The sequence below is a fragment of the Butyrivibrio sp. WCD3002 genome (assembly GCF_000424265.1).
Classification (GTDB): domain Bacteria; phylum Bacillota; class Clostridia; order Lachnospirales; family Lachnospiraceae; genus Butyrivibrio.
Genome location: NZ_AUJO01000024.1, coordinates 1 through 53300, shown reverse-complemented (window position 1 = coordinate 53300; position 53300 = coordinate 1). Strand labels below are relative to the sequence as shown.

The window sequence follows — 53300 nt, the reverse complement described above, 5'->3', positions numbered from 1 at the left end:
CATGCTCTTCCATGATACTTCCAGAGGAGCCAGATCCGCTGCTATCATCAAGTCTCTTATTGATACAGCAGCTGCAAATAACCTTGATCCTGAACTCTACCTGACAGAACTTTTGGAGCATGCCCGAGACTTTGTTAATGAGCCTGCACGGGCAGCCGAGTATATGCCATGGACTGAAAAGATGCAGGAAAGGTGCATGAATAAGACTAGGAAGGAAGATCTCAATCAGTAGGATTCGTACCTAGAGTAGATCTGATTTCTAAAAATTTAAAAGGCCACCGGAAAGGTTTATTTTTTTAAGCCATTCTGGTGGTCTGGTTGGTTATGAACGGGTGAGTGAAAAGCGCTTACTTATCAGAAGAAGACATGAAAAAGAGGCAGCCAAATATAAGGGAGAATTTTTGTGTGGGAAAGGCTTTGGGGTTAGTAACAATTGGTATGCCGGAACTAATTATGATAACAATGATGTTCATGATGACGCTAGCATAGGGAATCACTACCCTCATAACAGGAGAAACATAAATAAAAATATGGAAATGCATATGATGGCAGGACTTTTTCTGGAGAACTGAAAGTGACGAAGGAATCATATCGCAGAACGCTAGAGGTGATTATTCAGGATCTTAGGGCAAAGCAAGCAGCATGATAGGGGGATAACCATGGATATTAGAGAATATAAAGTTAAAGAATTGCCATATAAATATGTGCTTTTTTATAACATCCCAGAGGAGCAGATGGAGTCATTTCGTATCATGCTTTCCGGGGATAAAGATGACAATGCAATTTTGACATATTGTTATATCGATCCGGAAGCCGGGGTTAGCTACAAAGGTTTATGCTCATGCAAAATTACCGGTGATAAAGTTAGATACAACTTATCAGAACAGTTGATAGGACTGACACTTCGCGAAGGTGGTATAGAATGCGATGCCATTGTCATGGAAAATGTTGCTGAAGGGTATGGCTTTCAGGAAGAAGCGGAATCCATAAAGGAAGACTATGGATATTTTGAGGAAAAAGTAGCCATAGATTATAACAATATTTTTGATGCATACAGGCATCCTTTTTATCCGGATGATATACAGGTATTCTTCCCTACATCAGCAGGTGTATACGAAACTATGTGGGTTGAGGAAAATGGAGCTACTGCAAAAGGAATAATGTGCAGATTGCTAAATGAACCCTATGATGAAAGCATAGGATACAACTATGGTGATTTGGTCAACGTGGTTCCCAAAATAAATAGTAGTGGTGAGATTATTCCAGTGGCAGACGGAAGCCAGTTTTGTAAGGTGGAGCCGGAGGATTGGGATTACTTATAAAGAAATGCTATAATTATAAGAGGGGACACATTGATGTTCCTTCTTTGTTTATGCGATTGGATATGAATGGGGAATTGTTATGGAAACGCTTGTTTTTACGAAGTTTGTAGATCAGTCTTTGTTGAAATCAGGGTTAACAGTACCAAAGGAAGCTTGGGATGAGATACAAACGTGCTTGGGTGTTAGGCTAAACAAAGGTGACCAAATAGATGTTTCAATAAGGATAGATGATAAAACATTTACGGCAAAGTTCGTAAATGTTAATTTTGCAGCGTCTACTACAGATAGGACTGTATTTCAGATACGATATAGCTCCCAATCGGATATCTGTGTTTATTTAAATTCTATTTTCCCTCAGATCTCAGAATATATAGCTGTTCATTCTTCAGATGAAAAAATTAGTATTCCTACAGCACTTCAACAGAAAATAGATGTATATGTTACGGACTCCAAGGAACTTGTGTTTAAGCGACAGGCTGAGAACAACGATACTCTTAAGGCGTTTTATAGATACCTTGGTCCCGTTGATAGTCTTGGTGGCTACGAAAGATCCTATAAACTTGTGTTTTACAAGTCCTATTTTGAAAGTATAAAACGAGGTGAGATAACTACAACAGAGCATATTGCTAGTCTTTTTCGGGAATACTATATAAATCGAATTCATCAGGGTAAGGTTCCTGATATAAATGTAAGCTGGGCAATAGCTAATCCTGAGAAATGTACGGTAAAGGATGCGCTTGATGTGATTCTCAGGAATCCTTTTAATGTGATTCAGAAGAAGGGGTTCTTTACTCAAGACAAGGCTGATGACCATGATGTGTTTAAGATGGTTCCGTCATTGGCTGCAGTAGTTAACGATTCAGAGATAGAAAATATCCTGAGCATAGTTGAACAAAAGCTGAAATTATACTATTCATCAATAGATAACGGAGAAAACGGCAAATTGAGAGAGGTCATTGATAAGTTTTTAAATGGATACGTTGATGCTAAGAAAGAAGCATTTTCCGGAAGTCCATTTGGGACGTTTGTTAGATCAGAAATACCAAATGCCATATACAATACTGGCTTAGTGGATCCACAGAATTACTTGATCACCGGAAGTGTAGGGCAAGGGAATTGGGCTACAATCCCGTGGATATGTATCTTTGATCGAAGTATCACAACTACGGCAACAAAAGGGGTTTATATAGTTTATCTACTCTCTAAAACGGGAGAATCTTTATACTTAACGTTTAATCAGGGCTGCACTGATATCAAGAATGCTCATGGTAAGCAGGGTGCGATTAAGATAATGAGGGAAAAAGCGGCAGAAATTGCATCAAGAATTGATGACCGTGGTTTTAACACAGATGAGAAGATTGATCTTGGTCAGGGACTTACAGATTTAGGAGAAATGTACCAGAAAGGTACGATTTTCTATAAGGAATACAAAAGGGGCGCTGTGCCATCAGAGGCTGAACTTCAATCAGATTTATCCAAGATGATGGATATTTACCGAGAATATGCAGGAGTTAAACCTGCTAATACAGGCGCTATTGATAATATTAAGGGAGTAAATAACGTGTCCATAAAGAATGACATTGATCAGATTAAAAAGTACATATCAGCCAAAGGCTTCAGCTATAACGATGGTCTTATTGAAGACTTCTATCTCAGCCTAAAATCCAAGCCCTTTGTTATTCTTGCTGGTACCAGTGGAACGGGAAAAACAAAGCTTATTAAGCTGTTTGCAGAAGCAATGGGTGCTACATCCAAAGAATCCAACGGGAATGGCAGATTTAAACTTGTTTCCGTAAGGCCGGATTGGTCAGATTCTACAGACTTATTTGGACATACCGACTTGAATGGCAATTATGTTCCTGGAGCAATTATTGATTTTGTGAAACAAGCAAAAGATGACAGAGAATTTCCATATTTCCTGTGTCTTGATGAGATGAACCTTGCCCGTGTTGAGTATTATCTTAGTGACTTTTTATCCTTGATTGAGACCAGGACCAAAGTTAATGGGGAAATAAAAACTTATAAGCTTACATTGGATGAGGCTGCTAAAGACAAGTATGGGGATCTGTATATTCCAGAGAACCTTTATGTTATCGGAACTGTAAACATGGATGAGACAACCTTCCCGTTCAGTAAAAAAGTGCTTGATAGAGCAAATACAATAGAGTTTTCATATGTTGATCTCACACCGAGTTTTGTCTCGGATCCCAGTGCTGCAGTACCGCTAAACAAAGGAAATGATTTTCTGAAATCTCAGTATATTATTCTGGGGACTGATGTTAAGCCAGGCCAACAGGAGCTTGTTAGGAGAGTAAGTACAGATCTACAGAAAATCAACGAAGTGCTTCAGCATGCAAACGCGCATGTTGGATATAGGGTAAGAGATGAGATCGCATTCTTTATGCTGAACAATGATGAGGCAAAGCTTCTTGATTATGACGTTGCATTTGACTATGAAATCATGCAAAAGATTTTGCCACGAGTACAAGGAAGTAGCGAAGCAATCAAGAATATGATGTGCGATTTATTTAAGATGTTTGCTGGCGATTATTCTGGTTTCAGTCCAAGTTATGTCTGGAAACAGATGGATGATTACATAAATAATAAGCCTTGCAAGTACGTTAATTCTGCAAAAAAACTCTGCTACATGATGAGGAGATTTGAAGAGGATGGCTTTACTTCCTACTGGCTCTGATAAGTTGCTGGAAATATGCACTGAAAAACTGAATGTAGTAATAAAGAGTAGAAAGAGCTGGTCAGGAGATTCTTCTGACCGGTGTTCTTCACTTGTGCTTGATGGAAAAAGAATTAAATCTGTCAAAATAGCTACGATAGAGGGTGATATAGAGTGCGAAGAGCTGGATTATGCTCATTATGATTTTGAAGTACCACCGTTTTTCTTCGAGCAGACAGATTATGAAGTGATTATTAAGAGCAATGATGGAAGTGATCTGTCATTTTGGAATGAGAATTATTCTATACGAGATAAGATAGGAACTGCATATGATGGCGATAATACTCTGCTTTCCGGAATAATCCATTTTGAAAACATGGCAGGGTATTCAGATTTTGAGATCTATGCAGATGGCCGTAGGTATTTAACACTTAGGATCGAAGTGTTTCCTTCAAAGATTACTTATAAGGAAGATTACCAGAAGATGATCGATGACATTTCTGAAATGGTTTCGGAAGTGGCTATTGATTTCATGCAAAAAACGTATCAGACATTTTCGTTGGGGCATACACAGAGCACGGTGCTCTCGGTATATTTCCAGATTTTATCAGTTATTTTCAAGGATTACATGAATGCCGTAAATAGGATTATCAGTGTTCCAAACCATAAGCTTATTACAGAGCATGAGGTTATGCCGTATTACAAGGCAAAGAGAACTGACAAAACATCAATAAACTGGCTTAAGAAGCGCCAGGATAGAATGATAATAAAAGACGGTGTTGTTTATGCAGAAAGACTCCTTACAGCAAAGAAGCAGCTTACCTATGATACAGAAGAGAACCGTTTTGTTAAGTTTATTTTGAAATCAACAGTAAGGAAGCTAGACACATTTATCAAGAGATATAAGAAAAATGCGGAAGTAGTAGAGAACAAAGTTCTTGAAGATGCTGAGAGGATGAAAAGAGATGTTAAGCGTGTAATGAATTCATCTTTTCTTCAGGATGTTTCAGAATACCACGCTGCCAAGAGTATGTCTTTAGTATTTGGTATGGCTCCTGGATACAGAGAGCTATATAAATGTTACCTTATGCTGAGCAAAAGCTTATCTGTTAATGGTGACGTATTTAAGATGTCTGTTAAAGATACTGCTCTTTTGTATGAGTATTGGTGCTTTATTAAACTCTTCAATATTTTAAAGAAAGAGTATAAGTTGGTTTCTCCTGACATAGTAAAGGTAGATAACAACGGAATTACTATTACGTTGATCAGAGGTAAGAGATCAGAAGCTAAGTTCTTTAATCCAAATACCGGGGAACATATTACGCTTGTTTATAATCCGGGAGAAAGCCAGACACAAACTGTAAATCAGAGACCAGATAATGTTTTGGAACTTGAAAAACGTGGCTCGGATGTGGCATATAAATATGTCTTTGATGCAAAGTATCGCATAGAGAAGGATCCTTCAGGACCATATTATCCAGATAATAAGCCAGGACCGAAGGTTGATGATATTAATACCATGCATAGATACAGGGATTCTATTGTTTATGAGAATCGTGAATCTCGTTTTATGTTCGAGAAAACCATGTTTGGTGCGTATATTCTTTTTCCGTATGACAATGAGGAAGAGTATAAGGATCATAGATTTTACAAGAGTATTGATACTGTGAATATTGGAGGCCTTCCATTTTTGCCAGGATCTACAAAGCTTGTGAGAAGACTTTTAGACGAGCTTATTAGTGATTCTAAAGAGTCTGCGTTTGAAAGAACCACACTCCCTGCAGGTATTGAAGAAAAATTGGCTAGAGTAGACTGGGATAAGAGAGAAGTACTGGTAGGAACATTCAGATCTCAGGAGCAGTTCAATATCTGCTACCAGAAGAAATTCTATTATGTTCCTAAAAGTATGGTGAGTGATGAAAGATTGCCAATTCATTATGTCGCTCTTTACCAAACTAACAGTAAGTTTGGGGATAAGGGCGAGATAAGGTTCTATGGAGAGGCTGTCCGTGTAGCGTTGGTAAAGCGATCATCAATAACAGAAGTACCAATTAGTCCTGGTAGAAACAATGGCGATGAGCCATATTATAGAATTACTGTTAGAGAATGGAAGGATATCACTGATAGTAACGAATCTGGAAAACCTATAATGCCACAAGAAGAAGGCTTTGCAATTGGATTCACAAATATGTTTTTAATGCAGCACAGCGAGGTTGTGCCTGAATTGATGCTTAAGTCTGAGGAAGAATATAGATTCTATAGAGAACTTAAGCGAACATCAGCTGGTGTTGATATCGATGAAAATATAGAAGACCACAGCTTTAAGTTTGGAGACATCTGCTATAGCTTTCAGAATGATGAGATATTAGCTGTGAAGGACAACAAAATTGTACAAAAATGTAAGATAAGTGATTTTGCGAAGAAGCCGGCGAATACGTTCAGGATTCTAAGATATGCTGCAGATAAGTGATATGGCAGTTTACAGAATACTTCATGAATGCATGAAGGACACTTATAGCGGACATGATGATTGTAACAGTACAGAAAATTGTGAGGTGTGGAAATGGCTGATAATAAGACAACTATTGAAAAAAGACTTTTAAAGATGAAGGAGTTTTATAGTCAGTTAGACAAAATGATGGATGAATTACCGGACGTTTTGCCTAAAGACATCAAGAACCTTGTTAGAGATAAAATTTTAGGAGATAAGGAATTAAAAGAACTCATTGATGGGATTGAAAATCATAGACCCCCAAGGTTTTTATTGATTGGCAGAACGGGTGTTGGAAAGAGTAGTTTAATAAATGCCTTGAGTTCCAGCTATGTGGCAGCCGTCAGTGATGTTGAGAGCTGTACAACCGAAACAAAGATTTATCCATGTTATGACGGTGACCGAAAAATGATGGATATTATGGATTCTAGAGGTATTTCTGAATCAATATCTACAGATGAAAGAGTCACTGCAGAAGATCAGCTTCTGAATGACATAAACGAATTCAATCCGGATGTGGTTCTATTTCTGCTTGCAGCTACACATAGGGACAATATAGATAAGGATGTTGAGTTTTTAAAAAAGGTCAAACAAAAATATGTAGAAATAAATAAAGTTGATGTGCCTGTGCTAGTTGTCATAAATAAAGCTGATGAAGTTCAACCGAGTAGAATTAAGGATCCTGCAGAGTATAATGTTGCGAAAAAAGAGAACCTGCAAAATACTGTGACTTATTACAAAAGGATATGCAATGAAAATGGTCTTATAACAGATGGAATAATAGATGTCTCCAGTTATATTGAATGGGTAGATAGTGATAGAAATAGTGTACAGCCATCAGATATCTTGGAGATGAGCCAGTCAGAAATAAATAGTTTAAAAATCGATTTTGATGGTAGATATCATATAGACGAGCTTCGCGAAAAACTTGATGAAGTAATTCGTGATTTTGATGCCAAGATGGGATTCAGGATGGCGTTGCAGCTTAACGAGCTTGTAAGAAAAATGGCTATGCATCTTACGAATTCATTTGTTGCGATAGCGGGTGCGGTTGCTTTTGCTAATATTCCGATCGCTGACATATACATATTGCTGCTTGTTCAGTCTATTATGGTCGCTTTGATAGCGGGACTAAGTGGAAGGGATATTTCGATTCAAACTGGAAAAGAATTCTTGGCTTCGCTTTTCTTAACCGGTGGAGCCGGGGCTGTGTTCAGAATTATAGCTCACGGAGCAGTTAAGTTTATTCCAGTAGCCGGCGGCGTTATCAATTCGGGAATAGCAGGAGCAGGAACAAAGGCAATAGGAGTTGCCGCCATTAAGTATTATATTGATGGTGTCAGTATCGAGGAAGCGAGAGAAATATTTAAAAAAGAAAATAAAGCTGATACAGATATAGATAAAGAAAATGAAGATGCAGCGCTTTGACGGGGAAAGACTGGTAGATAGCGAGCTATCTGTTACAGGTGATGCCCTTAAACTCAGTATGTTTGGAAAGAAGCTTGGGAGTTAGTAATAAAGGAAGATAGTAACTAATGAAAATAGTTAACGTAGTTGCAGCGATTATCTGCGACAATTACGATAGAAAAACAAAGATATTTGCAACTCAGCGTGGATATGGGGACTATAAGGATGGCTGGGAATTTCCCGGGGGAAAGATTGAAGAAGGTGAAACGCCTGAAGAAGCACTTGTAAGGGAAATCAGAGAAGAGCTTGGTGCGGAGATCGTTGTTCATGATCTTATAGACATCATCGATTATGATTATGAGACTTTTCATCTTCATATGAACTGCTACTGGGCAACTGTTGCAGAAGGTAAACTTCAGCTTTTGGAACATGAAGCAGCGAAGTGGCTTGAGGTTAATGATCTTAGAAGTGTTGACTGGCTTCCTGCAGATCTGGCACTTCTTCCGAAGATTTCTGCTGCTTTGATTGATAAGAACGTTGAGTATTATAACAAAAATGCTGATTCGTTCTTTGCCGGAAGTGTTAACGCGGATATGTCATATGAAAGGGACAGGTTCATAGCACTTCTTCCTGAGCATGGTCGTGTCTTGGATGTAGGCTGTGGAAGCGGGCGAGATAGTAAGGCATTTTTGGAGGCTGGTTTTTCTGTAATAGCTTTTGATGCTTCTGAAGAGATGCAAAAGAGAGCCGCTGAATATCTGGGACAGGAAGTCCTGGATATGAGGTTTGAGGATATCGATTTTTATAATGAGTTCGATGGAGTCTGGGCTTGTGCATCACTTCTTCATGTTCCTGTGGATCAACTGCCGGAGACGATGAAAAAGCTGAATGCATCTTTAAAGAGTGGTGGTGTAATATATGCTTCTTTCAAATATGGCAATGGCACGAAGATGCGCGGAGATCGCAAGTTTAGTGATTTTAATGAGAAGAGCATAGTCACGCTTTTTGAGAGTGCAGGATTTGAGATTCTTTTCAATGAGGTTGGTACTGATAACAGACCCGGAAGAGAAGATGAGATGTGGGTCAATGCAATAGGGAAAAAGGTTTAAGGAGCTGGGGACCGTTCGAAGTCGCGAAGCGGCGAGTTACGGACCCCGTATCCGACCGGACTTAATCAAATGAAATTATAGTATACGGAGGTGGAGATAAAAATGAGCACAGTAAAAGAGACAATAGCAAAGAGAAGTTCAACACGCGGTTATACACAGGATCAGATTTCAAAGGAAGAGCTTGATGCGCTCCTTACAGCAGGTCTGCAGGCTCCGACCGGTGCCAACAAGCAGGAACTGCATTTTACAGTTGTTAAAGGCGACAATCAGATCCTTGCTGAGATTGAGAATGAGAAGAATGCCCTTCGAAACATAGAGCATGCTGAGCACAATTTCTATTACGAAGCTCCGATTCTTATCGTTATAAGTGCAGAGAGCGGGTACAAATGGAGCAAGGTTGATGCAGGTATCGCTGTTGAAAATATTGCACTTTTATCTGAGGAGATGGGACTTGGAAACCTTATCATCGGATGCATTTATGACGCACTGCATGGTGAGAAGGGCAAGTATTTCTCAGAGAAGCTTGCTATACCGGAAGGCTATGAGTTTGAGATAGCAATTGCAGTTGGCCATAAGGCTGTGACTAAGGAGCCTCATACTTATAACGCTGATGCTCAGATCACAATTTTGGAATGATATATGGAATATATTGAGATTTTTACAAGAGAAGGTAGGCCCACCGGGAAGATCATAGAAAAGCATGAGAAGAAGCACCCCGGGGACTATATAAAACACGTCCTTATCATTATGAAAACAAGTGACAGTCCTGCTCCGGGAAAAGGTGAGGGTAAGTACGTTGTACAGCAGAGATCTCTCCGAGCCAGGTATTACGCAGGTAAGTGGGATATGACAGGTGGCGGAGTAAGGTCCGATGAAACGCCAAAGGAGGCAGCAGTTAGAGAATTGTCAGAAGAGCTTGGGATAAAGGTAGCACCTGATGATTTGGAGCTTGCTTTTGAATATATCAAGGACTGGGATGATGGGACAGGACTACTTGCATCTGTTTTCATGCTGCGAGTAGATGTTCCTGAAGGCGGATTTGATTTTGACCGCTACGAAGTGAACGATGTCAGGGTTATGCCTTTTAGCGAGTTCTATGGTCATATCATGGATCATAATGATGAAGAGATGGGCAGAGGAATCAGGGATATAGAGGCAAGGCTGTAACAGATATAAGCATGTGTGTCCATGATTGGGGGAGATGATAATGCCATTTTCAATAATAAGAAATGACATAACAAAGGTAAAGGCAGATGCCATTGTTAATACGGCAAATCCCGAGGTTACCATAGGCGGTGGGGTAGATTCTGCCATATACAAAGCTGCTGGTGAAGAGGAACTTCTCGCTGAACGAAAGAAGATCGGACAGCTCGAGCCAGGTGAAGTTGGTATCACACCGGCATTTAAATTGAATGCAAAATACATTATCCACGCCAGCGGACCATGGTGGGAAGGCGGGGATAAAGGCGAGTTTGATGTACTTAGAAGCTGTTATGAAAAATCTTTGAATCTGGCTTTGGAAAATGGTTGTGAGAGTATTGCCTTTCCACTTATCGCAACCGGAGTATATGGATTTCCTAAGGACAAGGCACTTCAGATAGCCACTTCAGTTATACAGGAGTTTTTATTTGAACATGAGATGTCCATTATCCTTGTTGTGTTTGATAGAAAAGCTTTTGAATTGTCAGGTAAGGTCTATTCTGATGTCCAAGGATATATTGATGAGAACTATGTAAAACGCAGCTACCACAGAGAATATGGCTCCAGAGGAGAAAGGAACGCAAGGTTACGAGAAAGATATGATCTGGATGCGATAGGAAGTGCTGAAGAATGTGAGGCCTGTTTCGATGAGGAACCCATCGAAAAGTTAGTGGAGAGCACTCCTGTGATGAAGCTGATGGCCATGGAGCCTGATGGGAAGAGCCTCGATGAGCTCTTGGATTCACCGGCAGAGAGCTTTCAGGAAAAACTGTTCCAGCTGATTGATAAGAGTGGCCTCGATGACGTATCGGTTTATAAGAAAGCTAACATAACGAAAAAGGTCTTTTCCGACATCAAGACCAAAAAGAACTATAAGCCAAGTAAGAAGACAGCTGTAGCTTTTGCTATCGCCCTTGAATTATCTATGGATGAGACGACGGATCTTTTGCAAAGAGCAGGCATTGCCCTATCGCCAAGTAGCAAGTTTGATCTGATAGTCGGATATTATATCAGCCACGGAATATATGACATGATGACCATAAACCTGACACTTTTTGATAACAAACAGGAGTGTCTGGGAGTAATAAAATAAAGGATTTTTAAGAGAAGTGAAAAGTCACCTGACAAGTGACCACTTCTCTTTTTCATTTTCCTATACTTATCTCATAGCAAGAGAGCGAGCAAAAACGCAAGCGGATAGGAGGTATATATGTACGGAGCGATTCTTGGAGATATGGTAGGAGCACCTTATGAATTTGACAGAGGTAATAAGAGCAAGGAATTTGAGATGTGGAACAGAAGGGTTCAATTCACGGATGACACTGTTATGACAATTGCTGTTGCAGATGCAACCCTGACAGCTGGTAAAGATTCCGGAGAAAAAGAAATTAAAGAGGCCCTGGTCGAGAAGATGCAGGCCTGGGGAAGAAAGTATCCCAATTCCGGATACGGCGGAAAATTTGGTTGTTGGCTGAGGAGCAGTGATCCCAAACCTTATGGAAGTTATGGTAATGGCTCAGCAATGAGAGTTTCTTCAGTGGGATGGCTTTATGACACTATTGAAAAGACAAGAGAAGTTGCAAGATGGACTGCAGAGGTAACACACAACCATCCGGAAGGGATCAAGGGAGCGGAAGCTACAGCATCTGTGATATTCATGGCAAGGACCGGGGCTACAAAGGAAGAGATTAAGCAGTATGTGATGCAGGAGTTTGGCTATGATCTTAGCCGCACCTGCGATGAGATAAGACCGGGATATTTTCATGATGAGTCCTGTCAGAAGACAGTACCTGAGGCAATAACAGCTTTTCTGGAAGGTAAGGACTTCGAGGATGTGATCAGAACTGCGATTTCACTGGGCGGTGACTGCGATACACTGACCTGCATTGCAGGAGGAATGGCTGAGGCGTTCTATGGAATACCCTTGAAGATGATGGTGGAAACCTGCGACAGGCTCGGGGATGACATGATTGATGTTTTACAGGTATTTGATGCGGTTCGAAAGGGAGATACATCTGATCCCGATCTTGAGGGCAATGACATTATATTTTCAGCAATAAAGGAGTTCCGGGCTGAGACAACACATGAAAATCTGACAAAAGTAGTTCAGACATTTTGTCAGAGAATTAAGGAAGGAGGAAGGTTCATTATTCCTGTGATAGCACCGGAGGCTATGACAAAGGAGCTTGACCTGGAGCATATTTCTGTAGGAGATGAGTTTACTACAGATGAGGAAATGGTATTCAAGTTTCAACACATAGAGGACGATGATGGTATTGTTTGGGCAGTAGCGTTTACATCAAGGGAAGAATATGAAAAGGGAGCCAGCTCAGATACGCTGATCATGGACATCGGACAGGTGCTTGAGGGATTTGCGGGAAATACATCTGAAGCGGGGATCATGATAAACCCCTGGAGTGAGAATTTATTGCTTAGAAAAGATCTAATAAAGGCGATTGTGGAGATGTCAAAGGAGGAAATGTGATTATGGCAAACGAGAGAATGATAAAGGTAACAGGCAAAGGCAATCTGAAGGTTAAGCCTGATGTGACAAGGCTCACAATAACACTTGAGGGTCAGAATAAAGAATATGACAAGATTCTTGAGCAGTCTTCAAAGGATACAGAGGCACTTAAGGATATCATGGAGAAGCAGGGATTTGATAGAACTGATGTGAAGACTCTTATGTTTAATGTGGATACAAGATATGAGAGCTATCAGACCAGAGATAATAGCTGGAGAGAGCGATTTGTGGGCTATGAGTTCAAGCATGTTGTTAAGGTAGAGTTTGATTCAGATAATACAAGACTTGGAAAAATCCTCTTTGCCCTTGCAAATGCTAAGGCAATTCATCCAGATTTCAGAATCAGTTATACAGTAAAGGACAAGGAGGCATCCAAGAATGAACTCCTTGGCAAGGCTATCGCTGATGCAAAGGCAAAAGCGGCAGTTCTTACAAGTGCTGCAGGAGTGACATTAAAAGATATCAAGACTATTGATTATTCTTGGGGTGAAATTGAATTTGAGTATTCTCCAATGCGTGGAGATATGCTCTGCAAATCAGCTTTGATGGAAGAGAGCTGTAGATCTTTTGATATGGATATAGAGCCGGATGATATAGAGGTATCTGATACGGTTACAGTGATGTGGGAAATAATTTGATTTATACTTTGTAGAATTTCACAGGGGTTTACGAGTTGTTTCACCGGATGTCTCACCGGATTGACAGCTGTCATTTTTATGGGACATGTAAAGAGTGATAATTGTATTATCAAAAGGGTATTATCAAAAGAGGACATAAATAAGCAGCTGAAGATAAGGAGAATCATAGTATGGGAAGGGCTATTGGGTTTGTAACAATTTGTATACCGGCAGCAATTTTGATAACAATGATGCTCATGATGCCGTTGGTTGTCAGGTGAAAAGGAGGCTCTATGAAGCGGTTTGTGTATTGGGTCAAAAAGTGTGTGAGAGGACATAACAAGCATTGCAAGCACTTTTGCTGCACCTGCGAATATTATGAAATTTGCCATAAAGATGGTGCATTTAACTAATGTGGCGCAGGGAGAATAAAGCGTTATATTTCGCCGAAACGGGTGTGTATTTGTAGATAAAACAGGTTTATTCTTATATAAAGAGGAACCACACCGTTTTCAAGCAAGAAAAGGAGGCGGTAAGTTATGAAGAAATCAATAATCAGTCTTTTAATGGCATTCGCTGTTGCAATTACCATATTTGGAACTACATCTGTGAGCACTTTTGCATACAATAGCCAGTGTGCTAAGTCTGGATGTACAAGGAAAAGAAGCACCGGAAGTATTTACTGTTATGAGCACAAGAGTGGATCTTCCAGCAGTAGCTCGTATTCAAGCAGCAAGAGCTATTCTTCTACCACAAGTACAAAGCACTGCGCAAAGGCAGGCTGCACCAGGAAGAGAAGTACGGGTAGCATCTATTGCTACGAGCATAAGCCTAAGGATACATCAAGTAGCAGTTCTTATAGTAGCAGCAAGAGTACTTCCAAAAAGAAGAGCAGTTACTCCAGTAAATCAAAGAAGAGTTACGACTATTATGGAGTTCATGATTATAAATCGGCTCAGGACTTTGCTGATGATAAGTATGAAGAGTTCTATGACTACGAGGACGATTACGAAGATGAGGACGAGGCATACGATGCAGCAGAGGATTACTGGAATGATAACTACTGATTATAGAAAAGTTGCTGTTGTGGGTTAGCTTAAGGAGGCGCATTATGACAGGACCTTTTGATGATATGTTTGGAAATACACCCTTTGACCTTAATCATGATGGTCATATAGATGGCGGTGAGTGGGCGTTTATAAATGATACGCTTTTCTCAGATGATTCAAGTGCTGATATAGACGAGGAAGACGAGCTTGAGGATGAACTTGATATGGCAGGGCTTGATAGAGATGAGCTGGAGATGATGAATCCCGATGAGCGCCGCGAGGCACTTGAAGATGCTGGCCTTGATGCAGATGATTTTGATGACTTTGACTTCTGACAGTAATACTTCGAAAAAAATTACAGTGATGACCACTAAGGAAAGCAGAGGTGGAATATGGGATTATTCGGATTATTTTCAAGTGATGAACATGATGTCAGATTAACTGATAAAGAGATAGAAAAGCTGACAAAGAACATGTCACGCTCAGAGAAAAAGGAGTTCTGGCGCAGGCAGGAAGAGATGGAAAGAGATCGCGCTGATAAGGAAGCGTGGCTCTGGGCCATGGGCGATGACGACGATTTATAAAGATGAGAAACGATTCTGATGGATTCAGTACATAGTGCCGGAGGTATGTTATGAGAAACATTTTCTTTTCAAAAATGATAAGCTCTGTAACTCTGATAACAGCCTTACTATGCGCAAATTTCCTTGGGACATGTGCTGCAGGTGGAGAGAAAACTGCGGACTTGTCAATCCCGGCTTACAGCGGCAGCCCTTCAGTAGAGATAAATGATAATAAGCCGGAGTTTATAAAGGACGAGATAACAAAGGTGTCTTTTGAAAGTTATGGTGAGCTCGATGATCTTGGCAGATGTACTCCTGCAATGGCAAGTATCGGTAAGGATCTCATGCCCACAAAGGACCGCGAGTCCATAAGCATGGTAAGACCGACCGGCTGGGATCAGGAGAAATATCCCGGACTTGTAGATTCAGACCCTCCATATCTCTATAACAGATGCCATATGATCGGATTCCAGCTTACGGGTGAGAATGCCAATGAGCAGAATCTGATAACAGGCACAAGATATTTCAATGTCGAGGGCATGCTGCCTTATGAGAACGAGGTTGCTGATTATATCAGAAGCACAGGCAATCATGTTATGTACAGGGTTACTCCGGTATTTGAAGGGAATAATCTTCTGTGCGATGGCGTGAAGATCGAGGCATTGTCTGTTGAGGATGGCGGTAAAGGTATCAGCTTCAATGTATTCTGTTATAACGTACAGCCCGGTGTGATCATCGATTATTCTGATGGATCTAACAAGCTGGATCGGAACTATAAGGCGGATCAAAGTCAGAAGACAGATGAAAAGGGTGTTTCTGATAATGGCAGTCAGAATGGGAAGACAACGTTTACTCTTGAGGAGTTTGCTGCTACCGGAGGCGGAGATAATACAGAAAATGTCTCAAGATCTGCTTCGGAGAAGACATACTCTTACATTGGGAACTGGAATTCACATGTGTTTCATTATCCGGACTGTGATAGCGTGAAGGATATGAAGGAGAAGAATAAGGTTTATTTCGAGGATGCGACGAGGGATGAGGTTATAGAAAATGGCTTTAAGCCATGCCAAAGATGTGCGCCATAATACTCTGGATACTAGCAGAAAAGGCAAATTATCGCCAAGTATTCCGTATTACTAAATATTTATTTATTTGTTGTGGAATTATATAGTGTATTTAAGAACAGGGGAATAGATTTAAAGTCTGCCAAATGGTAGAAGATGAGATGGAGGAGCTTCAAAGGAGGCTCCTTCTTTGCTTATTAGTATATAGTAAGAAGCACAGTACATGCAGAACAGGAGGCTTTTATGAATAGGAAGAAAAATAATTATTATGATGATTTATATGAGCAGAGCAATGAGTATGATGATCCTGATGATGAATTAAGAGAACAGAAGAGAGATGATAGTTACCATTTTTCGATTCCGTTTACGTATATAAAGAGAAAGCTGGGTAACGATCAATATGAGGATGGGACAGCATATATGGAAATTGATCTGGTATGGGATGAAGCTCAACTAGGATATGTTGTTTCGTACTATGTGCCTAACATGGATGAAATAAGACCAGAAGAAGGAAATGGAGATGAGCAAGAGATATATGAGAATATAGTTTATTTTGATCTTATGGATGAGCTTGAATCATTAGATATTTATGCAACTGCTCTTGTAGGGGCTGGAATTATATAAATAATCCGTGATATACGCTAATAATCAATCTAAGTAGGAATTTTAAATGGATGAGGGAATGTTTCAAACCATATTATTTGCAGCCCTTAATGTACAGCTTCATTCCATAATAAGGAAGTACATAAGTAGTAAAAGTAGTAAATAACTGTGACTTTATAGAAAAGTTTATAATTTTTTAATAATTTGGGGATATAGTCATTCCTTTTTTTGCTGTACATTGCTTTTAAAGGAGAAGGAGAAATGTCAATAAAGAAAAGATTATATGGTGCTGGAGAGATTAACCAAAAGACAGGATTAACAAGTAAGGATTTGTTTACATATAGAAAAAAAGGTCTTATACGGGAGAGTAAGGAAAGCACAGATGGAACATTCCTATATGATGAAGCAACCTACAAAAAAATAGAAATGCTTGCAGTACTAAAAAAATTGGGAGTTAAACCGTCTAAAATGCAAGAAGCATTAAATGCCTATAACAAAAATCCAACCCAATTTGTAAATGATAAACTTGAATTGTTTCAGAGAAATAGTTCTGTTGATGGAAATGTAATTGCAAGATTGCTAAAAGTCCAAAAAACAGGCTTAAGTGCATTTGCGAAAAGTATGTTGTTAAATACGAAAAAAGAAGTTCAATCTGATCCGTTATTAAAAGAATGGTTTAAAGATTTATCGAGTGATGAGCTTAGAAATATGTTGGCAGAGTTTGTTCATGCTGCGCACGATTATAGTGAAGAGTTGAAACAGGGCGGAAAGAAGACAAAGGATATTGTTCTGGCATATTTTACATTCGTAAGGGAACTATATGGATTCAAAGGAATGGCGATACTTTTGATCCTGCCTGAAATTATCACTTCTAATAGTCTAATAGCTGAAAGAATTGTTGAAGGCAGGGGGATAGATTTGCATGATTACTTAAAAATATTTTGGGATGATTACTTGGAATTTCTAGGTGAAGAACACAATGATTTTTTAGAGAGGCTATCAGAACAGGCGTTTAAATGCTTTTATTTAAGTTTTGATAACCCACTTTCCTTGGATTATGAGGAACGAATATGTGATTTTTTATTTGAGGCGTTTGGTGTTCAAAATCGGGATTACTTATTCATATACAAATTATTTTTAGTAAATATATATGATTATTTTAGAGATCACAAAGAGGAAATTTTTAAGGAAAACGGGTGGGAAATTTTTGATTATACATACAAATTAGTGCATTTTTATCGTGTGGAGCACGGAAAGATTATTAGAAAGCCATGAGGGGAAAAGGAATATTAGTATATGAACACTGTAAATTATGAATATGTTAAGGAATTATTAGATAGAACAGAATATGTGTATATTGATACTGCTGCTCTTATGGATATAACTGAGATGAATTTGCTAATTCAAAAATATGGAAGTCTTTTTGCAGAAAATAAATGCAAAATAATAGTACTACCATCTGTTTGTTTGGAGCTTGTTAGGCATCTGGGAAATCCAGATAAATCAGAAAAAGCGATGCAAGTGTTGGAGATGTTCAAAAAGAATCCTGATATCTTTGATGTAGAAAATGGTTCCTTAGATGAGGCTGACATTTATAAGGCATTTGCAGATAAAGAAATCTATAAAACAATGTCTGAAGAACGCAGTTATCATTCTCAGCTGCTGATCACTAATGATCGTAGACTAAGTGAGGATATATTTGGGTTAAACGAACTTCAGTCGATGAGAGGATTTCCAATAGCAGTATGCTTTATTAACCGTTTCGGCGAACTTCACAGATGTGAATGCGTGAAACAAGCCTTTAAAGCCAAAATGGAAAAGGATTTATTTACTGGCCGGGAAGATATAATAATAGATAAGTTGTCTATAAAACAAGATAATGAGAATGGGATCTATAAGTACAATCAAGAAGAAATAAGTGGGACAGGGGAAAACACAAAGTTGAAAATTGGATTAGGTGTATTGGCAGGTTTTTTCATGGGGTATGGTACATCAAAATATGGGAAAAGTATAATAAATTCGCTTAAGACCATTATGTGATTATTTGATGTTAGAAACATGTTTTTTAGATTTTGAGTAGGAGGTGAATCAAAATGAGTGAGAGATTTCCTGAGATTGATTGGTATTGCGATAGATGCAATGCGTACTTGAACGTGCAACCTGGATTTGATGATCATCATTATATTTGGGAATGTACGGAATGCGGACACAAGAATAGTATATCAGCAGCAAATATATATGAATCGGAAGATGATTATAGAAACCATAAACGATGAACTTAAATAAGGAGATATAATAGCCATGAATGCATTAGTAAATTTGTCTATTAAGGGAATGCAGATGTTTTCACAGAAAATATCTGGTGCTTTTATAACAAATACATTTGTTAGGAAACTTCCATCAGGAATAAGCTACGGTATTTTTTTCAATATTCCAAATCTGGCGGTAAAGAAGAATTATTCTTCATGTGTCGCAGACTTGCTAAAATTAGGGTTTAACCAAGTACAGATAGCAAAAATGTTAAATGTATCTCAATCTACAGTTTCTAGATTGGCACGTGGTTTATAGTTCGCTGTAATAGGAGGTGCTTATAATGAAGTTTGGTGAGAGTGAATTGTTGAAAGAGAAAAATGATATTCGTCTACTGAAAATAGGCTGCAAAAATGATCGAGAGGTTTATTGCGTGCTTGGGAATGGCCCTACAAGGCATTTTGAGGATTATGACGACGCACTTGAAGAATATAACTTACGATGGATGAAAATTGAATTTGGAGAGTAATTCACTATTCTGGTGATGTAAATTCGAAATTCATATATGGACATACTAAACGCTAGGATTTTTTCATATGATGAAGATCCTGGCGTTTTTATGCGCATTTTTATCTATTTCACAACCTGGAAATCCTTGTTCCAGATAAATTCAAGTCCGTCGAAGAGATAGGTGAGCTTGCCATCAGGATAAAGGCTGATGAACTTGCTTGTGATATCGGATGGATTATCTTTGGAATTATAGAAGACGCCACCAATGTCATTGTACCCCTGCTTGTCATAAACAAAACCATCAATAGTTATCCTGGAAGGAAACAGTGCTAAATCTGGCATGATTGGACTCCTTTATATTGTGGAAGGGTTTACGTATCTCTACAAGATATTGTATCACTTGGCTAAGAATTTGTTCTTTAAGAAATTATTAAATTTTCTTCTAAAACCTAGGTTGACACAAAATGAGATAAACGATATCTTTAGGTCAGTAGCTACCAAACTTATCGAAAGGAAGCAGATGCTGTGACGGAAAAGATACCGGATAACAACGAGGTTGATGAACTTTACCAGAATATTATAGACGAATACCAGACCATAAAGTCAATAGCCCAGATTGCCAAAAAACTTGGGACAACCCAGGTAAGAGTGCAGAGGGTTTTGATAACAGAAGGCCTGTGGAGTTCAAAACGGACCAGGCAGATAGCGGAACTGCGGGAGCAGGGATTATCTACTGAAGAGATAGCAGAAAGGCTGGGTAAGGATGTAAGGACAATACAGACATTTTTACCATATAGCCGCGGTCAGTATGGGAAATCCGATTCGACCGATGCCATTAAGTCCAAGGATTACCGGAATCGGATGCACGTTGCAGCTGAGAAGATGCGAAATAAGGAGGTCGCTGCAATGAAGACTGATCGCTATAGTATAGATATGGATTATCTGATGAAAAACGGAGCCGGAGGAGAGGGCAATATAAATACCAAGCCCCACACCGAAGAAGAGCTTAAGAATAATCCGTTTTATAACAGTGAATCCGTATTCAGGCTAAAGTTGGAACTAGTGGAAGACTTTATTTACGGTGAAGATGATGGGCTAGGCATGGAAGGTGATGAAAAAGATACTTTCCTGAAACTTGCTAAAGCAAAGGAAGGAATATCCAGGGAAGTTCTGGTTCCTAGCACAATGAACCTTCATGCCATGCACTATATGATTCAGCGTTTGTTCGGGTGGCAGAATGGACATCTCCACAATTTTTCAATACCGCCGGAGGAATTCAAGGCACTTACAAGGGAAACAGTCGGAGGCTGGGAAAATCTTTGCGGAAGCTTGTTACATTTCCCTAATGATGATACAAACGATTTTTACTGGGATGATGACTATGAATCCGATGAGAGCGTAAAGAGCTGGTTTAAGAGAAAATACATCGGCCCATACAGACAAAAGGCTGTGTGTGACACATATTTTGATGCGCAGAGACAGATAAAGGATTTTTCAGAGCATTTCACCAAGATAACAGCAGACATGACACTTGATGAGATGGAACATCAGATCATAATGGAGGAAAATCTGAACTTCCTGACAGAGAGACTGACGCTTGGGGAACTGCTTACAACAAATGCTCCCAAGGAAGGAAAAACCAGGGAGAAGGCTTATAAAAAGTGGCTGGAGAGACTTTCTGAAAAGAAGCAGGAAACTGAACAGATGATAGATGCCAAGGGTGCTGAGTATATTAAGGACCTGAATGATGCTGCAGACAGTCTTAAGTTATGGAGACGTAACAAAACTGCAGTTAATAGACGCATATACTATGGACACGCAGAAGATCTGAAAAAAGAGACAGGGCGTTGTGCAGATGAGTGGTTAGAATCAGCAGACTTTTTGATACCACTGTATGAGGACAGATGCAGTGATCTTTTTGACAAATATAATCCTAAGCTCACACCACTTTTTGATACATTATATTATCTGTACGATTATGGTGATGACTGGTGCGTGAAGATTACAGTACTTGATCAGTATGACCGTAAAACTAACGCCGATCTCTCCACCTGCGGGGCATTTGTCGTGGATATCATGAAGGAAAGCGATGGACTTAGAAGATTCAGATATTTCCAGGATGGTAAGGAAGTTGATGAGGAATTACGCACGGAACTGGCATATATAGATGTGAAACAGCGTCCTAAATGTGTTGCTGCAGACGGACTGTATTTAGTTGATGATGTCGGTGGAATAGGTGGTTTTTGTGAAATGCTCGAGACACTTGCCGGTGATGATCCAGAAGAAAAGGAGAGCATGAAAACCTGGGCAAGAAGCCTTGGGTGGACGGGCAGGATGAGTAAGCCTGAGAATATGCTGTAAAAATCTGTGACCTTAAAATAGCGGTACTCTTGTGTTATAGTTCAATTAAGTTCTTTCAATTCTTGGAATAATAGGAGGCGGTTATGATTATCTTACCTACAAATTATGGACTTGATGCAACTAATCCCGAAGCATATGTTGCTATTGCGGTTTCGAGTTTTGTTCGCGAGATAGGAAAAGAAAAAATCCATGCTGAAGGAACTCCTACACGCGAGTATTTGGAAATGCTTGCTCTCTATTCCATTCGCTGGGCAAATCTAAAAGCCTCGGATGATGAGCGTTTCAAAGGTGTTGCTAAACTTGCTTATGAGTACTTTAAACCTGAGGAAATGAGTGATAACCTTGAGCGATGCCTGATTGATATCCTGGGCAGCTGATATGATGACAGGTTCAGGACAGCTTCTAAGCGAATAATGAATATAATAAAGCCGTGGTATTTGTATTGGTTCACAAGTACCGCGGCATTGTTTTTGGAGTTGCCCGGAACTGCGCTGTCCCGGGCAGGTTGTTATGAAGAATTGTATGAAAAAAGTGTCTTTGCTATTTCCAGAAGATTTTCATCTCCCGATGTATGTATATTATCATCCGAAACTTAAGTGAACATAAATCATTTATTTTTTCGTCTGTCATTTAAAAGGAGTCCTGCAAGGATAGTAAAGGGTACGGCTATTACTGAGAGTAATGCTCCTGCACCTATTAGCATATCTTTATTATCTTTATTTTTTGGAGTTTTGTTATCATGATTCTTGTTTTCTTTTGGCATTTTCTTCACCTCGCATAAGAAATCGTTTCCTATATTTTACCACTTATGGGGAATAAGGTTATCGATATTGCAACTATGAATATGTATTATGACATGAACCGGACATATACTTATATCATCAACAGACAGTTGTCTGCGGAAGAGTCCAAAATAGCTTGAACATATAAGCAGACGTCTGGGAGGTTTGTTATGGATAAAAAGAGTAAAAAGACAGTAGGAATCGCAGTTGTTTTTGTGATGATTTTCATGGTTATCATAATTGTGCTGAACAAGGCATCTGTGCAGAGAGCGTTAAAGTCAATAAATTCCGAGTATTCCGGAGGTCTTGACCGAACCGTAACGGTGTATGACTATGATGGAAATGAGATCACATCATATACCGGTAAGATTGATATAGAGGATACCGAGACAGGCGGAAAAGTAAAATTTGACCTGGATGGAAAAAGAACTATCATATATGGTGGTATCGTAATAGTACAGGAAAACTGAGAAAAGTAAGATTGGAGGCAAACAACATGTTTGGAATTATTGGTGGACTTATCCTTGGAGCTATAGCAGGTTTTATAGGCAGCAATATCATGAACGAGAAGTCAGGAACACTTAAGAATATTATTCTTGGTGTGCTTGGCGGAGTGGTCGGTGGATTTGTATTCAAGCTTATTGGATTTACAGCTACAGGCTTAATAGGCAGCCTGATTGTATCAACTGTTGGTGCATGCATTTGCATCTGGCTTGGTAGAAAGCTGTTTTAAAGGAGGTGGCAAAGTATGATGATGGTTACTACAGAAACAATATCCGGAAAGAATCTGGAAATGCTGGGACTTGTAAAGGGAAGCACTATTCAGACAGTTAATGCTTTTAAGGATATCGGATCCGGTCTTAAGACTCTGGTAGGTGGTGAGCTTGGAAGCTATACCGAGATGATGGGTAAGGCCAGAAGTCTTGCCACAGACAGGATGATCAAGGAAGCAGAAGCTCTTGGGGCAGATGCGATTGTTGGAATACGATATTCCTCATCTTCTGTAATGCAGAGTGCAGCTGAGATAATGGCTTATGGAACAGCTGTAAAGTTTGTTTGAGAGGCAAGCATATCATTTGGGGTTGGCTCTCTTCTTCGTAAATATGCGGAGGGGAGGGCTATTTTAATTCAAAAAATCCTTTCGGAATCTTCTTATAAATGAGGGGAAGCCAGTAATCATCGCGACTACTGGCTTTTGTGCTATGAAGAAAAGTTTTCTTATGAGGGGGGTTATCAGGAGGGGTTATGTTCCTCTTGATGATATTACTATACTTTTTGAACCTAAATTCAAACCAAAAGTCATGTAAACAGATTATGAACGTTATCGGGTATTTATTTACAAACTGTTCAAAGCATTTTTAAGATGAGTTAAGTTTCTGGCTGTATCATAAAGCTATCAAGAGGACAGAAACTCTTGTTAATATTGATAATAACTTTTTCATAACTGCTGTCTGGTGAAGAATCAGGCAGCATCCTCCCTAAAATAACAGCTGCCTAAGATGGGCAGCTTTTTTCTATTATATGGCTATTTTGAAGGCTGCATCTGAGATATAATTTATTCATGGCACATAAATAAAGGAAGGCAATAGCATGGGTTACTGCGGATGGGCTGATTTCAACGAACGGAATAAGACTTATCACGATAATGAATGGGGTATTCCGGTGCATGATGACAAAAAGATGTTTGAACATCTGATGTTGGAGTGTATGCAGTGCGGCCTTTCCTGGGATCTGATGCTTAAAAAGCGCGAGATTTTCAGGTCATGTTTTGATGGATTTGATTATGACAAGATTGCAGCCTATGATGATGCAGATATTCAGAGAATCCTTGATACTGAGGATATGATAAAGTCTCCCCGGAAGATAGCTGCTGTTATAAACAATGCAAAGTGCTTTCAGAAGGTACGTGAAGAGTTCGGAAGCTTCTGTAACTATATGTGGTCGTATTCTGATAATAAGATCATTCTGTATAACGGTCACAGTAAGCTTGGAGGTAAAATACCGGTAAGTAACGGGCTGTCTAAGGCTATCAGCAAAGACCTGAAGAAACGTGGATTCAAGTATGTTGGTGAAGTAACGATTTATTCGCACCTGCAGGCCTGCGGTATCATAAATGACCATGATGAGACCTGCCCATGTTTTTCAAAGATAAACGCAGAAAATGAGACAGTAAATAAACGCAGGGATAAAGAGGTTTATTAGAGGCAGTATGCAAATCAGGGAACTGACTGAGGCTGAGAAACAGTCTTATGATGAAATGATAGAGGGAGCAAAGCAGATAAATCTCTTCGGAGATGAGGAAGAACTGGATCCGAAGGATTTTATTATTGAGCGTCCTGATTCTGGGGAATGCAGAGGATATAAGATATAAATGATACAGTGGAAGATAAAACAGATTTTTGATGGAGACTATGGATGTGAAGAATTGAAGCCTGGAGAAAAGCCCAAGGTTTCGGTTACTCTTATAGATGATGATGGAAATGAAAAGTATGTCTCTGTAGAGGATGAGTGGCTAACAGAAAATGAACTTGAAGTTGGGGACAGATGGCCGCTTATACATGTCAGATATGGTGTAATAGTTGCCAATAAAAGGAGTGAGCGTTACATTATAGCGGTGTCTGATGTAGCGGAATATCCAATCGTGATATCTCGTATTGTCGATGAGAAAGATCCTTTTGATGATGGCGGTTATTATGGCTTTTATGATGGCGTTAAGGGTGAGCAGGCTAATGATATTCTGGATCTTCTCAGGGATAATGAAAAAACAAAAGCCAGGACAAAGTTGAGAAAGACGCTTGAAAAATTAGGTCCGTACGTGGATGGCGTAGGGCCTGTAGTGTTGGATGATCTTATTCCGGACGAATGGTACGATGCCTGGAAAGATATGGAAGGTATTGTGACAGCAGAAAAGCATATTGATGGATACTGGGACAAAAACATTATGGTGATATATGAATAAACATAAGAAGGTAAACGGACAACTGCTCCAAATGAATAAAACCTTTAAGCAGCTGAAAGAAAAGCAACGGGTTAAGATTTCAGAATGGATGTATTCTGCATATAAGAAACAGGTTGAGGAAGGACTTACTAATGATGAGGCAATAATGCTTGTTATGGACAAGATAGAAAAAGCAGAAATCTGGATACCTGATCATGAGATGGTGCAGCGATATAATTCCAAGAAAAAGCAGTATCGTAATCGGCTATTGTCTGAGAAAGTGCCACAGCATATTTTCTTGATGGAGAAAATATTGGACAAGGCCCAGGAAAAAATGGATTCGCTTGAAAAACAGATTGAAGAATACAGAGAGTTCCAGCTGGAGATAAAGAAGCTGGAATCATATTACACGAGCCAGCAGTGGAAGAATGATTTTTTAATGGATGAAAAAGGAGAATTTCCGGACAGGCTGAAGAGAGGAGTACTTTCTGAAGATGGTATTTATAATGTACTGGAGCGTAATAGAGAATTATTGGAGAGGATAGGTACTACTGACGATGAAGACAAGGAAACAGGCGATAGATGAACTTACTTTGGCGCTCATGTATCTGACTCGTTTTAATGACGGAGAAGGCAATCCTTTTAATGAGATGTCATGGAAAAATTACGATTTTGATTGCATAGACAGGCTTGATGATGAAGGTTATATTGTAAATCCAAGGAAAAGCAGGGGAACATATAAATATGTTTACCTTACAGAAGCAGGCAGGACTAAGGCACGGGAACTGCTCGGAGAAATCGATTCTAAAGATTATGATTTATATGAGAGATACAGTTTTCGTACAATAAAGCCTGAGGAGACAGAAGAAGTAGCTGAGATAGAAAGAATATGCTTTCCTCCTAATGAAGCATGTTCCAGAGAGAACATGATAGAGCGCATAAAGGCAGCCGGCGATCTGTTTATGGTGGCGATAGATAAGGAAACGGGTAAGATTGCTGGTTTTCTCAACGGAATTGCAACAGATGAGTTCTGTTTCAGGGATGAATTTTTCACTGATGCCGGTACTCATAATCCGGAAGGGAAGAATGTCATGATACTTGGCCTTGATGTGCTCCCGGAATACAGAAAACAGGGACTTGGAAGGGAGCTTGTATATAACTATTGTCGAAGAGAACAGGAACGTGGAAGGTTGAGATTGGTGCTTACGTGTCATGCTAATAAAGTTAAGATGTACAGCAAGTTTGGATTCCTGGACAGGGGAGAATCCGCGTCTGAGTGGGGCGGAGAAAAATGGCATGAAATGGATATCATACTCAACCATGAAATATATTTTGATGAGGAATAATGAATGAATATACAGATCTTTGGCACCAAAAAGTGCAATGATACAAAGAAGGCGGAGCGTTTTTTCAAGGAGCGCGGCATCAAATATCAGTTCATTGATATGAAGGAAAAAGGCATGAGTAAAGGTGAACTGACTTCCGTTGCAAGTGCTAATGGCGGTATAATGAACATGATTAATCCTGATGCTAAGGATAAGGATGCAGTCGCACTTATCCAGTATATTGCAGATGAAGATAAACTGGAAAAACTGCTTGAGAATCAGCAGATAATAAAGACACCGGTTGTTAGAAACGGTAAGCAGTCCACGCTGGGATATCAGCCTGAGGTGTGGAAGAAGTGGGAATAAATAATGGATGACAGATTGAGAAAGCAAATGGAGTTTGCCTTGGAGATAGATAAAGAAAAGAATGTATTCAGGCAGACTCATCTGTCAGGAAAAGGCAGAAACGAAAATGATGCGGAACACGCCTGGCATATGGCTATCATGGCGTATCTGCTTAAGGAATACTCGAATAAGGATATTGATATTTCAAGGGTCATGATAATGTGCCTTATTCATGACATAGTTGAGATTGATGCCGGCGATACATATGCATACGACAAAGAGGGGCTTGCTACCCAGAAGGAACGCGAGGATGCAGCTAAGAAAAGGATTTTCTCGATTTTACCGGAGGATCAGAAAAAGGAACTGACAGCTCTTTTTGATGAGTTTGAGGAAAATGTGACTCCTGAATCAAAGTTTGCGCATGCCATGGATAACCTCCAGCCACTTATGCTGAACAACAGTAACGATGGAGGAGACTGGAGAGAGCATGGTGTCACAAAGGAACAGGTATATGGAAGGCAGTCAAAGACAAAGGAAGGCTCTGAAAAGCTATATGAGCTTACAGATAAGATAATAAGGGAACATATCAGTAAAGGAAACATAAAGGGATGATATAAAGAATGATAAGATGGGCAGCTGTGGAGTTAAAAATCCGCAGCTGTTTTTATATGGAGCAAATCGACTGACACTAAAAACCATAGCTGTCTACGTATAGTCCACCACTGTCGTATGGAAGTTCATTACTGTCATCTTTTGTATATCATTGTCTGTTTTAATTCCATAAAATTCGAAATCTCAAGTTCGAAAGGTCGGAGGTCAAGTCAAGTCGGTTTCAATATTGCACAATTATAATGGTAAAAAAGCAATATGAATGATATTAACAAGGACAAATATATATTATTCTTAAGCTACAAAACATGATAACCACTACAAAACACCAAATGCATAAGAAGTAAAACCAATGGATATTATGTTTTTAAAACCGGTTATGAAGCATAATACAAACATAAGGAAAACACAGACAGCCAAGCAACCATAAAGTTGATAGGAGGAATATACCATGAGATTTAACGACGTTCAGGATACAAGAAAAGCAGAAGTTAAAAAGGCACAGAGAGATGCAGCAGTTCAGAAGCTGTTCGCTGAATTTTCAGAGAGACTTTCATGCATGAGCCGATGTGGTAAGACTCCTGTTATAGCTTTTGGAGCAACATTTACTATCTGATAAATGTCGATAAAGATGGCATGAAGCTAAAATAATAAATACATGAAAAGGTGGACATCGCTGAAGTGACTGTCCACCTTTTTAACGGCATATCTTTGAGCTCTATGAAAAGCTATAAAGACGCAAAGGTCAGAATAGTTTCTCTCATGTCATCGAGCCTGATGCAGATGACACCATATTCGTTATCATCAAGGGCTGCCCTTTCCCGGAAGGAACAGCCGCCATCTATGAGCGTAATGTTCTGTTCATGGAATGCTTCGAATTTTCCATCAAGTCCTGCTACTCTCTGGACAGGGACGTGTCCGATGATGAATTCCCAGTCGTTTTCAATATAATCATCTGTTGGAACAAATATGTCTGCTCTGAAAGGAGTTTTCCATACTATGTTCCAAACTACGCGGTAATCGCAGTCTTTATATTCAGTATCTATAAGCGCTATCTTGAAATATGAATGGGTGAGGCAGAAAGTCTTATCACCTATAAAAGCAAGGGTGGTGAGAACTCTGGAATTAAGCCATGCCAATAGGGCTTTTCTCTCATCCGGGGACAATTCTTTATAATGTTCAAAAGTAACTTCTCCACCATTTGAGTATAACCACAGATAGGCATCTTTTCCCGGGGTATCATCCACAGATCCATCAGGAGCCACTGCGTTTAACATCATAAATTCATGATTTCCCAGGAGAAGATCTATGTTGGGAGCATCCTTGATCATCTGAAGGAGCTTAATTCCATCAGGTCCTCTGTCGATGGCGTCGCCAAGAACATACATGAAGTCATCGTCTGAAAAATGGATGGTTTCAAGAAGCTTTTCAAAAATATCATATTGTCCGTGAAGGTCTGAAACAGCGTATGTTGCCATATGGTTATCTCCTAGTTTTCTTTTTTTATTATAACGATAGCATCATGAAAAATGTTGTAAAGCTTGTAAAGTATTTAATCGTAAAAAACGAACTATAAATCGCCATTACAGCGATTCTGAAATATTGGAATGGAAGGGGAAAATAATGCTTCTTTGATAGAAGATTGGAAACTGATCTACAATATATGGTTTAGTAAGAATATAAAAGTATACTATATTGTGAAACTATAAATAAATAGGCATGTTGAAATAAATATCGCCAATACGGCGATATTAGTCGCCGTTTAGTGAGTTCTTATTTCATATGAAATCCTATACATTATTCGGTGGAGATATGCTTATGAGAAAAAATGGTGATGGCTTAAAAAAGAGAATAAAGAAAAAGCTCAAAATCTGGCATGATATTTATAGCAAAGGTAGCACGGATACAGATCATTTTTGGCGTGAAAAGCTGAAAGAAAATTTTGAGTATCTGATTGAAAATGAAGGATATTCCGGAGTGCTTTTTGCTGAATCTCTGGAGACGGATCCGAAGAATTTTTCTAAAATGAAAAATGAAGGGCGGGCTCTGACGGCTTAGAAGCTTAGCAGGTTGATATATGTAGATGACATCAACATTCTTTGGCTTATTACTGGAGATGAGAGGTTTCCTAAAAAACTGGAGTTGTCTAATGATGATGACTTTATGGCAAGCTCTATAAAATGTCAGGAATTCTTATTATCATTCAGAAATTTGAAAAAAGAAAAAGATAAACGCAGAATTCTGAGTTATCTGATGAAGGAATTAGTTGAGGATTCGGATACGACTGATGATGAAGACTCCGAATTATAAATCATGGATCCTGTAAAACACACAAGGGGGATCAACCCTCTTGTATGTTTTTTGGGTCCATGATTTTTTGTGGAAAGAATTGAGATTTCTTATGTGGGGATATTGTGACAGAGGGATTATTCAAGGAGGAAATGGTATGAGTGGGATCTCAAAACATGAAGCAAGAATCAATGAGTATCTGGAGATGGTGCATTTGGAAAAACGGTTTGCATCAAAGATAACGAAGCAGTTACTGGAGAAGTATTGTGAGATACTTCATTCAGGGAATCCGTTGATAACAGTGCCTCTTACAGATGAAGAGGTGGAGAAACAAAAACAGGAGATGAGAAGAGAGTATCTTCATATAATGCAGGCTGAAGGTGAAGATGTTGAAAAGGAACAGTCTTTATTTGTTACAAGGGTTCTCAATACATCCTGGATTGTTGAAAAAATAGATATGGTACTTGGGATGGTAGCGGATTTTCATGATGTGGGATCGTTGTATAGGGAAATACTCGAAGAAAGCTATCTCAATGATAAGATAATGACAGTTGAAAAAATGGCTGTAAAACATTCAATGAGTGAATCCGGAGTTAGAAATACAAGAAGAGAGGCAATAAAGCTGTTTGCGTTTTATATATGGGCTTATGCACAAAGAAGAGAATCTGAAGATATAATTGCAGGGAAGGTCAGTCCGGCTGATGCTGTAAATGAAAAGTTGGATAAAGCCAGTTAATAAGCGTGTCTGCAGAAATGCAGGCATTCTTTTTGCTGTAAATAATCTGTCACTGCAATGTGCTGAAGTGTGCTAGTATAATGGAGGCTCTGGAGAGAGGGGGAGCGAGCTAAATTGCTATAAATGAGGAGAAAAGAGATGGAAAGGTTTAATCAAAGAGAAAAGAAAAGAGATTTCTACTGCCCCTTATGTGGAAAACACGTTCTGGGAACTCCAAAGGACAGAGAAAAGGTTAATGATGATTGCCAATGCCCAAAATGTCTGAGGAAATACGTGATAAAATATGACCGCTCTGGATGGCTGGATATGCATACGGACAGGCGTGCCAGAAGAAGGGCATAATCGATTCATATATATATATATAAGTGTCTTTGGAATTAAAAATATAGTTCAAAGGAAACTGCTAATGGTATCGGATTCAGCATGGGACTGGAAGGGATATGCGCAGTACTTTGAGTTTTAGCTGGCGGCTATGAGCGGCTGAGTATCGTTGGAAGGCGGAGCAAAACAGAGGAAATATCCATTGTTATGGGTATTCTGTTTTGCACCGTCTTTTTATTATGTCTAAAAATGCGCGTTCAGATTTGAACACAAAACGATGAAATTCCTCTGTTTTATCCGAGTTGTGTTCAGATTTGAACGTTTTTGTTTGGGAGACTTCGATAGGTAGGTATCCGTGACCTCCCGGTTTTTGAAACTAATGAATTTTAAAAAATCGGAGGAAACGGAAAGTGAATAATAAAGAGAATATTGAAGAATATGAAGTGATCAACCTGGGATACGAGTATCCGGGAATGACAGGTGGCGTAAAGTGGGCAGTGGTAACGGATCTGGACATAGATGTGCTCATGAGAAAATACGGAGAGGAGCTGACCCAGTACATGCCCTATGTGGTCATGACTTCAGAACAGGGAGAAGCCTTTCGTGATTATAAGCGAAATGAGGCGAAGCATGAGATGCGCAGGATAAGACATCATATCTTTGGTGGATATGAAGAGGGTATGACAGAGTATATGAATTCTGTGTTTTCTAAAGAAGAACCGGAAGAAACAGTCATGGAGAAATTGGAGTATGAGAGATTCAAGGAGGCATTGGACAAGCTTCCTCCTGCACAAAAGCGTAGATGTATTCTGTATTTTTATCATGGCCTTTCTGAAAAAGAAATCGCTAAAGCTGAGGGTGTATCACAGCAGATGGTTTCCCTTTCGCTTGATGGAGCTCTGAAAAACCTTAAGAAGTACCTGAAGCTTTAATATGCTATTTACAATGGGTGTGCATGTTCCAGGCAGTCTGGGATATGCATGCCTTAAATGGGTTAAAATAAGTTTTTGTAATGATAGCAATGGTGTAAAATGGTAGAGATATATTTTGTTAAAGAATAATTGTTGGCGGAGGAAAAAAGTGAAGTTCTTGAAGTGGTTAAATCTAATTCCCCTTGTAATGTTTGTGATTAGGGATATGCTCGGAATAGCTGATATTAATCCTATATGGATGATAGTTATTGCGGCATTTGTCATAATGAATGTTTTTATGGCTAAAAGCATGAAGGAGTATCTCCTGTCTTCGTTATTATTGCTGATATCATGCGTTGCCGGAATGGTACTAAGTACATATTATTACTACTATTATATTAGTTCTGATTTTGAGACACCAATTGTCGGTGCTTTCATAGTGATGGTCTATGGAATATTTGTGCTTGTGCTGGCGGGAGCTGGTACAGCTGTTTTTGCCATCAGGAACAGAAAAGAGGCAGTGAAAAATGGAGATATTTGATATAACTGACGATAACGGCTTTCCGACCGGGGAGACTGTAAGTAGAAGTGATGCACATGACAATGGTATTCCTCACAGGACAGCGCATATTTGGATTGTGAGAAAGGAAGTGGATAAATATCAGGTTCTTCTTCAGAAGAGAAGCGCCGAAAAGGAATCTTTTCCTGGGATGTATGATACTTCATCGGCAGGACATATCCAGGCTGGTGATGAGCCACTTGAGTCTGCACAGAGAGAACTGTTTGAGGAGCTTGGAATAAAAACTCTGGCTGGAGATCTTACTTTTGCCGGGAAGTTTCATATTAAGTATGAGATGGAATTCCATGGAAAAATGTTTAAGGACAATGAAGTTGCTTTTGTTTACGTGTATGAAAAGCCGGTGGATATATCTAAGCTGAAGCTTCAGACAGAGGAAGTGGAAGAAGTCAGGTGGTTTGATATTGATGAAGTTCACAAAGGATGTGTACACAGGGATGGCACGTTTTGTGTTCCGATGGAAGGACTTGAGACGGTAATGAAGTATCTTAAGGGAAAAGAAGAGAGACTAAGATGAAGAAAATAGTAGTGACAGCACTTGCACTGATAATGGTAATAGGAACAGTAGGATGTGATGCGAAAAGAGAAGATGCAGCTATAAGCGGTGGAGCTGACGGGCCAACATCTATTTTCCTGGCATCAAAAGTTAGTGATCCTGTGGTATCAGGAACCTGGCAGCCAGCATCCATAGGCTATGAGGCTGATGGAGAGATGCAGCCTGAATACTATGTGCAGTTTGGCGATGCAGAGATAATTTATGGTCATATGGAAAATAATGATTTTGTTCCGGATCATTTTGATAGTATTTCGCTATTCGAGGAACTGGAGACCGGAGGATACAAGATCCAGGCAGAGTCTGATAACGGGGTACAGTACACGTATCAGTCTTCTGAAGAAGATGCGGACATCCTGGAATACTACGAGACATGGAACGAGGATGAGTTTTCAGAGAAGTACAGTGGAGGCGCTTCTCTTAGCAGATGTGAATAAACTGTAGGCTATAGCATGTTTTGAACAGTGAGTAATGAGGGAAACATGAAAAGACGAGTTGTATTAGTTGCGCTTGCATTATGTCTTGTGGCTGGATGCGGTAATAGAAATGAAACTGTTATAGACAATGAGAATGGTAGCGCGGCAAGCACTGATGAAGTGGTTCAGGATGAAAATAACAATAATGTAAGCATTGAAGAACAGGTCGAGGATGAGGGTAGTTCGTTAGGATTAGATTCATCCAAAATCATAGAGGAACAGTCATTTGATATCAGACTAAATGGATGGGGTGACGTAAGATTTGTATCCTGTCTGCCTGATAAAGATAAGAATCCTCTGGCAGATGCTACGTTTTACCTCATGGATGGTGAGAAGGTGATTTACAAAATGCCTTCTGTTTACGAAAACGACAACAGAGAGTGGGGGCTTTTTGAGGATATTTCTTTTGTTGCATTCAAGGACATAAACGAAGATCAGAAGGATGAGGTAATTGTTGGAGAACTATACGTTACAGGTGCCGGACCGCAAGGAATGTTACCCCGTACAGAGGTGAGAATATTCGAGGATAAGGGAGATGCATTTGAATATGCTAAGGATCTAAGCGAGTATATAAATGATTCAATGCCTGATGATGGCACAATTTACGATGTTTATGAAAAAGCTGATGTGTTTAAACAGAATGGTTTAGACAACAGTTCTGATGAGGCTTCTGCTGAGGATAGTACTGCGGGAATAGGCAAATCACAGGAAGAGGGATATGATCGCACGTACCTTGAAGAAAAAGACGGTGTCTATACATACAGGCTGTCAGATGCCTCCATCATTGAAAAATATGATGAGTTGTATACAACTGCGTTTTCCAATTTCATTGACTCTTATAATGAAGTGATGAAATGGCAGAACCAGAGCTATAGATCAAAAGAGAAGTATACTGCAAATAGTCTTGTGCTAAAGAATAATGAAGAAAACAGTGTTGTCAAAACAGGCTCATATTATGAAATGGACTTTGGATTCAATCTCGATAATGTTGGTTATACTTATGTCGATCTGGATTGCGATGGAACCTTTGAGCTTATATTTGGCATTTTAAAGTACGATGAATGGATACCGGATAATGTTTTTGAAAGGGCTTATGCCCTGGTGGATGGAAGAACAGTAAAGATTTGTGAAGGTGGAAGCAGGGATACTCACTGGCTTGGATCAGATGGATATATATATGAAACAGGAAGTAGCGGAGCTGCTTATAGTGGGACATCTAGACTTCGGTTTGACAGTAAGAAGTTGCAGGTTGATGAAGATACAGATTGGGGCAGTCAGGGCTTTATAGAAGAGGAGTTCCTGGGATACTGGGAAAGGCCTGTCCATATTATTGGACCCTATTCTGATATAGATGAAGCAGCAAGGCGTCCAGAGAGTGAAATATCAGATGATGAGTGGAGAACACTTTTTGACGAATGGGATGCAAGACAGGTTGGAATAGAATGGTTGAAAATGTCTGATTATTTAACAAAGCATCATCTGTTAGAATTTTGATTTACTTTTAAATAATCCAATAGAATTAGTAATAAGTCGTGTCTATTTCGTAGTCCTTATTGCAGAAGTCATATGACATTTGCAGAAAGGGTTGCGTTTTTGGCACGACTTTTGTTCTTATGGGGCAGGAAAATATTGATTGGGAAAATAGATATCGCTTATTTGCAGAGCCGAATATATATTCACATGCCGTATCATATTAAGATTATTTCATCAACAAATTATCTAGGTCACAGGAGAACAGGAGGAGATTCTATATGACACCCAGCATTTTATTTCTTTTGGTAACAGTTACAAATGGCTGTTTTTTACTTTCCTTATATCTCAAAAAGAAAGAAGAATCTAAGAAAGATGAGGCATCTGAACTATGATCTGTCCTTATTGTGGTAATGAGATGAAAAAAGGTGTCCTTGCAGGTAGCGTACGCAGCCTTGCTTGGAAGGAGGGAGATAAAGGTCCCGGAGCCATAGACATGATTGCAGGCATTGGACGATTATCAGCTGCAAAATTCAAGCTGACTCATCTGACTATGGATTCCTACTTCTGCAAAAGTTGTAAGAAGCTTATAATAGACACTGATATCCATTAAAAAGGGAGATTGATTGAAATGATAAAAGAACATATATCAAAAATCCAGCGCGGTGAATGCAGCAAAACAGAAGTGACACTTACGGGGATATGCCTGGTCCTTGCAGGAATTGTTTTGGGCATGAAACTTGCACCATTCCGAGTTTCTACTTTTGGAAGCTTTAATGGTAACACAGGCTGCATTGATAAGCCTGAGAATCTTATGAAATTACTGAAGAAGGATAACTAACTGTAGAAAATGGGTATATTGAATGAGGTACAGGGCTTAATAAGCAGCTCGGAAAGAAAGATTACACAGTGCGAACCCGAAGGCATGGGCAATCTGGTTAGTAATGTTTATTTTACTGCTATTTGAAAGACATAAACGCGAAGGTAAGAGGCATAGTTCATAAGGAAGGTTGGAATAATGGATATAAATTACGCTTTAGCACTATATAAAGAACTTGAGGCATATCTGAAAAAATATGGAGATCAATCCATCGTCTTTCATTACAGTAGTCTGGTGGATGGAATAGCTGTTCTTGAAGCTGATTATTCGGATGAGGATAAAGAGGACTGTATTCTGACTTTGTATGAAAGGCTATATCCTGGAAGGGGAGGACTTACTGATTTTTTCATAAATAGTGAGGATCCGGAACAAAGAAAAGCATTAAACGAACAATTATCCCACATCCAGCTAGAGTTGTGGAAAATAGTAAAAGACAAAATAGTCGAGCATAGTAGCCCGGGTAAATTTAGACATGAAGAAGCATAATAATATGGATTCAAACGAGGAAGAAGGCCATGTTCTACAATGCAAAGAATGAAAATATAAAATTTGATGGAACAGACTGTGATTATATAAGCTTTGGAACCGGTGATAAGAACCTTATCATGCTCCCAGGGGTAGGAGACGGATTCAAAACAGCAAGAGGAATCGCAGTGCCATTTGCTTTTGTGTATTCAGGATTTGCCAAGGAGTTTAAGGTCTATGTGTTTAGCAGAAGGAATAACCTTCCGGATGAATTTTCAACTGCTGATATGGCTGATGATATAGATAAGATCATGGACATGATTGGCATTAAAACTGCCAGTGTTTTCGGAGTGTCGCAGGGCGGTATGATATCCCAGCAGCTTGCTATAAGACATCCTGACAAGGTAAAAAAGCTTGTCCTTGCAGTTACTGCATCAAGGCCAAATGAACTGATGAAGGAGGCACTCGAATCCTGGATAAATATGGCAGATAATGATGATTATGCCGGAATAATGCTTGATACAGCAAAGCGTTCATATACCGGGAAGTATCTTGAACGTGGGATTAGAATGAATGCTCTTTTGGCAAGAATGAAGCCAAAGGACTATTCGAGGTTTAAGATTCTATGCAGATCGTGTATGGAACATGATGTTTATGATAGACTTTCAGAGATAAGCTGCCCAACTTTGATTATAGGGGCAGATAGTGATCTTGTTCTTGGAGGTGAAGCATCAGTTGAAATGTATGACAGGATAAATGACAGTACGCTGTATATGTATGAAGGTTACAGTCATGGAGTATATGAACAGGCCAAGGATTTTAATGGCAGGGTTATGGATTATTTAAAAAACTGAGACAGGAGTCCGTTTATGAAGATTATGGTCAGTGCCTGTTTGCTTGGACAGAACTGCAAGTATAATGGTGGCAACAATTATTGTGATAAAGTGGCTTCGTTTCTTGAGGGGCATGAAGTAATCCCTGTATGTCCTGAAGTGGAAGGTGGCCTTCCGGTACCAAGGATCCCTTGTGAAATAGTAGATGGTATAGTTACAAACAAGCAGGGTGAAAGCAAAGACAAAGAATTCAGATCAGGTGCCAAGAAGTGCCTTCAAAAAGCCATCGATGAAAAAGTTGATCTGGTAATACTTCAGTCAAGGAGTCCATCCTGCGGAGTTAAGCAGATATATGATGGCAGCTTTACAGGCAAACTCATTGAAGGAAAAGGAGTTTTTGCGGAACTACTGTCTGAGAATGGGATTAAGACTATGGATTTAAGTGACCTTTTGGAGGGATGATCTATATTAATAGGAGATTTTCACATGATCATTACATATAATGGTGAAAAATTAAGATATGTTGAAGATTATTATGGAGAGCCGGTACTCTGGATTACCAAACCTTCTCAAATTTCCATGGAACACATGAAATTTGTCGGTGGATATCCTGATGAATACTGCATTTATATAAAAGATCTTTCTGAGACTGATGTTATAAAAATCAGAGAACAAGTAGTGAATGGAGCAGAATGAGCAAAAAGAAAACACCACCAAAAATGAAACACTTCGAAGATCTGAAGAAGAACTCCAAAGCAAGATGCACCAATCTGATGTATGTAATCTACAAGGAGCAGATGAAAGAAGGCTATTCTGATGAAGAGGCTCATGCACGAGTTTTTGAACTTTTAAAGAGCAGAGGAATTCTTCTTTTTCCGGAGAATGCTGCGCAGAGATATGATCACAAGAAAAATCATTTCTCAAAACGGCTTAAGAGAGATAACGTTCCTCCAACTCTGTATAAGATGGAAGATATCTTGCAGAAGGCCAATCATACTTTGAATACCCTTGAGGCTAGTATCTTTGATCTGCAGCATATGCAGGATGACATCCAAAAGCTATCGGACTACTATGGCAGCAAGCAGTGGAGAAAAGACCTTGAGTCCGATTAGCAGGGACTGTTCCCTGATGATCTTAAAAGAGGAGTGCTGTCAGAGGATGGCATTTACAACATGCTTGAACGGAACAAGGAAGTCATGGAAATGCTGAAACCGTTTTTTGAAGATTAATGGTATTGAGATTGTCCGACAAATTGTAAAAAAGTGATTACACAAAACAGAATATAATGTGAGAAACGATTAAACATGAAGCAGCAGATCATCAAGTTGGTGGCCTGCTGTTTTTATTAGTATCTAAAACGAAAAATAGGGATTTGAAATAAAAAAAAAATATTCATTTTGTAGGTTGTAAAATTCTTTCTCTCTGTGGGTATAGGTGAAGGGGCAAATAAATCCCTTCGTCGGACTTTGAAAACTGAATAATCATTCATCAGGTACAGTCCTGTACTGTGGAGCCGCAAGGGTACGCCTTGAGCGAGATAGCCCCTCTGGAATGCCGGTAGCACCGGTATGGCGAAGATAGGTACAGGGATAATGAGACTTCCGCTCAGCCACAACTAAACGTAATGGGAGCGGCCCGGCGAGACCCGCGGGGAGGAGAGAACCTATGGAGCTGTGCTGCAGCCGCCTGATGATTTCCCGGAATCTGAAGATTCATTGTATCGGGGTGTCGAGGACAAGTAGATACGTTAATTTCGCTGGAATATTACGAGGGTGTTCCTTCTATATAACAATATGGAAGGACTCCCTCTTTACATAAAAAAGATAGAAGAAGGTGGTGATGGGGATGAATGAAATCCAGCGTGGCGAAATCTATCTTGCAGATCTTGGCGAGGGAGTTGGTTCTGAACAGAAAGGTATAAGGCCTGTTCTCATTGTACAGAACAACAGGGGGAATAAGTATTCCCCGACAGTTACAGTATTACCAATAACGACAAAGATACACAAAAGCAGTGGGCTTCCTACACATGTGATTCTTGATGGTGTGGGTGGCCTTAAAGAAAAATCAGCAACGATTGCTGAGCAGATCATGACAATTGATAAAACTAGGTTGATCGAATATATGGGGATACTCGATGAAAAGTTCATGAGAAGATATATCGATAATTCGATTTTGGTGCAACTTAATATTGATAACAAGAAAAGAGGGAAAAAGGATGGAAAGAGTAGAAAAGTACGAAATAAGACTATGCGAAAGACCGACGTTGACTGTAGAAGAAGCGGCAGCTCTCTACAATATAGGTGAAAACAAATTGAGGGATCTTACGGATCAGGATTCATGTCCATATGTCCTGTTTGTTGGACGGAAGAGACTGATAAAGAGAAAGCAGTTCGATGACTATATTGGAAAAGCTTTTTCCATATAACCGGCATCATGGAGCTTCTGAAATAAAAATGATAGTTTGAACATGTAGCAGAAATGTTTTCATGTAAGGAGGGTCCAGATGGATAAATATGATATCAGACTTTGTGAAAGGCCAACGCTTACTATCGAAGAGGCAGCAGCGCTATATAACATCGGGGAACATAAGCTGAGGGACATGACTGAAAGTGACAGTTGTACTTTTGTGTTATACGTTGGCAGGAAAAGGCTGATAAAGAGAAAACAGTTTGATGATTATATTGGAAAGACTTTTTCCATTTGATCGGCATCATGGTGTGAAACAGGTTGGTGTGCTAATTTCAAGGCATATCAACCTAGTTTTTTTGAAGGAGGAAATGAATGGAACGAAGAAAAGATTCTAATGGCAGGGTTTTAAAAGAAAATGAAACCCAGAGAAAAGATGGTACATATATGTATCGCTGGAGAAGCAGTATTGGCAAGCGGGAGACCATATATGCACCGACACTTGATAAGCTCCGTGAAAAGGAAGATAACATCCAGAGGGACAAGTACGATGGAATTCGTACAGATGCCAAAAATGTTACATTGAATGAAGTCTTCGATCTTTGGAAGATCATGAAAAAGGGACTTAAGGATAATACTTTCCAGAACTATATGTATACATGGGAGCGATTTGTAAGGGATGACATAGGAAAGAACAGAATTGTTGCCCTGAAAAAATCTGATATAAGAAGATATTATAATAAGATGCTGGATGAGAGAGGGCTTAAGGTTGCAACCATCGATAGTATACATACCGTACTCCATCAGGTTTTGGATGTTGCCGTTGAAGACGGATATATCAGAAATAACATTGGTGATAAGGCCATAAAAGAATTGAAGCAGTCAAGAAATCTTGGCTCCGAAAAGAGAATGGCCCTTACGGTTGAACAGCAGGATCTTTTCCTTGAATATCTTAGGGTGACACCTATGTATAATCACTGGTATCCGGTATTCGCTTTTATGCTTGGGACGGGTTTAAGGGTAGGAGAGCTAACTGGCCTTCGTTTCGAAGATGTTGATGAGGAGGAAGGACTGATCGATGTGAATCACACCCTAGTTTACTACCGACATTCTGATAATGGATGCTACTTTGGAATCAATACGCCAAAGACGAAAAAGGGAGAGAGAACAATCCCGATGATGAAGTCAGTAAAAGAGGCTCTGGAACAGGAAAAGGAATATCAGGAATATACCGGGATCCACTGCAAGGTGAGTATTGATGGATATACCAATTTCATTTTTGTTAATCAAAATGGAAATGTTCAGAACCAGAGTACTCTTAATAAGGCACTTAAGAGAATCATTAGAGACTGTAATCAAAAGGTGCTTGATAACAGAAAGGGAAATGAAAAGGTGATACTTCTTCCTAACTTCAGCTGCCATAATCTCAGACATACATTTGCAACGAGATTGTGCGAAGCTGGTGTAAATATAAAAGTAATTCAGGAGCTCCTGGGACATACGGATATATCAACTACGCTTGATATATATACTGATGCAACAAAGGATTTTAAAAAGAAAGAGATGCTGAATTTTGAGGAATTCATGAATAAGAAAGATAACGAATAATACATAGCGTCGTGAGTCTGATCATGGTATCGGGCACATGGCGCTATTTTCATTCCTCTTTTCCATATAAAAGGCGGTGAGTCGTTTTGATGTGATTCATCGCCTTCCCTTTCCCAGGTTATCGCCTTCTGGGAATTATTGTGACTACATGTACCTGTGGAATATGCCTGCCTTGGGCTTATACCATGGTTTATAACTGGGAGATAAAGCACACAGTAATAAATGGTCGCAGGCTACAGTTTAGTGGAAGTGCTATCGGACTGTTTGGTAATTGGATCAAGTGGCTGATTCTTTCAATAATCACCTTGGGAATCTACGGATTCTGGGTAGGAATAAAACTTATAAAGTGGAAGGTTTCACATACGGATTTTGTAAGATGATGGTGTCTGAAATTAGGCGGCTGATGATAGAACCGGAGTTATGATACATAGCGTCGTGAATTTGATCAGGAGATCAGATGCATGGCGCTAATATTATTTGGAGGTGTCATGACTAGGAAAAATGGAATACCAACATGGATCAATCTGTATTATGTGTTGGTTATGAAAGAAAGAGGAATCGTAAGATCCTTGCAGGAGTACACTGCTACGTACAAAGCAGTGATCTTAATGATTGAGGATATGGATGAAGATGAGATAGAAGCAGTAGGTAAAATCATAATGAAATCGAAGGAGCCGATAGACAGATTTAGGTGATTTCCTAGGTTATGATGTCCGCGGGTGGGAGACAAATAATTTACACCCACCCATACACCCAACTTACACCCGTTACACCCATATCTGATAAAATGCGATAAAAACTGATATGTGGGATAAACAAGGAGGAATTAGAGAATAAGAGCGTTTAAGAAGTTTTATGATGATTACAAGATGCTCAAAAGCCCTTCCCGACGCTAAAATCAAGCAAATGACACACAGCTTCGCGTATTTACCACGTTTCTCCGTGGAGAACCCGCTGAATCCAAAAATGCATTGGATTTACAACGATTCCATTGGACATCATAGTATGTCAGTGGATGAGTACGTACAGATTGCCAGCATGAAACAGGGCTTCCATGGATGAATATGTAGACATAAAAAAGTCCGAAAAATGGTCCAAAAACGACTTAAACGGGATAAAGATTTTGAGAAAAGTCTTTATCCCGGGGCAAATGTCTCGAGGAATAAGCGGTTCATATCTTTTTGAATCCAAAGAAGCTTAATTCTAATCCACATTTCTCTCTATCAAAAAGAAGAAATGTGGTTTTTTTATTTCTAAAAATCTCAATTCTTTTTTCTTAAATCACATCCTGTAACACCAAAAAACGGAGGTTACAGATGAATCGTTCAAAATCCCCACCGCCAGTTGATCTGGAAAAGTATCTGGAAGGTAAGAAACATCGCTACTGCACCTACGCCCAGGGAGCGAGGCTCTATGCGATGGCTTACTGGTCATTTGTGAATATCTGCAAGGAGGCCAAGGCAAATATAAAACTACGAAAGACTGCCCTTGTAGATCTGGATGTTCTTGATGAATACATCGAGAAAAACTGCATATTGGATTTGAAAAGAGAGGACGAAGATATGGCAAGAAGAAAACTGGTTGATAACATCGAAGAATTGGTTAAGGAAGGCAAGAAAAAGTATGTGAGGTACGCAGAAGGTGCAGAGCTCTACTCAATGGGGCTTCATACATTTGAGCAACTGGCAAAAGACGCTAAGGCTACCCGAAAGGTAAAGGGTGTGGTTCTGTGTAACACGGAAAAAATTGATGCTTTCATCGAGTCATTTGAGGAATAAGGAGGAAACTATATGTCTAAGGTCATAGCAGTAGCAAATCAAAAAGGGGGTGTAGGGAAGACCGTTTCTGCCGTAAATCTGGGCATCGGGCTTGCAAGAGAAGGCTACAGGGTACTGAATATCGACGCGGATCCCCAGGGATCAATGACAATCAGTCTAGGCTGTGATGAGCCGGACAGACTGGACTATTCCCTGGCTACAGCTCTTGTAAATATCATCAATGACGAGCCTGTGGATGTTTCACAGGGCCTCATCCACCATCCGGAAGGAGTTGACCTGATGCCGGGTAATATAGAACTTTCCAGCCTGGAGATCAGCATGACCGGTGTTATAAGCAGGGAGACGATCCTCAGAGAATATGTGGACAAGGCCAGAGAGCTTTACGACTACATTATTATCGACTGCATGCCATCTCTTGGCATGATGACCATAAATGCTCTTGCCTGCGCAGATTCTGTTATTATTCCCTGCCAGGCTGCGTATCTTCCGGTGAAGGGGCTGCAGCAGCTTATTAAGACTATAGGAAGAGTAAAGCGTCAGCTCAATCCTAAGCTTGAGATTGAGGGAATCCTCATCACTATGGTGGATAACAGAACCAATTATGCAAAAGATATTGCTGCTCAGATTTATGATGTCTATTCATCAAGCATCAATGTTTTTGAGACAGAGATCCCTTTATCTGTGAGAGCTGCCGAGATAAGCGCTTCAGGAAGCAGCCTGTACCAATATGATCCAAAAGGAAAGGCAGCATTTGCTTACACGAGTTTCATAAAGGAGGTTATGAACAATGGCACAAAGAGTTGGTCAGAAAGTAAAGCTATCTAGTATAGATGAGCTCCTCGGTGTTCCAAGCACCGAGGGGACTGTAGATCTCGATGTAATGACTATATATCCCTTTGAGAATCATCCTTTCAGGGTTGTTGATGATGAAAAGATGGATGAGCTGGTGGAAAGCATCAAGGAAAGCGGAGTTCTTACTCCGGTTCTTGTAAGACCGGATGATGAAGGCACTTATGAGATGATTTCCGGCCACAGAAGGCTCCATGCAGCTAAAAGAGCGGGGCTTAGGAAGATTCCGGCAATCATCAAGGAAATGACCAATGATGATGCCACGATTGCCATGGTTAATGCGAACATGCAGAGGGAAGAGATTCTTCCTAGCGAAAGAGCATTTGCTTTTAAGATGAAAATGGATGCAATTAAGCACCAAGGGAAAGAGTTAACAGGAACTTTGTTTCTTGAAGAAACAAAGTCAAACTCAGGGGACATTGTTGGTAAGGCAAGTGGACTAAACAGAACGCAAGTGTTTAGATACATCAGACTTACAGAACTGATTCCCAAGTTGTTGAAAATGGTTGATGAAGGAAAACTTGCCGTTTTTGTAGGAGTTGAGATTTCCTATTTTAATCATACTTATCAGCAATGGCTATACGAATACATTACCGAAAACGGCATGATAAAGCAGGAGCAGTTAATTGAGCTCAGACCTTACCGTGAAGATGATTCTCTCACACAAGAGCAGATGATAGATATTCTGATCAAGAACAGGTCCACTCCTCATGTAAGAAAGAAGATCACTTTCAACGAGCGCAAACTCAACCAGTACTTTCCTGCCTACTACTCTCAGACACAGATTGAGAAGATTCTTCTGGAATTCTGTGAGGAGTGGAAGAGAACCCACGAAAGCGAGGACAACTGACTATGATGGACTATTTCTATAATACCCAGGCTGAGCAGTTTGCTTCTGTAGAGATTCCGAAAGAACTTCTGACGGGGAAGAGCTTTTCTTCCCTGTCGGCTTCGGCCAAGATGCTGTACGCAGTTCTTTTAGATCGGATGCGTGAAGCAAAAAGGCATAACTGGTATGACGAAGAAAACCGTGTTTATATCATTTATCCGCTCAGAAAGCTGGAGGAAGATATTTCTTTTTCCAGGCACACTATTATCGACAGCATGAACGAGCTTGAAGAGTTTGGCCTTATATATAAGCTTCAGGTCAAGGGCAAACCAAGCAAAATCTACGTAAAAAATTTCAATAAGAGGCGCGTGTTTCAGTTGATAGGGTAGTGCAGAAATTGCACCACCTAAATCCACTAAGCATCGCACAAAGTCACTGAAGGGAGGAAAAAGGATTGAGCGAAAGAATCGTATTTGACTATTTCAAGGGTCAAGAATCCGAGATGCTGTCCTTTTACAGAATACCAAAGCTGTTGTTCACAAATGCCTATTTTAAGGAGCTTGACGTGTCTGCCAAGGTTCTTTACGGCCTTATGCTGGATAGGATGTCTTTATCCCTCAAGAATAAGTGGTTTGATGAACAGCAGAGGGCTTTTATCTACTTTGCACAGCAGGAAGCCTCAGAAATGCTGGGATTTGGGGACGATAAGATCCGTGTTCTCTTCAATAAACTTGAGGAATTCGGGCTTATTGAGCGCAAGAAGCAGGGCCAGGGTAAGCCAACAATCATTTACCTCAAGAAGTTCATTTCTGAAGGTATGGCGGAAGTTCAGACTCCGGAAAAAACGGGTTCTGAATCTGAAACTCATATTTCAGACCCCGGAAAAATCGGGGTCAAGACCACGGAAATATCGGAGTCAAGACCCCGTGAAATTCGGGTTCTAGACCACGGAAATTCCGACCCTAATTATAATAATACAAGTAATACTAATTTAATTACTATTACTAATCATATCTCTTCGATGAAGGCAGATCTGAATGATGAGTACAATACCTATGCTGAGATCATCAGGGAAAATCTGGCTGTTGATACCATGCTTGAGCGTTTCCCTCAGGACGCCGAGATCATCGAGGGCATATATGACCTTGTGCTGGAAACAGTCCTTTGCCAGAAGCCGAGCATATGGATCTCGAAGAACGAGTATCCTACAAACCTTGTTAAGTCCAAGTTTCTGAAGCTCAATAACATGCATCTTGAGTATGTTATGGGCTGCATGAAAGAGAATACGACAAAGGTTCGTAACATCAAAAACTATTTGCTGGCAGCGCTGTTTAATGCACCGTCCACGATGAGCAGCTACTTTCAATCCGAGCTTAGCCATGACATGGCAAGCGGCGTCGTATAGAGCCAAGTTGACATATCTGCGTAACACTCATATACTCAAAGTGTAATGATGGATGCGTAACACTCATGGGAGGATATGATATGCCAAGGATCAATCTGTCAATCAATGAAGATCTGTACAAGCAGCTTCAGAAGGCTGCAGATAAGCAGAAGGTAACTGTTAACAGCCTCATCCTGGAAGCGCTTGAGGAGAAATACAGCACAAGGGTGAGGTATGATTACACCACTGCGCTTAAGCTCATGATCTCGGAGTCACGGAAGATGGATCCGGAGTTTACACTCTCTGATCTTCCGACTTTCAAGGACGTTGACCAGGTTCTCATTGAGAACCATATCAATGAGTCACCTGCATCAGTGCGGGCCAGACTTGGCAAGATGTATAACGAAGCAGTCAAGAAAGGCGTTGTAAAGGGCGTTGAAAGAGCTGTTGTCATGAAGAACGGTGTAGAACAATTGAAGTTCCTATGCCGTGCTGCAGTGTACAGCAATAAACTAAGTAAGGCGGCTTCCAAGAAGTAGCCTGTTTCTAAATCATAGGGGGTTAAGATGGTAGGACTATTACTTGATATTGTATTGACACTTGTAATTGCCATTGTTGCCGTTGTATTCTTTGGAGTATTCAGGGCAATGCCTTTTTTCACAGGGCTTATAGCCTCGTTTGTGTTACAGTTCCAGTATCCGGCACTGAAAGACATAATACCCGGCGAGACAAGAGCAAGCACAATTGCATTGATAGCCATAGTTGAACTCATTATTCTTGTGCTGACAGTAAATGAACAGACCGGAGGACCAATGGTAAAGTTCTCCTGTGCTATGTTTGTTGGACTGATAATGGCACTTGTGCATAACAGCTATGAATGCGCAACCTGGCAGAAAGCTCTTTTTGTCACTATTATTTATCTGATCATCATGGGTATAATCGTAGCATCAAACCTGGATTCGTTCGGGATTGAATGTGATGGAGATAGAAATCTTCTGGCAAGTATAATTGTTTCAATCATGTATGCAGTGTCATTGGGATTCACATTACTTGTGATTCTCAGCACAATCTGGGGCAAGTATGTTAAATTGCACTTCTCTGAAGGCTTCTATACATCTTACGATAAGGTGGGAATGGTAATTGTGATAGTGGCAATGGTTGTTACTGTTATTGGAAATTTGGTAAGAGACCGCTTAGAGTTGGCGTGATAATAGAGAAGGTCATATTGAGGCAGAAATGCTTCAAGAAGAATAAGAGAGGACATATCATGAATGATTTAAAGGAGTGAATAGCTGTGAAACGAAAAACAACAGACGAGACCCTTGCGGAGTCTTTCTTGGAAAGAGTGTCAGTAAATGTGCTATTTTTAAGTAAGGAGGAATCGCGATCATCACATTGATTGCATGTTTTTTATAGAATATGTATAGAGTCAAGAGAATAATACCATACGCTTGTACAGTTCTGTTAGTAGCGCTGATGACACTATTTGCAGAAACTTTAAATGAGAAGGAGATTATATTTCCTGAGATAACAGCATTAGCAGTTGGATATATGGTGGCAAAAAATAGAAGCTGGAAGGTTAATGGAAAGCGTATGCTTTCACTGATAACAGGCTGTGCGATAATAGGAGTGTGCATTGTAAGATTTGTTCCGTTTGATACGTATATCGAAGTGATTTTGGCATTCACAATCGCTCAGGTAATCTTTATGTTTTCAGGAACCACGTTTGCACCATTTGTCTCAGCAATAGTGCTCCCGGTGATGATGCATACTACAAGTATAGTGTATCCTATAGCTGCATTTGTACTGACATTACTTGTAATATTGTTTCATAAACTTTTTCTATTTCAGGGAATCCGAGCAGATGAGGAATATGTTCCTGTGATGCTGAATTCCAGGGACGATATGGTAGATACTTCCATTAGAATCCTTTGTGTGACAGTAATAGCCGGTGTTGCATTCAGAACGGGTTATAGATTTGTTGTGGCACCTCCGTTACTTGTGGCATTTACTGAGTTTTCCAGGCCAAGGAACAAAACAAGAAATATGCCAGTCAAAACGGTGGCAGTGATAACTGTGTGTGCCATAATTGGTGTGATTTCAAGATATTTCTTTGCTATTTGGATAGGGCTTCCTATTACGATTTCAGCAATTGTTGCTACAAGTGGTATGCTTATCGTTATTCATTTTACTAAGATGTATATGCCACCGGTTGGCGCTATTACCATGCTGAGCATGATAATATCTGAAAGCGTACTAATCACATATCCGATTCAGATTTTTGTAGGAAGTAGCTTGATTCTTTTTCTGTCCCGGATGATTTTCATGAGACGGCAGGATAACAAGCTTTATGAAAAAGAACATGAACTTCATGCAGAATGAGTTATAGGTTGTATTTCCTCACATATTGCACGGATCTCTTCACTGAAAACAGTATCTTTGGGCCAGATGAAGGTAAAATCATGTTTTACCCTAAAGTCGTCAAGGGGGATTGTTTTCAGATATCCGGACTGCAGTCCTGATGCAACCGCTGCTTTATATAAAAAGGTGATGCCACAATCTTTTTCAATAAGGCTTATTATGGCATGCATGTTCTCCACCTGGGTAAAATTCCTAAAATCACTTGTGGAGTAATTGTTCAGGGCAAGAGCTCTTTCCAATATATTGCGCGTTCCTGAACCGGGTTCTCTTATAAGAATTCGCTCGGGAAAGAGATCTTTTATCACGCGTGGCTTCTGATTGAAAGAGTGCTTTGCCGAACAGACAGGAACGAACTCTTCTTTGCTAAAAAGCAGCGTTTCATAATCATTTTCAGGGAAATATCCTTCTACAAGTGCAAAATCTATAACACCGTCGGAGAGTTTTTTAAGAAGCTCCGATGTGTTGCCAAATGTAATCTTAAGATTAGTATCCGGGTGATTTTTTATGTAATCACTGATCGGATCAGCAATTATGTATTCTCCTATGGTCATGGTGACACCAAAAGAGATGTCTTTTAAGCCATGGTTATTCTTTGAAAGTATTTCTTTGAGACTTTCATCATCATTTTTTATCTGATTCATTTTTTTATACAGGAGTTTTCCGTTATCAGTTAGAAAAAGTTTTTTTCCATCCTGAGTAAACAGCTTTGTCCCGTATTCATTTTCAAGATGATGTATGTGCTGAGAAACAGCGGGCTGAGTAATATTCAGCTCCTTAGACGCCTTGGTGAAATTGAGGTGCCTGCAAACACATAGAAAGGTATCTATCCTGAAATCCAGCATAATCAGTCCTCCCTAACGATAAGAAATGTTTATGGATATATAATAATATATAATTTTATCTTTTTCAAAAGACAGAATAGAATAAGACCTGCGAAAGAACAGATTAAAAAGAGAGAGAGGTCTTGAGATGGATTTTTTGAAAAAGAATTACATGGGAGTAATAGTATGCTTCACTATTGCGGTTCCTTCATGGCTCCTGGGAAAGCGCTTCCCTGTCGTTGGCGGAGCGGTGATTGCAATCATTCTGGGCATGATAATAGCCCTGTTCTGGAATGACAAGGGGAAGGCGGCTGATGGAATAAAGTTTACATCAAAGATAATTCTGCAGGAGGCTGTTGTCCTCCTTGGATTTGGTATGAATCTTTCGGTCGTTCTTCAGACCGGGAAACAGTCACTTCCTATAATTATCTGCACGATTTCAACATCGCTTATCCTATCATGGATTCTTCATAAGGTTATGAATATCAAAGGAAACACAGCTACTCTTATCGGAGTTGGCTCATCAATATGCGGCGGCTCAGCAATAGCAGCTACGGCTCCTGTCATTGATGCGGATGATGATGAAGTGGCACAGGCAATTTCTGTGATATTTTTCTTTAACGTGCTGGCAGCACTTCTTTTTCCTTCGCTGGGAAAGCTTATAGGTTTTGATATCACAACAGGAGAGGCTTTCGGTATTTTTGCGGGAACTGCAGTTAATGATACTTCTTCCGTCACCGCAGCTGCATCAACCTGGGATAGTATGTGGAACCTGGGGAGTCAGACTCTTGATAAGGCAGTTACGGTCAAGCTTACAAGAACACTGGCTATCATACCTATTACACTGGTACTTGCGTATCTGAGGGCAAGGGAAGCAAAAAAGGATGGAAGTTCGACAAATGGCTTTAGCTTTAGAAGAGCATTTCCGATGTTCATAGTCTTCTTTGTGATTGCTTCAATTATCACAACTATTTGCTTGAGAGCAGGTGTCCCTTCTTATGTTTTTAAGCCACTTAAGGAACTTAGCAAGTTCTTTATAATAATGGCCATGGCTGCTATTGGCTTGAACAGTAACATAATCAAACTAATTAAATCAGGTGGGAAGCCGATTTTGCTTGGCGGCTGTTGCTGGATCGGAATAACAGTTGTCAGCCTTTTGATGCAGCATGTAATGGGAATATGGTAAAAGAAAAATAGGCGTTGACAAATACTCCCCCCTAGTATATATTGCAAATGGTAGGGGGGACTATTTTGTCGTCCCGTATTTATTGTCAAATTATGAACCAAAAAGACTATGAAATTTTTGGATGGACCTAAGGAATCCACCGCAAGCGGTACCACCCTTAGGTCGAAGAATGGAGGATACTCGAATGAAACTTGAAGAAATATTAAAGATGGTTGATCACACACTGCTTGCTCAGGGAAGCACATGGGATGAGATAAAAGAGATATGCGACGATGGTATGAAGTACCATACGGCTTCCGTATGCATTCCTCCATATTATGTGAAGAAAGCCCGTGAGTATATGGGCCCTGATATGCCTATAACAACAGTAATCGGATTCCCGAATGGAAATACAACAACTGCATCCAAGGTTTTTGAGACAAAGGATGCGCTTGCAAACGGAGCAACAGAGATCGACATTGTTATAAACATAGGGGAGCTGAAAGCTAAGAATTATAAGTTTGTTCTTGATGAGATCAATGAACTCAAAGAAGCCTGTGGCGACCATACCATGAAGGTTATCATTGAGTGCTGCCTTCTTACAGAAGAGGAGAAGATCAAGATGTGTGAGATTGTTACGCAGTCAAAGGCAGACTATATCAAGACTTCAACAGGTTTCTCAACAGGCGGTGCAACCTTTGAAGATATAGAACTCTTTGCAAAACACTGTGGTCCAAATATCAAGATCAAGGCATCAGGCGGGATTGCATCAATTGAAGATGCTGAGAAATTTATTGAACTTGGAGCACACAGACTTGGCACAAGCAGGCTGGTAAAGATTGCTAAAAGTATGTGATTTAGAAAAACTATAAAACACTGGAAATGGAATAATCAGTACATATGGACAGAAATAATATTTTGACTGAGTTTAAAAAATATACGGATCAACAGAATTGATGGCGTATCTGCAAAACTGAACCTCAAAAAGAAGCAAGCTGTTGTGAAGTACGAAAAAGAGGTAGAGGATGACACCTTGATAAAGGAGATAGAAGATCTTGGCTATAAGGTTGTTTCTGTACAATAAATAGCCGGGATATGATACTATTAGTCAACATATGAATAATAGGGAGATTACTTATGGCACATAAAAAGACAGTCAGAACAGCAGCACAGAAAAAGGCTCTGACCAACCGGTTGAAACGTCTGGAAGGGCAGATACGTGGCCTGGAAAAAATGATCGAGGATGACGTATATTGCAACGACATCCTTCAACAGTCCATGTCTGCAGCCTCAGCAATAGACGGCTTTAATCAGGAACTTCTTGGATATCACCTGAAAGGATGCGTTACGGACGGCATAAAAAATGACGATGAAGAAATCGTGGACGAATTATTGAAGACGATCCGTAAACTCATGAAATAAAAGAATTACATTCATGAGTAACTATTCCGCGATAATAAAATATGTAGGAGAAATATGCAGACATCTGAGAGTTTTCGATTAAGTGCATTATTATCCTTTTCAGGAGGATTACAGGATGCGTATACATATAATATGAGGGATAAAGTCTTTGCCAATGCACAGACCGGCAATGTTGTTTTAATGAGTCAGAACCTGATGCAGGGTAATTTTATGCAGGGGTTACACTATATGTGTCCGCTTTTTTCGTTTGCTGCTGGGATTTTTATAGCAGAGAGAATTGAAAACGAGTATAAATGTGCTGAAAAAATCCACTGGAGACAGATTATCATAATAATTGAAATGATTGCGCTTAGCATTGTCGGACTTCTCCCCATGGATATGAATATGATAGCAAATATGATTGTGTCATTTTCATGTGCCATGCAGGTGCAAACATTTAGAAAAGTACATGGATATGGATATGCAAGTACCATGTGCATTGGAAATCTGAGAAGTGGAACAGAGAGCCTTTCTAAATACCTTAGAGACAAAAACAAACAATCTTTGTACAAATCATTTCACTTCTTTGGAATCATTCTGATATTTGCTATAGGAGCAGGATTTGGCGGAGTAATATCCGGAATCATTGGGATAAAAACCATATGGATTTCGGTAGTTATACTGCTTATAGTTATCAATATGATGGTAAAAGAAGTAAGGTAAAATTGGCATACAATACGCGGTTTGCGGGAGGCGATGGTTCAGCAGGTGCTATTCTCCAACTCCGCTATAGCAGATGGAACACGTTATCAGATTCAGGTTTTTCGAGATGAATGATAGAACATAAAATCCGAAGTTATGATATGTGTGCTTGACAAAAATACTCCTATATCGTAGTATAAAACTACGATATAGGAGTATTTAATTATGAAGACAAATGGTGGATTTCTTGTTACAAAAATAAAACAGCTGGGTGATCGTATATTTGAAAGGATACTGGCAGAAAAAAACATTGATGCATTTAACGGAGCTCAGGGAAGGATTCTTTATGTCTTATGGCAGGAAGATGGTGTTCCTATTAAAATTATTTCCGAGAAAAGCGGACTTGCAATTACTTCACTTACAACCATGCTTGAGCGGATGGAAAAAAACGGACTGATAAGCCGCAAAACTGATGAAGCTGATAAGAGAAAAACTCTTCTGTTCCTCACAGATAAAGCCAAAGAACTTAAAGAAGCTTATGACTCCGTATCCAATGAGATGGGGAATATTTATTATCGTGATTTTACGGATAAAGAGATTCTTCAGTTTGAAGAGTATCTTAACCGCATCAGGGTAAACCTTGAGGAATGGAGTGACAAATGAGTATCTGTATTAAAGATCA

Annotated in this window: 72 protein-coding genes and 3 pseudogenes; 71 read left to right on the top strand and 4 right to left on the bottom strand. The window is 39.7% G+C overall.

What is annotated here, in order from left to right:
- The 22 genes and pseudogenes from G608_RS21430 to G608_RS0114930 form a co-directional block, all read left to right on the top strand.
- Positions 1-232, top strand: a pseudogene (locus G608_RS21430) (transposase domain-containing protein); the annotation flags it as partial.
- Positions 233-332: 100 nt separating this feature from the next.
- Positions 333-572: a hypothetical protein gene (locus G608_RS24610; protein ID WP_026496711.1), complete on the top strand. Its 240-nt coding sequence runs from the start codon at positions 333-335 to the stop codon at positions 570-572.
- 87 nt (positions 573-659) lie between these two features.
- Positions 660-1322 carry a hypothetical protein gene (locus G608_RS0115045; protein WP_026496710.1) on the top strand — a complete coding sequence of 221 codons (663 nt, stop codon included), beginning with the start codon at positions 660-662 and terminating at the stop codon, positions 1320-1322.
- Between the two features lie 79 nt (positions 1323-1401).
- Positions 1402-4017 (top strand): MrcB family domain-containing protein, encoded by a 2616-nt coding sequence (locus tag G608_RS0115040; protein WP_051209396.1) that lies wholly within the window; start codon positions 1402-1404, stop codon positions 4015-4017.
- Positions 3992-6466, top strand: coding sequence for a restriction endonuclease-like protein (locus tag G608_RS0115035; RefSeq protein WP_026496708.1), 2475 nt, complete (start codon positions 3992-3994; stop codon positions 6464-6466). Before G608_RS0115040 ends, G608_RS0115035 begins: the two co-directional genes overlap by 26 nt.
- A gap of 93 nt (positions 6467-6559) precedes the next feature.
- A complete protein-coding gene (locus G608_RS21425; protein ID WP_051209394.1) occupies positions 6560-7915 on the top strand; it encodes a GTPase family protein in 1356 nt (451 codons plus the stop codon).
- A gap of 107 nt (positions 7916-8022) precedes the next feature.
- A pseudogene (locus G608_RS24475) lies at positions 8023-8418 on the top strand ((deoxy)nucleoside triphosphate pyrophosphohydrolase); the annotation flags it as partial.
- A 69-nt stretch (positions 8419-8487) separates the two neighbouring features.
- Positions 8488-9003, top strand: coding sequence for a class I SAM-dependent methyltransferase (locus G608_RS24470; RefSeq protein WP_242829409.1), 516 nt, complete (start codon positions 8488-8490; stop codon positions 9001-9003).
- 102 nt (positions 9004-9105) lie between these two features.
- Positions 9106-9639, top strand: coding sequence for a nitroreductase family protein (locus tag G608_RS0115010; protein ID WP_026496706.1), 534 nt, complete (start codon positions 9106-9108; stop codon positions 9637-9639).
- Positions 9640-9642: 3 nt separating this feature from the next.
- Entirely contained in the window at positions 9643-10170 is a 528-nt protein-coding gene (locus G608_RS0115005) for an NUDIX domain-containing protein (protein WP_026496705.1), read from the top strand.
- Between the two features lie 40 nt (positions 10171-10210).
- Positions 10211-11296, top strand: coding sequence for a macro domain-containing protein (locus G608_RS0115000; protein ID WP_026496704.1), 1086 nt, complete (start codon positions 10211-10213; stop codon positions 11294-11296).
- 117 nt (positions 11297-11413) lie between these two features.
- The gene (locus tag G608_RS22970; RefSeq protein ID WP_026496703.1) at positions 11414-12688 is read left to right on the top strand and encodes an ADP-ribosylglycohydrolase family protein; all 1275 of its coding nucleotides are present in this window, start codon (positions 11414-11416) and stop codon (positions 12686-12688) included.
- A gap of 2 nt (positions 12689-12690) precedes the next feature.
- Positions 12691-13365 carry an SIMPL domain-containing protein gene (locus G608_RS0114990; RefSeq protein ID WP_035795833.1) on the top strand — a complete coding sequence of 225 codons (675 nt, stop codon included), beginning with the start codon at positions 12691-12693 and terminating at the stop codon, positions 13363-13365.
- A gap of 518 nt (positions 13366-13883) precedes the next feature.
- The gene (locus tag G608_RS0114980) at positions 13884-14411 is read left to right on the top strand and encodes a hypothetical protein (RefSeq protein ID WP_026496701.1); all 528 of its coding nucleotides are present in this window, start codon (positions 13884-13886) and stop codon (positions 14409-14411) included.
- Positions 14412-14455: 44 nt separating this feature from the next.
- The gene (locus G608_RS0114975) at positions 14456-14728 is read left to right on the top strand and encodes a hypothetical protein (protein WP_026496700.1); all 273 of its coding nucleotides are present in this window, start codon (positions 14456-14458) and stop codon (positions 14726-14728) included.
- 57 nt (positions 14729-14785) lie between these two features.
- On the top strand, positions 14786-14977 hold the full coding sequence (locus G608_RS0114970) for a hypothetical protein (protein WP_026496699.1): 192 nt from the start codon (positions 14786-14788) through the stop codon (positions 14975-14977).
- A gap of 50 nt (positions 14978-15027) precedes the next feature.
- Positions 15028-16041 (top strand): DNA/RNA non-specific endonuclease, encoded by a 1014-nt coding sequence (locus tag G608_RS0114965; protein ID WP_026496698.1) that lies wholly within the window; start codon positions 15028-15030, stop codon positions 16039-16041.
- Between the two features lie 222 nt (positions 16042-16263).
- The gene (locus tag G608_RS0114955) at positions 16264-16644 is read left to right on the top strand and encodes a hypothetical protein (protein ID WP_026496697.1); all 381 of its coding nucleotides are present in this window, start codon (positions 16264-16266) and stop codon (positions 16642-16644) included.
- 240 nt (positions 16645-16884) lie between these two features.
- The gene (locus G608_RS0114950; RefSeq protein WP_026496696.1) at positions 16885-17898 is read left to right on the top strand and encodes a MerR family transcriptional regulator; all 1014 of its coding nucleotides are present in this window, start codon (positions 16885-16887) and stop codon (positions 17896-17898) included.
- A gap of 21 nt (positions 17899-17919) precedes the next feature.
- Entirely contained in the window at positions 17920-18663 is a 744-nt protein-coding gene (locus tag G608_RS0114945) for a hypothetical protein (protein ID WP_026496695.1), read from the top strand.
- A gap of 261 nt (positions 18664-18924) precedes the next feature.
- Positions 18925-19191: a helix-turn-helix domain-containing protein gene (locus G608_RS0114935; RefSeq protein ID WP_026496693.1), complete on the top strand. Its 267-nt coding sequence runs from the start codon at positions 18925-18927 to the stop codon at positions 19189-19191.
- Between the two features lie 25 nt (positions 19192-19216).
- The gene (locus G608_RS0114930; protein ID WP_026496692.1) at positions 19217-19402 is read left to right on the top strand and encodes a hypothetical protein; all 186 of its coding nucleotides are present in this window, start codon (positions 19217-19219) and stop codon (positions 19400-19402) included.
- 104 nt (positions 19403-19506) lie between these two features.
- Here G608_RS0114930 and G608_RS0114925 read toward each other — a convergent pair whose 3' ends face one another.
- Positions 19507-19725 (bottom strand): hypothetical protein, encoded by a 219-nt coding sequence (locus G608_RS0114925; protein WP_026491417.1) that lies wholly within the window; start codon positions 19723-19725, stop codon positions 19507-19509.
- A 183-nt stretch (positions 19726-19908) separates the two neighbouring features.
- On the opposite strand from G608_RS0114925, the gene G608_RS21415 reads away from it, so the two are divergent.
- Positions 19909-21744: an IS1096 element passenger TnpR family protein gene (locus G608_RS21415; protein ID WP_035795829.1), complete on the top strand. Its 1836-nt coding sequence runs from the start codon at positions 19909-19911 to the stop codon at positions 21742-21744.
- A gap of 83 nt (positions 21745-21827) precedes the next feature.
- Positions 21828-22121: a hypothetical protein gene (locus G608_RS0114910; protein ID WP_026496690.1), complete on the top strand. Its 294-nt coding sequence runs from the start codon at positions 21828-21830 to the stop codon at positions 22119-22121.
- Between the two features lie 230 nt (positions 22122-22351).
- On the opposite strand, the gene G608_RS23345 is transcribed toward G608_RS0114910, so the two are convergent.
- The gene (locus tag G608_RS23345) at positions 22352-22507 is read right to left on the bottom strand and encodes a hypothetical protein (protein WP_155833303.1); all 156 of its coding nucleotides are present in this window, start codon (positions 22505-22507) and stop codon (positions 22352-22354) included.
- Between the two features lie 189 nt (positions 22508-22696).
- Between G608_RS23345 and G608_RS0114900 the strand changes: the two genes are divergently transcribed.
- The 11 genes from G608_RS0114900 (at position 22697) to G608_RS23330 (ending at position 28359) form a co-directional block, all read left to right on the top strand.
- Positions 22697-22996 carry a hypothetical protein gene (locus G608_RS0114900; protein ID WP_026491414.1) on the top strand — a complete coding sequence of 100 codons (300 nt, stop codon included), beginning with the start codon at positions 22697-22699 and terminating at the stop codon, positions 22994-22996.
- Positions 22997-23022: 26 nt separating this feature from the next.
- Positions 23023-23259 carry a GlsB/YeaQ/YmgE family stress response membrane protein gene (locus G608_RS0114895; RefSeq protein ID WP_026491413.1) on the top strand — a complete coding sequence of 79 codons (237 nt, stop codon included), beginning with the start codon at positions 23023-23025 and terminating at the stop codon, positions 23257-23259.
- 15 nt (positions 23260-23274) lie between these two features.
- Positions 23275-23586 carry a YbjQ family protein gene (locus G608_RS0114890; RefSeq protein ID WP_026491412.1) on the top strand — a complete coding sequence of 104 codons (312 nt, stop codon included), beginning with the start codon at positions 23275-23277 and terminating at the stop codon, positions 23584-23586.
- Between the two features lie 530 nt (positions 23587-24116).
- Positions 24117-24728, top strand: a complete 612-nt coding sequence (locus tag G608_RS0114885; protein ID WP_026496689.1) for a DNA-3-methyladenine glycosylase I — start codon at positions 24117-24119, stop codon at positions 24726-24728.
- Between the two features lie 7 nt (positions 24729-24735).
- The gene (locus G608_RS23340; protein ID WP_155829433.1) at positions 24736-24897 is read left to right on the top strand and encodes a hypothetical protein; all 162 of its coding nucleotides are present in this window, start codon (positions 24736-24738) and stop codon (positions 24895-24897) included.
- Positions 24898-25485, top strand: a complete 588-nt coding sequence (locus G608_RS23975) for a hypothetical protein (protein WP_035795826.1) — start codon at positions 24898-24900, stop codon at positions 25483-25485.
- Positions 25478-26050: a DUF4298 domain-containing protein gene (locus G608_RS0114865; protein ID WP_442852230.1), complete on the top strand. Its 573-nt coding sequence runs from the start codon at positions 25478-25480 to the stop codon at positions 26048-26050. The genes G608_RS23975 and G608_RS0114865 overlap by 8 nt, the downstream gene beginning before the upstream one ends.
- Positions 26022-26810 (top strand): DUF6429 family protein, encoded by a 789-nt coding sequence (locus tag G608_RS21400; protein WP_330367051.1) that lies wholly within the window; start codon positions 26022-26024, stop codon positions 26808-26810. The genes G608_RS0114865 and G608_RS21400 overlap by 29 nt, the downstream gene beginning before the upstream one ends.
- Positions 26811-26813: 3 nt before the next feature.
- Entirely contained in the window at positions 26814-27155 is a 342-nt protein-coding gene (locus G608_RS0114855; RefSeq protein ID WP_026491408.1) for an arsenate reductase family protein, read from the top strand.
- Positions 27156-27158: 3 nt separating this feature from the next.
- Complete coding sequence (locus G608_RS0114850; protein ID WP_026496686.1) at positions 27159-27746, top strand: HD domain-containing protein; 588 nt, start codon at positions 27159-27161, stop codon at positions 27744-27746.
- Between the two features lie 448 nt (positions 27747-28194).
- Positions 28195-28359, top strand: a complete 165-nt coding sequence (locus tag G608_RS23330) for a hypothetical protein (protein ID WP_155829432.1) — start codon at positions 28195-28197, stop codon at positions 28357-28359.
- Between the two features lie 112 nt (positions 28360-28471).
- On the opposite strand, the gene G608_RS0114840 is transcribed toward G608_RS23330, so the two are convergent.
- The gene (locus G608_RS0114840) at positions 28472-29221 is read right to left on the bottom strand and encodes a metallophosphoesterase (protein ID WP_026496685.1); all 750 of its coding nucleotides are present in this window, start codon (positions 29219-29221) and stop codon (positions 28472-28474) included.
- 340 nt (positions 29222-29561) lie between these two features.
- On the opposite strand from G608_RS0114840, the gene G608_RS0114835 reads away from it, so the two are divergent.
- The 30 genes and pseudogenes from G608_RS0114835 (at position 29562) to G608_RS0114670 (ending at position 48490) form a co-directional block, all read left to right on the top strand.
- Complete coding sequence (locus G608_RS0114835) at positions 29562-29801, top strand: hypothetical protein (RefSeq protein ID WP_026496684.1); 240 nt, start codon at positions 29562-29564, stop codon at positions 29799-29801.
- A gap of 12 nt (positions 29802-29813) precedes the next feature.
- Positions 29814-30053 carry a hypothetical protein gene (locus tag G608_RS0114830; protein WP_026496683.1) on the top strand — a complete coding sequence of 80 codons (240 nt, stop codon included), beginning with the start codon at positions 29814-29816 and terminating at the stop codon, positions 30051-30053.
- Positions 30054-30189: 136 nt separating this feature from the next.
- A complete protein-coding gene (locus G608_RS0114825) occupies positions 30190-30768 on the top strand; it encodes a hypothetical protein (RefSeq protein WP_026496682.1) in 579 nt (192 codons plus the stop codon).
- 123 nt (positions 30769-30891) lie between these two features.
- Entirely contained in the window at positions 30892-31110 is a 219-nt protein-coding gene (locus G608_RS0114820; protein ID WP_196810214.1) for a hypothetical protein, read from the top strand.
- 362 nt (positions 31111-31472) lie between these two features.
- The gene (locus G608_RS22620; protein ID WP_081677447.1) at positions 31473-32021 is read left to right on the top strand and encodes a sigma-70 family RNA polymerase sigma factor; all 549 of its coding nucleotides are present in this window, start codon (positions 31473-31475) and stop codon (positions 32019-32021) included.
- 148 nt (positions 32022-32169) lie between these two features.
- Positions 32170-32541, top strand: a complete 372-nt coding sequence (locus G608_RS0114810) for a hypothetical protein (protein WP_026496680.1) — start codon at positions 32170-32172, stop codon at positions 32539-32541.
- On the top strand, positions 32528-33094 hold the full coding sequence (locus G608_RS0114805; protein WP_026496679.1) for an NUDIX hydrolase: 567 nt from the start codon (positions 32528-32530) through the stop codon (positions 33092-33094). The genes G608_RS0114810 and G608_RS0114805 overlap by 14 nt, the downstream gene beginning before the upstream one ends.
- Entirely contained in the window at positions 33091-33567 is a 477-nt protein-coding gene (locus G608_RS0114800; protein ID WP_026496678.1) for a hypothetical protein, read from the top strand. Before G608_RS0114805 ends, G608_RS0114800 begins: the two co-directional genes overlap by 4 nt.
- A 45-nt stretch (positions 33568-33612) precedes the next feature.
- Positions 33613-35100 carry a hypothetical protein gene (locus G608_RS0114795; RefSeq protein ID WP_026496677.1) on the top strand — a complete coding sequence of 496 codons (1488 nt, stop codon included), beginning with the start codon at positions 33613-33615 and terminating at the stop codon, positions 35098-35100.
- A gap of 367 nt (positions 35101-35467) precedes the next feature.
- Positions 35468-35689 carry a PF20097 family protein gene (locus G608_RS0114785; RefSeq protein WP_026496676.1) on the top strand — a complete coding sequence of 74 codons (222 nt, stop codon included), beginning with the start codon at positions 35468-35470 and terminating at the stop codon, positions 35687-35689.
- An 18-nt stretch (positions 35690-35707) separates the two neighbouring features.
- Positions 35708-35917 (top strand): hypothetical protein, encoded by a 210-nt coding sequence (locus G608_RS0114780; protein ID WP_026496675.1) that lies wholly within the window; start codon positions 35708-35710, stop codon positions 35915-35917.
- 177 nt (positions 35918-36094) lie between these two features.
- Entirely contained in the window at positions 36095-36442 is a 348-nt protein-coding gene (locus G608_RS0114775) for a hypothetical protein (RefSeq protein ID WP_026491393.1), read from the top strand.
- Between the two features lie 29 nt (positions 36443-36471).
- Positions 36472-37275: an alpha/beta fold hydrolase gene (locus G608_RS0114770; RefSeq protein WP_026496674.1), complete on the top strand. Its 804-nt coding sequence runs from the start codon at positions 36472-36474 to the stop codon at positions 37273-37275.
- 15 nt (positions 37276-37290) lie between these two features.
- A complete protein-coding gene (locus G608_RS0114765; protein ID WP_026491391.1) occupies positions 37291-37716 on the top strand; it encodes a DUF523 domain-containing protein in 426 nt (141 codons plus the stop codon).
- 24 nt (positions 37717-37740) lie between these two features.
- Positions 37741-37950, top strand: coding sequence for a hypothetical protein (locus G608_RS0114760; protein ID WP_035795823.1), 210 nt, complete (start codon positions 37741-37743; stop codon positions 37948-37950).
- Positions 37947-38483, top strand: a pseudogene (locus G608_RS24340) (DUF4298 domain-containing protein). Before G608_RS0114760 ends, G608_RS24340 begins: the two are co-directional and overlap by 4 nt.
- A 610-nt stretch (positions 38484-39093) precedes the next feature.
- On the top strand, positions 39094-39558 hold the full coding sequence (locus tag G608_RS21390) for a type II toxin-antitoxin system PemK/MazF family toxin (RefSeq protein WP_081677445.1): 465 nt from the start codon (positions 39094-39096) through the stop codon (positions 39556-39558).
- Positions 39470-39679: an excisionase gene (locus G608_RS22960; RefSeq protein ID WP_026496671.1), complete on the top strand. Its 210-nt coding sequence runs from the start codon at positions 39470-39472 to the stop codon at positions 39677-39679. Before G608_RS21390 ends, G608_RS22960 begins: the two co-directional genes overlap by 89 nt.
- Before the next feature lie 78 nt (positions 39680-39757).
- Positions 39758-39958 (top strand): excisionase, encoded by a 201-nt coding sequence (locus tag G608_RS0114740; protein WP_026496670.1) that lies wholly within the window; start codon positions 39758-39760, stop codon positions 39956-39958.
- A 77-nt stretch (positions 39959-40035) separates the two neighbouring features.
- Entirely contained in the window at positions 40036-41268 is a 1233-nt protein-coding gene (locus tag G608_RS0114735; protein WP_026496669.1) for a site-specific integrase, read from the top strand.
- A 185-nt stretch (positions 41269-41453) separates the two neighbouring features.
- Entirely contained in the window at positions 41454-41648 is a 195-nt protein-coding gene (locus tag G608_RS0114730) for a DUF898 family protein (protein ID WP_155833304.1), read from the top strand.
- A gap of 81 nt (positions 41649-41729) precedes the next feature.
- Positions 41730-41963 (top strand): hypothetical protein, encoded by a 234-nt coding sequence (locus tag G608_RS0114725; protein ID WP_026496667.1) that lies wholly within the window; start codon positions 41730-41732, stop codon positions 41961-41963.
- Between the two features lie 621 nt (positions 41964-42584).
- The gene (locus G608_RS24605; protein ID WP_330367047.1) at positions 42585-43046 is read left to right on the top strand and encodes a DUF6462 family protein; all 462 of its coding nucleotides are present in this window, start codon (positions 42585-42587) and stop codon (positions 43044-43046) included.
- Between the two features lie 12 nt (positions 43047-43058).
- Positions 43059-43871 (top strand): ParA family protein, encoded by an 813-nt coding sequence (locus G608_RS0114700; RefSeq protein ID WP_026496665.1) that lies wholly within the window; start codon positions 43059-43061, stop codon positions 43869-43871.
- Entirely contained in the window at positions 43834-44745 is a 912-nt protein-coding gene (locus G608_RS0114695; protein ID WP_026496664.1) for a ParB/RepB/Spo0J family partition protein, read from the top strand. The genes G608_RS0114700 and G608_RS0114695 overlap by 38 nt, the downstream gene beginning before the upstream one ends.
- 2 nt (positions 44746-44747) lie before the next feature.
- Positions 44748-45113 (top strand): replication initiator protein A, encoded by a 366-nt coding sequence (locus G608_RS0114690; protein ID WP_026496663.1) that lies wholly within the window; start codon positions 44748-44750, stop codon positions 45111-45113.
- A gap of 65 nt (positions 45114-45178) precedes the next feature.
- Positions 45179-46129 (top strand): DUF6017 domain-containing protein, encoded by a 951-nt coding sequence (locus G608_RS0114685; RefSeq protein WP_026496662.1) that lies wholly within the window; start codon positions 45179-45181, stop codon positions 46127-46129.
- An 80-nt stretch (positions 46130-46209) separates the two neighbouring features.
- Positions 46210-46647: a hypothetical protein gene (locus G608_RS0114680; protein ID WP_026496661.1), complete on the top strand. Its 438-nt coding sequence runs from the start codon at positions 46210-46212 to the stop codon at positions 46645-46647.
- Between the two features lie 27 nt (positions 46648-46674).
- Positions 46675-47316 carry a hypothetical protein gene (locus G608_RS0114675; protein WP_026496660.1) on the top strand — a complete coding sequence of 214 codons (642 nt, stop codon included), beginning with the start codon at positions 46675-46677 and terminating at the stop codon, positions 47314-47316.
- Positions 47317-47584: 268 nt separating this feature from the next.
- Positions 47585-48490: a hypothetical protein gene (locus G608_RS0114670; protein WP_022755918.1), complete on the top strand. Its 906-nt coding sequence runs from the start codon at positions 47585-47587 to the stop codon at positions 48488-48490.
- Here G608_RS0114670 and G608_RS0114665 read toward each other — a convergent pair.
- The gene (locus G608_RS0114665) at positions 48478-49371 is read right to left on the bottom strand and encodes a LysR family transcriptional regulator (protein ID WP_022762002.1); all 894 of its coding nucleotides are present in this window, start codon (positions 49369-49371) and stop codon (positions 48478-48480) included. The two genes, G608_RS0114670 and G608_RS0114665, sit on opposite strands and share 13 nt — an antisense overlap.
- Before the next feature lie 127 nt (positions 49372-49498).
- Here G608_RS0114665 and G608_RS0114660 point away from each other — a divergent pair, with 127 nt between their 5' ends.
- From G608_RS0114660 to G608_RS0114635, 6 genes are all read left to right on the top strand, one after another.
- Positions 49499-50536, top strand: coding sequence for a YeiH family protein (locus tag G608_RS0114660; RefSeq protein ID WP_026496659.1), 1038 nt, complete (start codon positions 49499-49501; stop codon positions 50534-50536).
- A gap of 184 nt (positions 50537-50720) precedes the next feature.
- Positions 50721-51371, top strand: coding sequence for a deoxyribose-phosphate aldolase (deoC, locus tag G608_RS0114655; protein ID WP_022762004.1), 651 nt, complete (start codon positions 50721-50723; stop codon positions 51369-51371).
- A 66-nt stretch (positions 51372-51437) separates the two neighbouring features.
- Positions 51438-51599, top strand: a complete 162-nt coding sequence (locus G608_RS24455; protein ID WP_081667329.1) for a heavy-metal-associated domain-containing protein — start codon at positions 51438-51440, stop codon at positions 51597-51599.
- Between the two features lie 53 nt (positions 51600-51652).
- Complete coding sequence (locus G608_RS23315; RefSeq protein ID WP_022762007.1) at positions 51653-51937, top strand: metal-sensing transcriptional repressor; 285 nt, start codon at positions 51653-51655, stop codon at positions 51935-51937.
- Between the two features lie 54 nt (positions 51938-51991).
- Complete coding sequence (locus G608_RS0114640) at positions 51992-52639, top strand: YoaK family protein (RefSeq protein WP_035773381.1); 648 nt, start codon at positions 51992-51994, stop codon at positions 52637-52639.
- Positions 52640-52843: 204 nt separating this feature from the next.
- Positions 52844-53281: a radical SAM mobile pair system MarR family transcriptional regulator gene (locus G608_RS0114635; RefSeq protein WP_013282512.1), complete on the top strand. Its 438-nt coding sequence runs from the start codon at positions 52844-52846 to the stop codon at positions 53279-53281.
- Positions 53282-53300: the final 19 nt, after the last annotated feature.

What these genes read in the sequence shown, in the direction of transcription:
- G608_RS0115045 (WP_026496710.1), top strand. Translation starts at nt 660, where the DNA reads ATGGATATTAGAGAATATAAAGTTAAAGAATTGCCATATAAATATGTG.
- G608_RS0115040 (WP_051209396.1), top strand. Translation starts at nt 1,402, where the DNA reads ATGGAAACGCTTGTTTTTACGAAGTTTGTAGATCAGTCTTTGTTGAAA.
- G608_RS0115035 (WP_026496708.1), top strand. Translation starts at nt 3,992, where the DNA reads ATGGCTTTACTTCCTACTGGCTCTGATAAGTTGCTGGAAATATGCACT.
- G608_RS21425 (WP_051209394.1), top strand. Translation starts at nt 6,560, where the DNA reads ATGGCTGATAATAAGACAACTATTGAAAAAAGACTTTTAAAGATGAAG.
- G608_RS24470 (WP_242829409.1), top strand. Translation starts at nt 8,488, where the DNA reads ATGTCATATGAAAGGGACAGGTTCATAGCACTTCTTCCTGAGCATGGT.
- G608_RS0115010 (WP_026496706.1), top strand. Translation starts at nt 9,106, where the DNA reads ATGAGCACAGTAAAAGAGACAATAGCAAAGAGAAGTTCAACACGCGGT.
- G608_RS0115005 (WP_026496705.1), top strand. Translation starts at nt 9,643, where the DNA reads ATGGAATATATTGAGATTTTTACAAGAGAAGGTAGGCCCACCGGGAAG.
- G608_RS0115000 (WP_026496704.1), top strand. Translation starts at nt 10,211, where the DNA reads ATGCCATTTTCAATAATAAGAAATGACATAACAAAGGTAAAGGCAGAT.
- G608_RS22970 (WP_026496703.1), top strand. Translation starts at nt 11,414, where the DNA reads ATGTACGGAGCGATTCTTGGAGATATGGTAGGAGCACCTTATGAATTT.
- G608_RS0114990 (WP_035795833.1), top strand. Translation starts at nt 12,691, where the DNA reads ATGGCAAACGAGAGAATGATAAAGGTAACAGGCAAAGGCAATCTGAAG.
- G608_RS0114980 (WP_026496701.1), top strand. Translation starts at nt 13,884, where the DNA reads ATGAAGAAATCAATAATCAGTCTTTTAATGGCATTCGCTGTTGCAATT.
- G608_RS0114975 (WP_026496700.1), top strand. Translation starts at nt 14,456, where the DNA reads ATGACAGGACCTTTTGATGATATGTTTGGAAATACACCCTTTGACCTT.
- G608_RS0114970 (WP_026496699.1), top strand. Translation starts at nt 14,786, where the DNA reads ATGGGATTATTCGGATTATTTTCAAGTGATGAACATGATGTCAGATTA.
- G608_RS0114965 (WP_026496698.1), top strand. Translation starts at nt 15,028, where the DNA reads ATGAGAAACATTTTCTTTTCAAAAATGATAAGCTCTGTAACTCTGATA.
- G608_RS0114955 (WP_026496697.1), top strand. Translation starts at nt 16,264, where the DNA reads ATGAATAGGAAGAAAAATAATTATTATGATGATTTATATGAGCAGAGC.
- G608_RS0114950 (WP_026496696.1), top strand. Translation starts at nt 16,885, where the DNA reads ATGTCAATAAAGAAAAGATTATATGGTGCTGGAGAGATTAACCAAAAG.
- G608_RS0114945 (WP_026496695.1), top strand. Translation starts at nt 17,920, where the DNA reads ATGAACACTGTAAATTATGAATATGTTAAGGAATTATTAGATAGAACA.
- G608_RS0114935 (WP_026496693.1), top strand. Translation starts at nt 18,925, where the DNA reads ATGAATGCATTAGTAAATTTGTCTATTAAGGGAATGCAGATGTTTTCA.
- G608_RS0114930 (WP_026496692.1), top strand. Translation starts at nt 19,217, where the DNA reads ATGAAGTTTGGTGAGAGTGAATTGTTGAAAGAGAAAAATGATATTCGT.
- G608_RS0114925 (WP_026491417.1), bottom strand. Translation starts at nt 19,725, where the DNA reads ATGCCAGATTTAGCACTGTTTCCTTCCAGGATAACTATTGATGGTTTT.
- G608_RS0114910 (WP_026496690.1), top strand. Translation starts at nt 21,828, where the DNA reads ATGATTATCTTACCTACAAATTATGGACTTGATGCAACTAATCCCGAA.
- G608_RS23345 (WP_155833303.1), bottom strand. Translation starts at nt 22,507, where the DNA reads ATGCCAAAAGAAAACAAGAATCATGATAACAAAACTCCAAAAAATAAA.
- G608_RS0114900 (WP_026491414.1), top strand. Translation starts at nt 22,697, where the DNA reads ATGGATAAAAAGAGTAAAAAGACAGTAGGAATCGCAGTTGTTTTTGTG.
- G608_RS0114895 (WP_026491413.1), top strand. Translation starts at nt 23,023, where the DNA reads ATGTTTGGAATTATTGGTGGACTTATCCTTGGAGCTATAGCAGGTTTT.
- G608_RS0114890 (WP_026491412.1), top strand. Translation starts at nt 23,275, where the DNA reads ATGATGATGGTTACTACAGAAACAATATCCGGAAAGAATCTGGAAATG.
- G608_RS0114885 (WP_026496689.1), top strand. Translation starts at nt 24,117, where the DNA reads ATGGGTTACTGCGGATGGGCTGATTTCAACGAACGGAATAAGACTTAT.
- G608_RS23340 (WP_155829433.1), top strand. Translation starts at nt 24,736, where the DNA reads ATGCAAATCAGGGAACTGACTGAGGCTGAGAAACAGTCTTATGATGAA.
- G608_RS23975 (WP_035795826.1), top strand. Translation starts at nt 24,898, where the DNA reads ATGATACAGTGGAAGATAAAACAGATTTTTGATGGAGACTATGGATGT.
- G608_RS0114865 (WP_442852230.1), top strand. Translation starts at nt 25,478, where the DNA reads ATGAATAAACATAAGAAGGTAAACGGACAACTGCTCCAAATGAATAAA.
- G608_RS21400 (WP_330367051.1), top strand. Translation starts at nt 26,022, where the DNA reads ATGAAGACAAGGAAACAGGCGATAGATGAACTTACTTTGGCGCTCATG.
- G608_RS0114855 (WP_026491408.1), top strand. Translation starts at nt 26,814, where the DNA reads ATGAATATACAGATCTTTGGCACCAAAAAGTGCAATGATACAAAGAAG.
- G608_RS0114850 (WP_026496686.1), top strand. Translation starts at nt 27,159, where the DNA reads ATGGATGACAGATTGAGAAAGCAAATGGAGTTTGCCTTGGAGATAGAT.
- G608_RS23330 (WP_155829432.1), top strand. Translation starts at nt 28,195, where the DNA reads ATGAGATTTAACGACGTTCAGGATACAAGAAAAGCAGAAGTTAAAAAG.
- G608_RS0114840 (WP_026496685.1), bottom strand. Translation starts at nt 29,221, where the DNA reads ATGGCAACATACGCTGTTTCAGACCTTCACGGACAATATGATATTTTT.
- G608_RS0114835 (WP_026496684.1), top strand. Translation starts at nt 29,562, where the DNA reads ATGAGAAAAAATGGTGATGGCTTAAAAAAGAGAATAAAGAAAAAGCTC.
- G608_RS0114825 (WP_026496682.1), top strand. Translation starts at nt 30,190, where the DNA reads ATGAGTGGGATCTCAAAACATGAAGCAAGAATCAATGAGTATCTGGAG.
- G608_RS0114820 (WP_196810214.1), top strand. Translation starts at nt 30,892, where the DNA reads ATGAGGAGAAAAGAGATGGAAAGGTTTAATCAAAGAGAAAAGAAAAGA.
- G608_RS0114805 (WP_026496679.1), top strand. Translation starts at nt 32,528, where the DNA reads ATGGAGATATTTGATATAACTGACGATAACGGCTTTCCGACCGGGGAG.
- G608_RS0114800 (WP_026496678.1), top strand. Translation starts at nt 33,091, where the DNA reads ATGAAGAAAATAGTAGTGACAGCACTTGCACTGATAATGGTAATAGGA.
- G608_RS0114795 (WP_026496677.1), top strand. Translation starts at nt 33,613, where the DNA reads ATGAAAAGACGAGTTGTATTAGTTGCGCTTGCATTATGTCTTGTGGCT.
- G608_RS0114785 (WP_026496676.1), top strand. Translation starts at nt 35,468, where the DNA reads ATGATCTGTCCTTATTGTGGTAATGAGATGAAAAAAGGTGTCCTTGCA.
- G608_RS0114780 (WP_026496675.1), top strand. Translation starts at nt 35,708, where the DNA reads ATGATAAAAGAACATATATCAAAAATCCAGCGCGGTGAATGCAGCAAA.
- G608_RS0114775 (WP_026491393.1), top strand. Translation starts at nt 36,095, where the DNA reads ATGGATATAAATTACGCTTTAGCACTATATAAAGAACTTGAGGCATAT.
- G608_RS0114770 (WP_026496674.1), top strand. Translation starts at nt 36,472, where the DNA reads ATGTTCTACAATGCAAAGAATGAAAATATAAAATTTGATGGAACAGAC.
- G608_RS0114765 (WP_026491391.1), top strand. Translation starts at nt 37,291, where the DNA reads ATGAAGATTATGGTCAGTGCCTGTTTGCTTGGACAGAACTGCAAGTAT.
- G608_RS0114760 (WP_035795823.1), top strand. Translation starts at nt 37,741, where the DNA reads ATGATCATTACATATAATGGTGAAAAATTAAGATATGTTGAAGATTAT.
- G608_RS21390 (WP_081677445.1), top strand. Translation starts at nt 39,094, where the DNA reads ATGGGGATGAATGAAATCCAGCGTGGCGAAATCTATCTTGCAGATCTT.
- G608_RS22960 (WP_026496671.1), top strand. Translation starts at nt 39,470, where the DNA reads ATGGAAAGAGTAGAAAAGTACGAAATAAGACTATGCGAAAGACCGACG.
- G608_RS0114740 (WP_026496670.1), top strand. Translation starts at nt 39,758, where the DNA reads ATGGATAAATATGATATCAGACTTTGTGAAAGGCCAACGCTTACTATC.
- G608_RS0114735 (WP_026496669.1), top strand. Translation starts at nt 40,036, where the DNA reads ATGGAACGAAGAAAAGATTCTAATGGCAGGGTTTTAAAAGAAAATGAA.
- G608_RS0114730 (WP_155833304.1), top strand. Translation starts at nt 41,454, where the DNA reads ATGGTTTATAACTGGGAGATAAAGCACACAGTAATAAATGGTCGCAGG.
- G608_RS0114725 (WP_026496667.1), top strand. Translation starts at nt 41,730, where the DNA reads ATGGCGCTAATATTATTTGGAGGTGTCATGACTAGGAAAAATGGAATA.
- G608_RS24605 (WP_330367047.1), top strand. Translation starts at nt 42,585, where the DNA reads ATGAATCGTTCAAAATCCCCACCGCCAGTTGATCTGGAAAAGTATCTG.
- G608_RS0114700 (WP_026496665.1), top strand. Translation starts at nt 43,059, where the DNA reads ATGTCTAAGGTCATAGCAGTAGCAAATCAAAAAGGGGGTGTAGGGAAG.
- G608_RS0114695 (WP_026496664.1), top strand. Translation starts at nt 43,834, where the DNA reads ATGGCACAAAGAGTTGGTCAGAAAGTAAAGCTATCTAGTATAGATGAG.
- G608_RS0114690 (WP_026496663.1), top strand. Translation starts at nt 44,748, where the DNA reads ATGATGGACTATTTCTATAATACCCAGGCTGAGCAGTTTGCTTCTGTA.
- G608_RS0114680 (WP_026496661.1), top strand. Translation starts at nt 46,210, where the DNA reads ATGCCAAGGATCAATCTGTCAATCAATGAAGATCTGTACAAGCAGCTT.
- G608_RS0114675 (WP_026496660.1), top strand. Translation starts at nt 46,675, where the DNA reads ATGGTAGGACTATTACTTGATATTGTATTGACACTTGTAATTGCCATT.
- G608_RS0114670 (WP_022755918.1), top strand. Translation starts at nt 47,585, where the DNA reads ATGACACTATTTGCAGAAACTTTAAATGAGAAGGAGATTATATTTCCT.
- G608_RS0114665 (WP_022762002.1), bottom strand. Translation starts at nt 49,371, where the DNA reads ATGCTGGATTTCAGGATAGATACCTTTCTATGTGTTTGCAGGCACCTC.
- G608_RS0114660 (WP_026496659.1), top strand. Translation starts at nt 49,499, where the DNA reads ATGGATTTTTTGAAAAAGAATTACATGGGAGTAATAGTATGCTTCACT.
- deoC (WP_022762004.1), top strand. Translation starts at nt 50,721, where the DNA reads ATGAAACTTGAAGAAATATTAAAGATGGTTGATCACACACTGCTTGCT.
- G608_RS23315 (WP_022762007.1), top strand. Translation starts at nt 51,653, where the DNA reads ATGGCACATAAAAAGACAGTCAGAACAGCAGCACAGAAAAAGGCTCTG.
- G608_RS0114640 (WP_035773381.1), top strand. Translation starts at nt 51,992, where the DNA reads ATGCAGACATCTGAGAGTTTTCGATTAAGTGCATTATTATCCTTTTCA.
- G608_RS0114635 (WP_013282512.1), top strand. Translation starts at nt 52,844, where the DNA reads ATGAAGACAAATGGTGGATTTCTTGTTACAAAAATAAAACAGCTGGGT.